This is a genomic window from Rhodococcus sp. NPDC059969 (assembly GCF_042738325.1).
Classification (GTDB): Bacteria; Actinomycetota; Actinomycetes; order Mycobacteriales; family Mycobacteriaceae; genus Rhodococcus_F.
Genome location: NZ_JBHWUF010000002.1, coordinates 1 through 56,895 on the forward strand (window position 1 = coordinate 1; position 56,895 = coordinate 56,895).

Genomic DNA, 56,895 nt, shown 5'->3' on the forward strand with positions numbered 1-56,895 from the left:
GATCCCGAACGGGATCGCCGCAGCGCTTATCTGCCGAGAGTCTTACTTTTTGCCGCCGCCGAGGAGACCGCCGAGCAGGTCTCCGAGGCCGCCGCCACCGGATCCACCCAAGATGCCGCCGAGTGCGCCACCGATGCCGCCGCCGGAATTGCCACCGCCGCCGAGAATTCCGCCGAGGAGATCCCCGAGCCCGCCGCCGCCGGAGGCCTGGGTCTGCGCACCTGCGCCGCCGCCGGTGAACTGCTTGGCGAGGTAGGCCAGGACGATGGGAGCGAGGATCGGCAGCAACTGCTTCACCAGATCGTTTCCGCCGCCGCCGACTCCGCCGAGTGCGCTGGCGACCTGATCGGTGTTGCCGCCGAAGATGTTCGAGACGATCTTCTGACCGTCAGCGGTGTCGACTTTGCTGATGTCGACGCCGTCGTCGAGCAGGCTGGTGTCGGCGTGCGACTGCAACGCGCTTTCCAGCGAGGCCGCGCCTGCCGGATCTTGCGCATTGGCGCCGAGGCCACCGACGAGGGTCGGCAGTGCCGTCTTGACCGCCGATTCGGCAGTTGCCTGGTCTACGCCGAGTTGCTGCGCGATCTGGTCGATGGGGATCTGGGATAGAAGGTCGTCAAGCGATGCCATTGATGCCCTACCTCTTCTGGGGTACTACTCGTCAGTACCCGGCTGTTGCAGACACTAGTGAATGTCGGCGTCGACGGTAACCCTCCGGTTGCCGAGCGGTCAGGCTCGGGTCTTCTCGCGGGGGACCAGACACGCTAGGAGCGCGAGAATCAGTCCACCGGCCGTCAAGATGAATCCTGTCTGATTTGTCAGGATCGTGGAGTAGTTTTCCCTGATGACGTTGTCGAATTGGTCGTTCACTCGGTAGTAGAACGTGCCCAGAGTTCCCAATCCCACGATGATTCCGATCCACGCTGCAAGACGAGAACCGAACAATGCGGCAATCAGAATCAAAACGGCGGCGGCGAGCAAAAGTATCGCCATCGAACGGTAGAAGGTCACGGACTGATCGCCGATCTGCTCGATCGCCCAGCCCGCCGGAAAACCGTCCCGCAGGTCCTCGAGACGAACGTTGCCCGGTTTGACGCCGGCCAGAACGTACATGAACGAGCCGACGGCTACGGCGATCCCACAAATCAACAGAACCAGATGAACTAACGTGCGCATGCCACTCTCCCCATGATTGGAGTTCGGTAACGCGGTCGTCGCCGAGCCTAGCCGTGTCGAGAGTGTGAAGCCCGGTATCGAAGCGTGCACAATCATCTCCATGCCCGACAACATGCGTCGACTCGAAGAGATCTCGCTGTCCCTGCCGGAGGCAGAGCGTGTCGACATCGAAGCGTGGGATGGTCACCCGACGTTCCGGGTGCGCGGCAAGAACTTCGTGTTCTGCAACCTCGAAGCCACCTCCTTGACAGTCAAGTTGAGCAAGGAGGAATCCGAAGCGGTGGTGGCCACCGAACCAGGCGCAAGCGCTGCCGGCTACGGGCTCGGTCGCCACGGGTGGGTTGCACTCGACATCGGTACCGACGTTTCCGAGGAGAAATGGTCACAGCTCGAGGAGTGGATCTACACCTCGTTCACCCTCGTTGCGCCGAAGCGGCTTGCCCGGATCGTTCTCGATGCGGATGAGGAACGCTCGTAACGGATAGATTCGTCAGTACAGACGCCGACTAGACGAGGAATTGTCATGACGACACCGGAAACTTCACCGGCCACCGCACAGCCGGGCATGCCGCCGTGGGCGAAGAAGGCCATCGGGATCGCAGTGATGGCGGTGGTCCTGGTCATCGCCTACTTCATCCTTGCCGCCTTCCTGCCGCGTTGGTGGGCGCAGCGCATTGCGTCGCTGGCGAACGGCAGCTTCAGCGCCGGTATCGCGTGGGGACTACTGTTCGGTCTCGTCTGCACACTCGTCCCGCTGATCTTCTTCCGGGCGGTTTGGCAGGTGCGCAAGCGCAAGCATGCTCGAATCATGCAGATCACGGCTCTCGCGTTGGGTGTCATCTTCGCGCTGCCGAATCTGCTCTCTCTGACAGTTGTTCTCGGCAACAACAATGCAGCGCATGCGGGCGAGCGGATCCTCGACGTGGACGGTCCCGGATTCCGCGGAGCCTCCGTTGTCGGTGCAGTCCTCGGCGTCGCGTTGTTCCTGGGTCTCGTTGCGCTCGGCTACCTGTACAAGAAGCGTGGCAAGGATCTCGACAAGATGCGCGGTGAACTCAAGCAGCACGAGCCGCAGAGCAAGGGCGAGGCACCGGCTCCCGAAATCTGAGTCAGCTCTTCGATCGAGTACTCAGGCCGACACCGACTCCGACGGTTCCCGCCGCCACCAGTCCGGCGAGCGGGACCGCCCAGTGTCCGGCGAACGTGCAGGCGAGAACCAGGATTGCGCTCACCGGTAGAACGGCCTGCTCGATCCTGTCGCGCTTGAAGTGCCGTGAGTGCATGAGCCACACGAAGATCAAGAACATCGCGGCTGGGATCGTGACCGCAGCAGATGCTGCGAATGTTGAAATGTGCGCTTCGCCGACTGCTTCCTCGACGGCTACTTCGATCCCGGCGCCGATGGCCGCAGCGGACCCGAATACGAAGTAGTGTCCGTACCCCCACAACAGGACAGCGCGATTGCCCTGGTCTGCGAGGTACTCGTGGATCGGGACGGCGAAGTAGATCCACAACGCGGAGAACACGATCAGAACTCCGCCGACGGCAATGGGGATCAGTAGATCGGCGGCGTCGAAGTCACGAATGCCGGATTGGACCGCGATGGTGGCGGCAGCAATGGTTTCGCCGAGCATGATGATGGTGAAGAGGCCGTAGCGTTCGGCGATGTGATGCGGGTGCCACGGCGTCTGGTGGTTGCGTTCGGCGATTGCCGGCACCGCGAGTTCGGCAATCATCAGAACGAAGAAGCTGGGTATCCACGCCGACGCCGGCATCAGAAGCAGCACGATCCAGCCCGCCTGAACGATCACGAGTCCGGCGGCGTACTGCAGCGCTGTGGTTCGCGCCGCACCGGTTTCACCGCTCGCGGCTCGAAGCCATTGGCACGTCAGTGCTATCCGCATGATGAGGTAGCCGACGATAGCTGTCGTGCGGTCGGTTCCGTCGAAAGCGTCGGGGATTCCGGCGGCAAAGACGAGAACGCCACAGATCTGTACGAAGGTCGCGATCCGGTAGGGGACGTCGTCCGTGTCGTAGGCAGAGGCGAACCAGGTGAAGTTCACCCACGCCCACCACAGCGCGAAGAAGACGAACATGTAACCGGCGATGCCGTCGGCGTAGTGGCCTTCGGCAACGGCATGCACCAGTTGAACTCCGGCTTGCGCAGCTGCCACCACAAAACACAGGTCGAAGAACAGTTCGAGTGGCGTCGACGCTCGATGGTCCTCGTCGCGGCTGCGTGCGCGCATCCGGATGATCGGCATAACGGCCCGGCCGTGGCCCGCGCCTGTACTGGTGTGTTCTGTCATCGTCCCCACCTTGCTCCGACGTGAAGTGCAGGAGCGCAGTCTAGGGCGAATTCCGCCGGGTCGACGAATGAGACATTTCGCCCCTCACCACACGAGAACGGGTTTGATGACGCGCCCCGACGCTTGATCTTCGACGGCTTTGTCGATGTCGGAGAAGGCGTAGCGCGTCACCAAGCGGTCGATCGGAAACTGGCCACCAGTGAAGAGTTCGACGAGTTCGGGGATGAATGTCGCGACTTCCGATTCACCTTCGATGCATCCTCGAATTGCCTTTCCGCTCAGCATGATGTCGGCCATGTTCACCTCGACTGTCGACGCTCCGAGCCCGACCACCGCCAGTGTTCCCCGCGCACGAAGTGATGCGACGGCTTGATTGATCACGGCGCCGATGCCGGTGGTGTCGAGGGAATGCGTCGAGCCACCGTCGGTGGCGGCGCGAACCGCTTCCATCGCGTCTTCGGTGGTCGGGTCGACGGTGACGGCGCCGAATTCCTCGGCGAGGCTTCGTCGATGTGCAACGGGGTCCACGGCAACCAGGGTGGAAACCCCGGCAGCCCGTGCTGCCAGCAGCGCCGCGAATCCGACGCTTCCGGCTCCGAAAACGACAAACGTCGAGTCGGGCTCGGGGCGAAGCAGATTCAGGACCGCACCGGCGCCGGTTTGGAACCCGCAGCCGAGCGGAGCCGCGACGGTCAGATCCACCGCAGGATCGACGACAACGGTGTTGTCGGCAGAGGCGATGACGTATTCCGCGAAACTGGACTGACCGAAGAATGCAGACCGTATCGGAGTTCCGTTTCGCCGGATCGGCGTCGAGCCGTCGGTGCGTGCGCCAGAGCTGTTGAGCCTGTGGGAGCTTTCGCAATATGCCCGATGACCGCTGAGGCACTGCCTGCACGCACCGCAACTGCGGTAGCTCAGCAACACGTGATCACCGGGTGAAATGCTGTCGATCGACGAGCCGACGGCCTCGACCACCCCCGCCCCTTCGTGCCCGAACACACAGGGGCCGAGGCTTTCCGGGAGCACCGACTTCGTGAACAAATCTGTGTGGCACAGACCTGTTGCGACGATGCGAACAAGGATCTCGTCTGCACGGGGTTCGTCGATCTCGACGGTGTCGAGTGTGAAGGGGGAGTGCGGTCCGTGCGAGAGCGCCGCTGTCATCTGCATTGCAGACGTCGAATTCTGTTCGGCGCGAATCACGCTCGCTCGAGTAGGAAGTAGTAGTGCTGCCCGCCGTCGAGAACCAACGCCGACTTTCCGTTCATGATGCCCATGAGTGTCGAGTCGTCGACCTTCTTGAAGTGGTCGAAGATCGGCGCGCCGTCGTAGACCATCGTCGCCGTGACTTCGCCGCGAAACTCGATGTTCCACAGGCTTGCTTCGCCATTGCCGCCCTTGACGTCGGAATAGAGGTTTCCGTCCTTGTCGCGACAGATCAACGGCTTTGCGTCCTCGACCGAGTTGAAGGTCTTGCCGTACCAGCGACTCGCGAACAGCTTTTCGTGCAGCCGGTGACCGGTGGCGAAGTCGTCACCCTTCCAATCACCGAGTATGTCCGCGGCTGCGACGGTATCCAGCGCCGCCCACACGTCGTCGAGTTCTTCTGGCGACACACCACTTTCCGCTGCACGGAGCCGGGCGAAAGCGGTTCGGGCTTCGTCGAGATTCATGTCTCTCCTTGCATCGGCGGGTAGGCCGCATGTCAGTTCGCGAACCAAATTGTTCGTCAACTTTGCACGCTACGCCGAACCGGATGGTTCGGCAACGGTCGATTCGTTCTAGGCTGTGAACATGCGCTCAGCAGGGGAAGCCACGAGGGACCGCATTCTGGCGGCCGCAAAGGACGAATTTGCCACGTACGGTCTGGCCGGCGCGCGGATCAATCGAATCGCCGCGCAAGCGCGTGCCAGCAAAGACCGTCTCTATGCTTACTTCGCAAGCAAGGAAGAGTTGTTCGCTGCCGTCACTGAACAGTGGACGTCCGAAACCACAGCGGAGACAGCGCTTCGAGGTGATGACCTGCCGGGCTATGCAGGTCGGCTTTTCGACAACTACGTCGCCCATCCCGAGAACGCTCGATTGCAGCAGTGGGCGGATCTCGAAGCGCCGGATGTCATGAGCGAGGACGACATACGAAGCAAGACCTTCCGGCCGAAAATTGCGGAGATTCGCAAGGGACAGCTCGAGGGGCACATTGATCCGGAGTGGAATCCCACGGAATTGATTCTGTTGATCACGGACATCGCCCGGATGTTTGCGCTCAAGTCGTCCCGTACCGTCGCTCGACGTCGCGAGGCTGCGGTGGAGGCGGTTCGTCGATTGACTGCTGTGCCCTGACTCGGAGAATTACGGATCTCAATGCTGCTCCGCTAGGCGTGACGTGGAACTATTGATCCACAAGTCTACCTAAAAGGGGCACATTGATGAGTGGTCGTTCCGGAGCACACGAGTTGCCGATAGGCGGAACCGATACTCCCGGTGATCGTTTCGGTCATCTGATCGAGCGTCGTGACGACGCAGATTTCCCGTTCTACAACGATGTTCCCGCTGCGCTCTCGGTGAAGCAATGGTTGACAGTGTGGGCATCCGTCGTCGTCGGATTTGCTGCATTGGTGCTCATCCCGCAGCCCGACAACGTTGTGGCCCTGATTCCACGAATTCTGTTCGTGACGGTTCCGTTGGCTGTGCTGGCCATGGTGACAAGAGATCATTGGCGCGCCCTGTTTCGCAAAGTCAGTGGCCACGATGTGTTGGTGATGATCGGTTTTGCCGTCCTCAACCTCATTCTGACGGTGGTATTGGCTTTGATCGTCAAGTCGGTTTTCGGGGTATCGGCCAACGACGTAATCGAGGATGTCGGCGACGCCGGCGCTGTGGACACCGTTGCCTTTTACGTAGGGACACTGTTCCAACTTGTCGGTGAAGAAGTCTTCACGATCATCCCGTTCCTCGCCGTGATGTACTTCCTGTTCGCCAAGGCAAAGCTTTCGCGCAAGAACGCGATTCTCTTGGCCTGGCTGATCAGTTCCCTGTGGTTTGCGGCAGCACACCTTCCGACATACGACTGGAATTTCGCGCAAGCCTTCATCATTATCGGTGGGGCTCGAATTATCCTGACGCTTGCCTACATTCGCACGAAGAATCTGTGGGTCTCCTCAGGTGCGCACATCATCAACGACTGGACGCTTTTCACGCAGGCACTGGTGGCCAACGCGGCGTTCCTCGCCCTCTGAACCGAGAAACGCCGCATTGGACAGTGGTCGGCTGTCGGTCAGAGCTTGACCGACGGCTGACCACTCCTGATTCGGCTTACCTCGGATCGAGCGAATTCGACTCGACCGCTTTCTGTTCCGCGGCCTTCGGCCAGCGCATCGGCAAGATCCGCGGCGGCCTCGAGCACGTACCCGTTGCGCTTGCGGTCGGCATGGTTTCCCGCTGACTTCCGGAAAGCCTTGCGTGCCTTACGGTCGCCGCACAGTGCCGTCAGTTCGTCACCGGTGATGACGCCGCGCTCGACCTCCGGGGCGAGAACCTCACGGAGGAACTGGCGCTCACGCGGAACCGTCATTCGAAACACGCGGACCACGAGGATCAAGGCGGCAGCGATCATAATGACGAAGAGCAGAAAGAGGAGTGCATTCTTGCCCTGCGCCAAGGCGCCGGCGGAATCCCACAGGCCGTGGAGGAGCATCGCGGATGCCATCAAGGCGAGACCACGCCCAACACGCCGTGGTTCGGCCGGACGCCCAAGGAGGTAGACCAGTCCGGTGCAGAAGATCGCACTGTAGAGCGTATGTGCTGCCACTCCGAAGACCATGCGGAGGACGATCGTCGACATTTCGGCGCCGACCGGATTTGCTCCGAACTGCGAGGCAGCCGAGTTCAATGCGTAGAGAATGTCTTCGAAGATCTGGAAGCCGAGCCCGATGAAGGCGCCGAGAATGAAGCCGTCGAACGCGGTGCGCACCAAGCGAGATGCCAGCGAGATGAGCAGGAGCAATCCGACGCCCTTGGCGATTTCCTCGGTGAACGGCGCTGTCAATCCTGCGCCCCAATCCGACGCCCATGCCTGTCCGAACGTTTTGGCGTACAGGGCAAGTATCGCGTCGTTGGCGTTCGCTGCCATCACCCACGTAGCCGCGAAACTGCCCCAGAAGAACGCCACCACGATCAGTTTGACGGGCTGGCGTGCGTACCGGTCGATGTGGTGGGTGAACCACCAGAAGACCGCGCCGTACACGCCGAAGAGCGCGATGGACAATGCTATGGCGTCGCCGTAGGCGGGTGCGGAGGCCGAGAGCATGGAGAAGAGCTTGAAGGCGCCGCTGACCACCAACAGCAGGTACACCCAGAAGGCTGCGTTGCGTGGTTGATAGAAAGCGAAAGACCGCCCCCAGCCCGAGTTTTCGATAGCTTCCGCTCGAATGGTGATCAGATCGTCGGTCGTCTGTACTACGGGAGCGGTCATCACTTGCCCTCTCCGGTTCGGTGGCCGATGCTCACTATCATGTGAGCGATGTCGTCGGTGATCGTCGGAGCCACGTCGCTCGGACCGGTGGACACCACTTCGATGCCCTTACCGTCGACGACAAATGCGGCGATCACGCCGTCTGTGGTCGAATTCGAGTAGCTGGTCAGCACTCCGCGGATGCCGCTTTCCGTAGTGATTGCGGAGGCATCGTCGCTCACCCGGAGTGACTTCTCGGTAGCGAGGGCATCGGAAGTCTTCTTGATCTGTTCGAGGAGGGCGTTTGCGTCACCGGTGAAAGACGCTGTGTATACGGTGAACATCGCACCTCCGTTCACGAGTGTGGCGCGAGGAGGGAACGAACCGGTCACCGGTGCATCAGCCTCCCGGACGCCGTCGGTGATTCCCCACCCCGGAGCGGGAACGAAGGTGACGCCGTACTGGAGTTCCATGACGTCGCCCGCGACGACGGGGTCGTCGTAGGAGACGGCGTCGTTGATCTGCGGAATGACGATGCTCATCACGATTGCGACAGCCAATACGATGGCGGCCGGAAGGATGGTCGTGCGGTCGAGACCGAACCACCGCCGATCAACCGGGACCCAGCGGTCGTCGGGTTCGTATCGGGTAGGCGTCGGACCTTCCCGTTCCGTGACGTTGGTCTGCGTCATCAATGCCTCGGCTTCTGTGGGTATCTGGGTTGAAGAGTTCGCGCACAACAGTTTCCGATGCCTGTTCACCGGAGAGCGCCGGCAGGCCCCGAGAATCCGAGGAGTGAGCTTGTCTGTGAAGAAATTATCAAACCGGATGTTTCGGACTGCGGACGAAACGCGTTGTTTCCATCGGGACTCGCAATAGGTGCAGCTCGACCGTCGCGTGAGGCGGCGGTCTGGATTTACGGATTTCTCAGTAACGGTGCGTACCTTGGGCGTCGGCTCGTTGACGCCCTCGGGATGTTGACGTGCCGCCAAAACTTTTGTTGTCGACTGTTCAGATGCTGGTGAGCAAAAGGATCGCGGCCGGCCACCCTGGCTGAATATCGTCGACACCGAGCGTGTTCCTTCGGTGCGCGCACCTGTTCAGCATCTGGAGTGGACCCGTGTCGAAGTGGCAGTACGCATGAAGATCTCGAAGAAGATGGCGCTGGTCGTTGCGGCGGCATTCGCCCTGACAGCGGGCTCGGCGCAAGTCGGAACCGCCCGCGCGGACACGCCGGTCAGGGTGAGCGTGGCCGGCCATGTAGTGAGCGCTGGGCATTTCGAGCAGGTGCGGCGCCCCAACCGGTGCGTGAAGGCCGCACCGGGGAAGCCGAAACCGAGCGAGCAGAAGTCCACGAATCGCAGTGGGCGTCGAGGTGGTGGGGGATGCTTCTGACCTCGTCGGCCGCATTCGAAGGTTCCGTCCTGCAAATCTGAAACACGTTCTAGTATCGGGTCGTGGACGTGAGTTATGAGGGGACCAAACGGGAAGTCGCTACCGACAAGGGCACCTTGCGCTATCACGAGGCAGGTGAGGGTCCGCCGTTGATCCTGTTGCACGGCTCGGGGATCGGCGTGAGTGGTTGGCGGAATTACCGGGGGAACCTCGCGGTGTTCGCGAAGCATTTCCACTGCTACATCCTGGAGTTCCCGGGGTTCGGCGTGAGCGATCCCGTCGACGGTCATCCGGTTCTCACGGCAGCTTCGTCGGTGAACCGATTCATGGACGCGCTGGGAATCGAATCGGCTGCGATGATCGGCAATTCGATGGGTGGGGTAGTCGGCGTCAACGTCGCAATGAGGTTTCCCGATCGCGTCCGCAAGTTGGTCACCATCGGTGGCATCGGTCCGAACATTTTCAGTCAGAACCCGAGTGAAGGCACGCGACTCCTGCAGGACTTCGCCGACGGTCCCAGTCGCGAGAAGTTGGTTCGCTGGCTCGAGTGCATGGTCTACGACAAATCCGTGATCACCGAGGAGCGGATCGAGGAGCGGTGGGAAACGGCCAACGACCCGGCCTCGCACCAGGCATTGTCGGCGATGTACGGGTCCAAAGCCTTTGCCGCTCAGCAGCAGATGATGGCCAACTCGGACGCACCGCCCTACTGGTCGATGATGCACAAGGTGCAGTGCCCGACCTTGTTGACGTGGGGGCTCGATGATCGGCAGTGCCCACCGGACATGCCGATGATTCCGATGCGACTGATTCCGAACGCAGAACTGCACGTCTTCCCGAACTGCGGGCACTGGGTGATGATCGAAGCCAAGCAGGCATTCGAGCGGGTGACCCTCGAGTTTCTGCTTCGATGACTTGCTGATGCATTCGTGTAGCTCGAATGCACAAGACCCGGCGCCTCCGAATGAGGTGCCGGGTCTGCGTTTGTGCCCCCAGTAGGACTCGAACCTACGACCTGCGGATTAAAAGTCCGTAGCTCTACCAACTGAGCTATAGGGGCGCGGCGCAGAGTCTAACGGGACCGCAGGGTTCGTGAAAACACCACCCCCACCAGAAGTGCAATTCCGATGATGGCGATGGTCCCACCGGTGCGATGCAGACCCGCGTCGTCGATGGTTCCGCGCATGGTCAGCTCGATGACGACGGCAGCAAGATTGGCGCCGATGTACTGGATTGTTCGGTACAGGCCGATCGCCGTTCCGACATCTGCAGAGGTGGTCACCGAGTTGATCAAGTTCTGGTTTCCCATGTTGTTGAAGCCGTTGGGAATGCCCAGGATCGCCGCGATCAGTAGGAGCGCCACCAGTGGCGTCGAGCTCGATTCGACAAAGGCGATCAGAACCCCGCCAACCGCCAAGGCGGCGGTGCCGATCAGCAGGGTGATCCGTGCGCCGAATTTCCCGTACACCCTCGATGCGGACATGGTCGCGAAGATCCCGACCGCAGCGACAGGGAGCATGAAGAGTCCCGCGCTGATCGGTGACATTCCTCGGGCCACCTGCAGCCACTGGGGGAGTCCGAAGAAAATGCAGTAGAACGCCGTGTAGGTCAGAAGGGTCCGGGCGAGAGTCATGCTCAACGCTCGGTTTCGCGCGACAGCTCGGACGTCGATGAACGCCGAGGTGGTTCGCCGTTCCCACCAGACGAACAGGAACGCGAATAGAGCCGTCGACGGGACGAGGTACCACTTCGCTTGCTCGGCAAGAGAGAGGAGAAAGAGCATCGTAGATGTCGTCAGTGCCAGGAACAGGGCGATGCCGAGTGGGTCGAGAGACTTGAACAGAGCAGCGGCACCGGCCCTGTCGGGCAGGGCGGAGTCGCTCGGAGCGGCGAAGAGGACCCATATTGCAGTAACTACGACAAGTGGGAGGTTCACCCACATGATCGACTGCCAACCGAGTGTGCCGACCAGCAACCCACCGAGGGTAGGCCCCAGTGCGACTACCGATTGTGCACAAATGGTGAGTGTTGCGATGGCTGAACGGGTTTGAGCCCGGTGGCGATCGGCATATTCACGGATGACGGTCATTGCATTCGGATACTGTGTCGCGGTGCCGATTCCGAGCAGGATTCGTGCGGCGATCAGCCAACCCAGTGACGGAGCGAGCGAGCCGAGGATCGATCCAGCAGCGATCAGGCCCAACCCGGCGAGGTAGACGCGTTTGGCTCCGAGAATAGATCCGAGTCGCCCGGCAGCCGGGGCCGTGACAGCAGTCGCGATGTAGAGGGCCGAGATCACCCAGGCCGTGCCGGAACTCGAACCGAAGTAGGTGGCGATCGGGACGATTGCCACCGCAATCATCGACGAGTTCAATGCCTGAAGAACGGTTCCCGAACCGAGAGCAAGACTCAGTTTCAGCGGAACGGAGGTTTGGGGTGTCGACGTTACGGCGACGGCGGTCACGGGTTCATCAGTGACTCCTCTGATGCGGATGCGGATGCTGGGGTCACGTCCTGGCCGAGTTTGCGCAGGATGCGGCCGGCGATCAGCAGCAAGTCGCGCTCGGCTTCGGTGCACTCGGCTTCGATGACCTCGGCCAGCCACGCTGTGCGTTTCGTTCGGTCTTCGTGCAGGGTCGATGTCCCGAGTTCGGTCATCGTGACCAGGACCGCGCGACCGTCCGATGGATCCGAACTGCGTGTCACCATCCCCTGCTCTTCGAGTGCGGTCACCGTCTTTGCGATGGACTGCGGCGTGACTCGCTCGAACTGCGCCAACGCTTTCGCGGTCGACGGACCTTGTCGATCTAGGTGGCCGAGGGCCTGGATTTGGCTTGGCGTGAGTTTGTGGTCGTTGCGTTTGGTGCGGAGCCGCCGGACGAAGGCGCCCAGATCATCCCAAAGTACGTCGATGTCGTCTCTGGTTTCGCTGCGATCCTTACCTGCGTTCATTTAGACAGTCTAACTGTGTTATTTCAATGCTTCCAGTGCTGTTTTGTCGAAAAATGGGGAATAAACAATCGCTTTGGTTGCTTAAAACACTGGGACTGTTACGCCTTGGTCGGCAAAGTGGTTTCACCCGAATGGTCGGATTGTCGGCGTCCCAGGCAATAAAGAGCTCGGATGCGCACCCCCTGTGCCGCACCCGAGCGGCCAAAACCATACCACTTGGTGTCCTTTGGGCATAAAGTCGGTTGTTGTCCCCTGAACAGCCGATTGCGACTAGTACTTTTGGCGGGTATCGCTCTAGTCCTTACGTAGGGTGTGTTGGAGGGGATACTGTGAAGTTTCGGGGGGATGACAGGCGCCGATCACGGCGATTCTGCGTACCAACTCTGCGAGAGGCACAACACCGTAAATGGCACGTCAACAAGAGCGTGCGCGGCGTACCCGCGCCGCCCTGGTCGAAGCGGCTGCAGTCGAATTCGCCAAGCGCGGCTATGCAGCTGCGTCGGTGAACACGATCCTCGAGGGCTCCCGCGCCACCAAAGGCGCCATGTATTTTCATTTCCAGTCCAAGGAAGAGTTGGCGCGAGCAGTTTTGACCTCAGCCATCGAAACCTTCACTGGAATCACTGATCGCTGGGCCAAGAGAACAGACCTCGATCCGTTCGTTGCATTGCACGGACTCGTGCTCGACATTGCCGAAGTCTTTCGTGCCGAGGTAATCGTGCAGGCGGAATTCCGGCTGATCATCGAGCCCGAGTTCTACAAGGACGTGCAATCGGGTGGCGGGCAGGTCTGGGGTAAGACCGCTTACGAGTTGGCGGTACGTGCCAAGGACGACGGATTGCTGCGAGAAGATGCCGACCCGGTCAAATTCACGCGCGTGCTGGCGGCCGGCCTTGCGGGTCAGCGGTACATGGCAGACCTGATTGCCTCCAGTGGAGAGCTGGGCGAGTGGTTCGAGGAGTCTCTCGAAGTGGTCCTCGAAGCCATGGCGACGCCGCAGTGGTTGGAGACGTTCCATCGTGACGGATGGCCTCAGGTGGAGTTCCCTGACACCGAATAGCGTACTTTTTCGCCCGTGAACAGGCGATTTGTGATTTCCGAATGCCGTGCCATAAGCTATCCAAGCTCCCAACGGAACGCCGTTGGGGTACTAGTTCGGAGAGATCCGGCGGGCCCCCTTCGTCTAGCGGCCTAGGACGCCGCCCTTTCAAGGCGGTAGCGCGGGTTCGAATCCCGTAGGGGGTACGTTTTGCGAAAGCGAAACGATGCAGTATGGTTTGACCCGCACGACACGCTTTGAGATGCACAAATGCCAGACCAGGACAGTGGTTTGGGAGCGGCTCGAAGATGTAGTACGGTTTCACAGCAAGGAAAAAGCAAGGCCCTGTGGCGCAGTTGGTTAGCGCGCCGCCCTGTCACGGCGGAGGTCGCGGGTTCGAGTCCCGTCAGGGTCGCAAAGCGTTGTTCTCAGTCTCTTGATTGAGAACAACGCAATGCGATAGGCATTCGGTTCGGGTGCCGTCCGGCCAGGTAGCTCAGTTGGTACGAGCGTCCGCCTGAAAAGCGGAAGGTCGCCGGTTCGATCCCGGCCCTGGCCACCATGATCTTTTGAGAAAAGGCTCCGACATCATGTGTCTTGACATGATGTCGGAGCCTTTTCTCGTTCAGTGATTGTTTTCCTTCCAGAGGTAACTATTCTCCGACCCGAACCGGCTGGGAATGCTGCAACGGGTAGCTGTAAGCATTGTTCCGGCGCTTACAGCTACCCGTCGCGAAGTCCAAACCTCAATTATGGCGTGGCATGAGAATCCGATGCTGTCAGGGGATGCTCTCATCGAGGAAATTGGTGTAAAACCTTGTAGTTCAGACCCTTTCGGTGAAAGCGCCTACTCGGCCACGTCTTCATGTCCGTCCGCATCCACCGCTGGGCGATATGTAAGGCATGCCCCTCATCGGTCTGCCCACAATGGTCTCTGAGTGGTGATGACAGAACAGTGCGAACTGCCGGGAAGCTCGGCACTTCGAATCCTGGCGAGGTATCAATCGACCGCATTGAAGAATCCGCGACGTACAAGGAATCTTCACCGTCTCAGGACAGGGCGCGGCCCGACGTTTTCTGTCCCAAAACCACCACAACAGCGATCGCGGTGGCCAGTAATGCAACGAGGCCGAGGAAGATCTGCGCAAAACTGACCCCAGCCGCGGACAGGTAACCGATTGCGATTGGTGTGCCGATGGCACCTATTCGGCCCACTGCGGATGCAGCGCCCATGCCTGTCACGCGGATCGAGGTCGGGTAGAGCTCGGCGGTGTAGGTGTAGTAGACGGCAGCGACTCCGTTCAAGAATGCGGCGAGCAGCGCTGCACCGACAAGCAGCATCAAATTACTGTCGGACAACGCCACCAGCAAGGCGGAGCCGGTTGCACCTAACACGTAACCGGCGATCAACCATTTGCGTTCCAGTCGATCAATGAGCAATTGCGCGACGAAGTAGCCGGGGATCTGCGCGATCCCGACCACCAAGGTGAACAGGAACGACTTGGTGATTGTGAATCCCTTGTCCGTCACAAGCAGCGTTGGCAGCCAGGTGGAGAATCCGTAGTGGGCGCCCGTCAGCGCGAACCACAACAGCCACAACATCAACGTCGTGCGTGCCAATGGCCCGGCCCACAATTTCGTCAACGGCGCAAACATGCCCCCGGCACTGACGTTGGACTGCGTTGGTGCGCTCGTCTGGGTCCGCGCGGTTTCAGTGAGAGCCTCGGGATCGACCTCGCATTTTCGTTCGAAGTCCTCGATTATCGCGGTGGCTTCGGCGACCCGCCCACGTGAGAGGAGGTACCTGGGTGACTCGGGCATGCTGCGCCGCCACCAGAGAAGCAAGACTACGGGCAGTGCTGCGATCACTGCCGCGATCCGCCAACCGGTTTCGGGGTGGGGTGCGATCACCACTGGCGCCAATACTCCTGCCAAGATGTACCCGAGCGCAAGGAAACTGATGGTGCGGGCGACGAATCGGCCACGGACTCGTGCAGGCAGAAACTCGGAGATATACGGCGCGATCAAGGTGGCCTCTGCGCCGAGTCCGATGCCGGCGAGTATCCGCCAGACAAACAGTTCGGGAACCGTCGTCGATGTCCCTATCAAGAGACTGCAAAAACAGAACACCAGGAGCGCGGTGAGCATCATTCGCCGACGGCCGAACCGGTCCGCCAGAACACCGGCTAACAGAGCGCCTATCAGGTAGCCGACGAAAATCGACGACAGCAGCCACCCCGCTGTGCTTTTCGGGATGTGCCAAATCACGATCAGTGCTGAAAGCGCATATGACATGAGCGCGCCGTCGAACGAATCGAAAGTGTAGCCGAGTCCACCCATCAACATCAGCTTGCGATGAGGGCGTCCGGGCTTGAGTCGATCGAGGCGGAGCAGCAAATCGTCCTCATTCGAGACTGCATGTGAAACGGGTAATTCGGTCAAAATTCCTCCAATCGACGGGAATGTCGTCGGCAACGCTAGCTGCATTAGGTGTGTTCTGCAATACTTGTTGCATTGAAAATATGAGTTTGCTCACCATTGGGGTGGGGGCCTGACCCGCCTCGGTAACAGCGGGCGTTTCCGACTCGAGTGCCTGGATCTATCCGTCTCGGTGAATGTCCGGTCACCGGGAACGTGCTGTGCGTCACTCCGCCGAGAACTTCACTATTAGCGGGTTGCGGCCGATTCCTGGCCGCGTCTACTGGAAGTGAGGTGGAATCTCCGTGTCGAACTCGAGATCTCGGCGTATCGGGAAAGTCGGCCGTGTCGCCGTGGCGCTGCTCGGTGCCGGTGTCCTGTTGGTGGGCTGCGCGAGCAGCAATGACGACAGCGGTACCGACACGACGACCGCGTCGGGAGACATTGTGACCGGCATGGTCAACGAGCAGTCCGATCCGGGGAGCGCTGTCGCCGGCGGGACGATGACCTACGGCGTGCAGGTGCTCGTTCCCACTCTCGACCCGACCAAGACTGCCGCACGCGGCGGTTCCGGCGGTGAAGCCTTCGCTGCTGTGTACGACGTCCTGATGAGTTACGACACTGCGAGCGGCGAGTTCGAGCCCAAGTTGGCTGAATCGCTCGAGACAGCTGACGACGGAGCCACCTGGACGCTGAAACTTCGCGACGGTGTGAAGTTCAGTGACGGCACTGCGCTCGATGCCAACGCGGTGATCGCGAGTATTGATCGGTACAACGCAGGCAAGGGCAACGGCGCAGAACTGTGGCTGGCATCGGTCGCCTCGATGAAAGCTTCGGATGCCACTACCGTGGTCTTCACTCTGACTACGCCCTGGATGCGTTTTCCGTCGATGCTGGCCCTCGGCCACGGAATGATCGTCGCTCCCAGCTCGCAGCAAGGTGACAAGTTCACTGCGGTTGGAGCCGGACCCTTCACCGAAGATGTCTTCACACCGAGCGTCGAGCGAATCTTCAAGGCCAACCCTTCCTACTACGGCGGCGCTCCCAAGCTGGACAAGTTGCGGATGGTTGCACTCAACGGTCCGCAGGCCAATCTCGAATCATTGAACAGCGGACAGCTCGACGTCGCTTACATTCGTGGCCTGACGTCGGCGATCAATTCTGCCAAGTCCGCTGGTTACCCCGGCTACATCGACGTGCTCAATGCCGGAAGCGCCGAGATCGTCAACAACCGTGAAGGCCGACCGGGCTCGGATGTTCGCGTTCGACAGGCTATCGGCTACGCGCTGGACACCACGTTGATCGATCAGCGAGTGGAAAACGGTGAGGGACTGCCGGGCTCGGAGTTGTTCGGACCGACGTCCCAATGGCATGTAGACACCCCGGGTATTGCCTACGACCCCGAAAAGGCGAAGGAACTTCTGAATCAGGCAAAGGCAGACGGATTCGACGGCACTCTTGACTACGTCGTTCTCAGTGAGCCGAAGGACCATGCGATCGGCCTCGCCGTGCAGTCACTGTTGCAGGCCGTCGGGTTCGAGGTGAACTTGATCTTGGCCAACAACGCCGGCGACATCGTGCAGAACGTCTACGTCAAGCACGATTTCGACCTCGCGCACGCGGGTATCGGAATGTACGAGTCGATTCTCGATCTCGGATTGTTCTCCACGACCAACAGCACCTCGATGGCGAACACCGCGGGTTACGCCAACCCCGCTATGGATCAGTTGATCGCTGATCTGCAGCAGACGAAGGACAACGCGTCGGCGCTGGCCGTGATCAGCAAGATCCAGACCTTGTGGAACGAAACGGTTCCGTCGGCTCCGGTCGGTGGATTGGCCTCTTTCTGGGCTTGGCAGAAGAACGTGCACGGTGTGGTTCCGACCGCAACGGGCATCATGTTGTTCGACCAGGCATGGATGGGCGCTGAGTAGCCATACGCGCAACCCGAGAGCCCCGTCCGACGTGAGTCGGGCGGGGTTTTGTCGTGCCCAGCTCGATAGCGTGAACACGCAACCCTTTCGATCATCGTGATTCTTTTGAAATATGTTGCTAGTCAAGGTAATTCGAATGATCGAATTTGACTTGCCTGTCGTGGTCGACATAGATTGCATCCACCATCCAGAGTGGCTGAGAGACCTGGCTCGATGATGCCGCAGCAACCCGCTACCTAACCGCAGTGTGGGTGCTACCGCCAGGACCGATGGAGGACGCATGACTGTTTTTGCCGTGGGTATCGAATTGGACGGCGAGGGTACTCACCCCGCTGCCTGGCGCCGAAGCTCGCACCGCCCGGACCAGCTGCTCACGGGTAAGACCGTGCGCGATCGCGTCTCGGCTGCCGAGAATGCGGGCTTCACGTTCGCGACGTTCGACGATTCCATCCTTCCTCCGAGCGGTGACGTAGTCGGTCGTATCGACGCTGTCTCGAGGGCGGCGTACGTGGCGGCGACGACCAGCACGATCGGGCTGGTCCCCGTCGTCGGGACCACGTACGCCGAACCATTCCATACCTCTTCGCAATTGGCGACGCTCGACTACTCCTCCCGCGGGCGCGGCGGCTGGCTTGCCGTTCCGGTCGAGGACGACGCTGCGGCGAGGGCGTGGGGGAGAGCTCCGGTGGCAACGGAGTCGGCGCGTCAGCAGGAGCAGCGGGATTCGGTCACCGTCGTGACTGATCTCTGGGACTCGTGGGAGGACGACGCCGTCGTCCGTGACTATCTCAGTGGACGGTTCCTCGAGCGTGATCGTTTGCATTACGTCAATTTCGAGGGCGACACGTTCTCGGTGAAGGGGCCGGCCATCGTTCCGCGGCCGCCGCAAGGCCAGTTGGTGGTCTTCGGCCGCTACGGCGCCATCGAACCACACCAGGCGGATGTTGTTCTCGTGTCCGGTGATTCGGTGGAGGCCATCGCACAGTCGGCTGCCAAGGCGCGCGATGAGGGCGCGTCATTGGTGGTCGCCGAGGTCGATGTGGCTTTCGATACGCCGAATCTGTCTGCGGCGCAGCGGCTGACTGAGCTGAACTCGCACGGGAAAGCCGTCGACAGTGGTCGACTGCTCCTGGCTGCAGATCCGGGGGAGGCGGCCGCAGTTCTGAAAGAGTTGGCCGGGCACCTCGACGGTGTTCATTTCCACGCTCTCGTGATCGACGAGGACCTCCCTGTGCTGGCCAAGTTCGTGCTTCCGGGGTTGTCCAAGGCCGGGTTGACGCGGCGCCCCGTTCCGGGCTCGACGCTGAGGGGCAACCTCGGGCTGCAGCGGCCCGCAAATCGATTCGCCCACTCTTCCTGACTTGACTTCGTGCTAAGGATATTTCGGCTATGACTGCATCACGCTCCGCCGTGCCTCGACCCGACGCTCACGTTCACTTCGGCGTCTTCTTCCAAGGGGTCAACCACACCACCATCTGGTCCGATTCCGCCAGTGGATCCCAGATCGACTTCGAGACTTTTCGGCGATTGGTACTCACCGCCGAGCGAGGTCTGTTCGACGCATTCTTCCTCGGCGAGGGCCTGCGGCTTCGTGAACAGAACGGCAAGATTCTCGATCTGGATATCGCCGGCCGCCCGGATGCAATAGCGCAGTTGGCCGCACTCGCCGGTATCACCGACAAGATCGGGTTGGTCGCGACGCAGAACACCACGTACAACGAACCGGCCGACCTTGCACGTCGGCTCTCCGGCCTCGATCTACTTTCCGACGGACGAGCCGGCTGGAATGCGGTGACCACCGACAACGCGTGGACGGGAGAAAACTTCCGTCGCGGTGGTTTCCTCGACCACGCCCTACGCTACGAGCGTGCCGGGCAGTTCATCGAAACTGCGCGGGCACTGTGGGATTCGTGGACCGACGACGCGATCTCGGTCTCTCGGACGTCCGAGAACTGGTCGAATCCGGGAGCCGTCGGCGAGGTGCACAGGCAGACTTCGCAGTTCGACATCTCCGTGACGCCGACGCTTCCCCGAAGCCGCCAGGGGCATCCGGTCATCTTCCAAGCGGGTGATTCGCCGAGTGGACGCGATTTCGCGGCGACGCATGCCGACGTCATCTTCTCGCGACACGGGACACATTTCGACGGCGCTCTCGACTTCGCCGAGGACATTCGGGCTCGGTTGAGTAAAGCCGGGCGACCCGAAGACGACGTCAAGATCTTGCCGAGCACGCAGATCGTGTTGGCGGAGAACGAGTCCGAGGTGGAGGAGAAGGCTCGGTGGGTCCTCGAAGGTCAGTTCACCGGCCAAACCGCACTCTCTCTCGTCGGTCTGGTGTGGGGTAAGGATCTTTCCGATCGAGACCCGGACGGTCCACTCCCCGAAGAAGATCCGGTTGCTCGCCCGGTCTCGGAGACGCGCGGTTCAGCGCGGGACGGTAACGACCCCATTGCAATTGCGCGTGAATGGCGCGCTCTCGCGGAGGCAAAGAATCTGTCCCTGCGTCAGGTCGCCATCGAAACCTCGCAGCGTTCGGGTTTTGCGGGCACTCCCGGGCAGGTCGCCGACCAGTTGGTGCATTGGGTGCGCAACGGAGCCTCGGACGGCTTCAACATCTCGCCGTACCTGGTGCCGACCGGACTCGACGAGATCGTCGACTGGTTGATCCCGGAACTGCAGGAGCGTGGGGCGTACCGCACCGAGTACTCCACGTCGACGCTGCGGGAGCACCTTGGGCTGCGACCGGCGCTCACGCGTCGGGCTTCTCACGAAGCTGCGGGGTAACGGGTCCTGTCCCACACAGTCACAGCGGCGGCCGAATCCACCAAGCTCGATTCGGCCGTGCGCTGGGAGATCGTCGTCTGCGTAGCGGCGGGTTTCACCACCCTTCTCGATTCAGCGGTGCTCGGAATCGGGGTCCCGTCCATCCGGGCGTCGCTGGGCGCGTCGACCTCCGAGGTGCAGTGGATCCTCGCGAGCTATTCGCTGACTTTCGGCTTGGCCCTGGTGCCGGCGGGCCGACTCGGTGACGTCGTCGGGCGTCGACGCTTGTTCTTGGTCGGGCTCAGCATTTTCGCGGTGATGGGAATCCTCGGAGCGTGTGCGTCGGACCCGTCGATGATCGTTTTGGCTCGGCTGGGACAGGGGATCGGTGCAGGCACCATCAGTTCGCAAGTGCTCGGCATCATCACCGACCGGGTGTCCGGAAAGGCACGGGCGAAGGCGCTGGGCGCGTACAGCACCGCGGGTGGTCTGGCCGGCGTTTCCGGACCGATCCTCGGTGGTGTTCTGCTGAAGTATTCCGATCCTGACTTCGGGTGGCGGCTGCTCCTGATCCTCAACGTGCCGTTTGCCGTGGTCACGCTGCTTCTGGCGTTTCGCTTTCTGCGCCGTGATCGAACCACCCGATCCGGCGCGTCGATAGATCCGGTGGGGTTGTGCCTGCTGGCGGCTACGACCGGGCTCCTGTTGTGGCCCATCGTGACCCGAACGAGTGTCACGGTGGCCGCGGCTTTCCTGATCGGTGCTTTCGGCGCTGCTGTCGCCTTCTGGTTCTGGGAACGTCGGTATGCCGTCCGCGGAGGTACGCCCGTGCTACTTCCGTCGTTGATCGCCTCTCGGGGATTTCGACTCGGTACGACGGTTGCGCTTTTCTGGTTCGGATCCATCCTCGCCGTCAACGCGGTACTCAGCCTCTATCTGATCGAAGGTTTGGGCTTCGCGCCGCTGAGTGCGGCGTTGATCATGACCGGCAGTTCGCTCGCGATGGCACTGACGTCGGCCTTCGGGTGGCGGTTGGTTGCCAGGTTCGGCCGAGGTGCGGTCGTTGTTGCGATAGTCGGGGAGATTCTTGTCATCCTCGGCTACATCGCGGCGGTCAATCTGATTCCTCGGGAGTGTCTGATCCCGGTGCTGGTAGTCCTGGCCGTGTTGTCGGGAGTTGCCAGTGGCTTCGTCGACGCACCCAATCGGGTGTTGACTCTCGAATACGCGCCGGCGGGCGCGAACGGAGTTGCAGCGGGCTTCCTTCAACTCTCGCAGCGGTTGTCGGCGACCATCTCTCTGGCAGCGGTATCGGGGTTGTATCTCGGTGTCCTCGGGTCGTCGACCGACGGATACGGACGTGCGCTCGGAATCGCGCTGGCCGTCTGCGTCGTCATGTTGATGCTCTCGTTGGCGGGAGCGGTGGCAGACAGCCGTCGGAGAAAGACGTGAACTGGCATTTTGTGGGTCTCCTCGGTCCTTCGGAGGCAGAGCCCGTGTGACTCGTGGGACTTGTGTTACCCATGGGTTAGGAGTCGTGGGACGATACTTGTGTGGTGACCGGTCGCAGCGAAGACAAGCCCAACGGTCGCGGGAGTGGAGAGCCAGTTAACTCACCCCGCGGATCGTCGGACAAACGTGACCGCACATCGACGCCCTTTCGCGCTCGAACGGCGATGTGGACGAATCGGCCACTGTTCGATTTTCACATGATCGTCGGTCTGGTCGTGCTGATCGTCGCGTTCGGACTACTGATGGTGCTCTCGTCTTCGGGCGTCGAGTCCTACGTTCTGTCCGGGACGTCGTACGCCAGATTCTGGCCGCAGTGCATGTTCGCAGCGATCGGTCTCGTGATGTTCGTGGCGGTCGTGCGCTTACCGACCGAAACGATGCGCAGAGCTTCGCCGTGGCTGCTGATCCTGTGTCTTGTTCTGCTTGTCCTGGTGCTGATTCCAGGTATCGGTTCCGAACAGATGGGTGCTCGCAGCTGGTTCGTGATCGCGGGCATTTCCTTCCAGCCTTCGGAGCTGGCCAAACTTGCTCTGGCGATCTGGTCGGCTGCGACAGTTGCGTCGTTCATGAACGCACGGATGGATGTCAACCGCGCATTGCCGGTGATCGGCGGTACGACGCTGCTCGTTCTGGTCCTGGTGGTGTTGGAGAAGGACCTCGGAACCACCATCACGATCGGCATCATCTTCATGTCGGTGCTGTGGTTCGGACTGTTCCGGATGAAGACGTTCATCAGCCTCACACTCGGTTCTGCCGTCGCGTTTCTCGTGCTCGGGCTTACTGCTGGTTACCGATCGGATCGCATCAAGGCATTCCTGAATCCCGACCTCGACCCGCAGGGGTTGAACTTCCAGAGCACTCAGGCCAAGTACGCATTGGCCAACGGCGGCATTTTCGGTCGCGGTCTAGGACAGTCCGACGCCAAATGGAGCTACCTCCCGCAGGCACACAACGACTTCATTTTTGCCGTGATCGGTGAAGAGTTGGGTTTGGTCGGCGCCCTGATTGTCGTAGCTCTCTTTGCGGCGGTACTGATCGTAGGATTGCGGATCGCCAAGCGGTCCACCGATCCGTTCCTCAAAGTCATGACGGCTACGGCAACGACGTTGATCGTCGTCCAGGCGTTCATCAACATCGCTTACGTGGTTGGCCTGATTCCGGTGACCGGTCTGCAATTGCCGCTCATCTCGGCGGGCGGAACGTCGATGATCACCACCCTGCTGATGTTCGGGCTGATCGCTCATGCAGCCTTCCGTGAACCGGAGGCGGTCGCCTCGTCCGAGAGCAGCGGTCGCGGCTGGATCCCGCTGGTCTTCGGCAAGCCTCGGTTCGGCATTGCCAAGAAACCACAGCCTGATCGACGTAGGCCGCCCGCTCGCCGCGCCCAACCTGCTCCAACTGGGCAACGCAGACCGGAACGACGCGCGCCGCAACCTGACAGGCGCCGGGCTCCAGCCCCGGGCCGACGCGCACCGTCGCGTGACTGGTCGGAAGATCCACGCAGACGCGGCCGCTCCGATCGGCCCCGGCGCGCTTCCTGATCTGGGCCAGTTCCACTGGCGGGCAATTCGGAAGCGGGCAGTCATCCACCCGACAATTGCGGTGGGCGACTACATTGGGAGTCGGCAAAACGACGTCTAATAAGGGTTGTGGACATGGCAGGTGGCGACAAGGCAGACCAGTCGGTGGTCGAACGTAGCTCGGTGACCGGACGTCGTACGACGCCGTCGCAGCGAGCGCGTTTTCGCCGGATTGTCGACGCCGCAATGGAATCCGCTTCCGAAGGCGGCTACGACGCGGTGCAGATGCGATCGGTCGCCGATCGCGCCGGCGTCGCGATCGGCACTGTTTACCGGTATTTCCCGTCCAAGAACCACATGCTCGTTGTCGCATTGTTGTGGATGTTCGAGGGTTTGCGTGACAGATTCCAGGACTTTGTAATCCCGGGTGAGACTCCGTCGGACCGGATTCTGTTTGTGCTGCGCAAGAATACGGAGGTCCTCGAGACCGATCACCTCCGCTACGAAGCGTTGGTTCGGGCGTACATGTTCGCGGACGCGTCGGCGACTCCGGAACTCAATGCGCTCGGTGGGGTCGTGACCGAGATGTTCGCGAAGGCGATCGGCGTCGAGGAAGTCTCGCAACAGCAGATGGACGCGGTGAAGGTCATCGACGACGTCTGGATGTCGAGTCTCGTCTCGTGGGTTGCCGGCCGGATGACGACGGACGAAGTGATGGCGCATCTCGAACTTGCAGTGCGCCTGGTCTTTCGCAAGTTGGGCGGATAGTCCTCACACGGTGTAGCCGCCGTCGACGTTGAGCTTCTGGCCGCTGATGAATCCGGCGGCATCGCTTGCGAGAAAACATACGGCTTCAGCGATGTCGGTTGCCGATCCGAAGCGCTTCAACGGGATTCGGCTCATGGTCACGTCGAGTGCGCTCTGATCGAGTTCGGCCGAGTTGATCAGCCGCTCGGCCATTCCGTCGGTCAACATGCCGGGGCCCACGGAGTTGAACCGGACGCCGTAGCGCCCTTCTTCTGCGGCGAATCCGCGAACAAGTTGTTCGACAGCCCCTTTGGTACCTGCGGAGAGTCCGTCGCGCACCGGAAAACGATCCGTTGCCGCGGTCGTCACTGCTACCACCGAACCTGAAGATGCACGCAGCGAAGGCAGAGCGGTGTGAACGAGGGTGAAGAACGCTGCGGCTTCCTGGTTCAGTTGTTCGGTGAAGAACGCCGGCGTCACGCGTGAGAGGTGCGTCATCGGGACGTGCGGTCCGGCAGCGTGGACCAGCGTTGTCAACCTGCCCAGATCACTGACCGCATCGCTCACGGCGGCGCTGATCGACAACTCGTCCGTGAGGTCGAGAGGGTACGAGTGGGCGCGCACTCCATGCGTTCGAATCTGCTCGCTCAGTTGCTCGGCGGCGTCCTTGTTGTTTCGGTAGGTGAAGGCGACGTCGTGTCCGCGTTCGGCGAGAGTCAAGGCGATCGCCGACCCGATTCCGCCGGTTCCGCCGCTGACAAAAGCGGTGCGTGCTGCGCTCACAGTGCCTCCAGTGGTATGCCGATGCCAACCTAGCAAATGCTTGGTTGGGATGCCGTTCGGAATATATCACTGCGCGAAGGACAGGCTCAGATTGCTATCGCAACCGGACTGATCGCCCTAATCTGGTGCCATGTCCGGAGACAGTGTGCAGTTGACCGATGGGGCGCCGGAAGGGGAACCAGAATCCCATGCCTCGGAACCTCACGCATCGAGTTTGAACAATCGCCTGAACTGGCTGCGTGCCGGTGTTCTGGGCGCAAACGACGGAATCGTCTCGACCGCAGGCCTCGTGGTCGGTGTTGCGGCAGCAACAACCGAGCGTTCCGCGATCTTCACGGCTGGTTTTGCAGGTCTGGTCGCCGGCGCTGTATCGATGGCGTTGGGCGAGTACGTCTCGGTCAGCGCCCAGCGGGATACTGAACGCGCGCTCCTGCAGAAGGAGAAGAAGGAACTCCTCGAGACCCCGGAGGCTGAACTCCAGGAACTGACCGAGATCTACGAGAACAAGGGATTGAGTCCGGAGACGGCTCGACGCGTCGCCGAAGAATTGACCGAGCACGACGCGTTCGCGGCACACGTAGAAGTCGAATTGGGTATCGATCCAGAAGATCTCACCAATCCGTGGCATGCGGCGATTTCGTCGGCAATCTCGTTCACGATCGGCGCGGCGATCCCGCTGGTCGCAATTCTGGTGCCGCCGACGGGTATCCGCGTCCCTATCGCATTTTTCGCGGTGCTGATCGCACTTGCGCTTACCGGAACGATCAGCGCGACGCTCGGCGGAGCCCGCAAGACCAGAGCGGTGCTGCGCGTGGCGATCGGCGGCGCGCTCGCGATGGCAGTGACGTACGGGGTAGGTCAGTTGGTAGGCACGGGCCTCGCCTGACCCTTGCTGTGCGCCTTTATTAACCCCCGCGGTTAATAAAGGCGCACAGCAATTCAGGCACGACAGATCATGACCGGTCCTGGCGCATGGTGCAGCAGATTCTGGCTGGTCGATCCCATCACGGCGCCGGCCATCGCACTGCGGCCGTGACTTCCGACAACTATCAACTGCGCGTCGTCGGCGTATTTGAGCATGACCGGGGCAGCGGCACCGGGTTCACTGATGCGGGTGACCGGCACGTCGGGGTACTGGTCGGCCATGCCCGCGAGATTCTCTGCCAGCAGTGCCGATTCCTCCTGTTCGACGGCCTCCCAGTCGATCAGAATTCCCGCTCCGCCTTCGCGGAAGGTGGACGAACCCTGCCAGGTGTGAACTGCGATGAGCGGTGCGTCGAACTGATCGGCATAACGAAACGCGTACTCGACGGCCTTCTTGCTCAACGCGCTTCCGTCGACTCCGACGATGACGGGACGCTGATCCGGACCGGGATTCTGTGCCGAACCACGCCACACGGTGACCGGACAGATTGCATGATTGGCCACCTTCAGTGCGGTCGACCCGAGCAGCCGTGAGCGCAGTGCGCCCGATCCGGTCGACCCCATCACGATCAGGCGTGCGGTACCCGAGGATTCGAGGATGTGCGTCGACGCCGGCCCTGGCGCGATCTCGGATTCGATGGTCAGTTCCGGGAATTCGGCCGAAATCACTGCGGCGGCGGCCTCGACTATCGCTTCGCCGTCTTCGCGGATCTGGCTGAGGAACTGCGACTGCAACATCACTGCAGCGGGACTGTAGATCGGACCCTCTTGCGGCAGGGCGTGCGCCAGAATCAGTCGTGAATTCACCGCGTTGGCGATCGAGGCGGCCCACCGGGCCGCGGCCGTGGAGGCCTCGGATCCGTCGATGCCGGCGACGACATCCTGGTGTCCTGCAAGTGTGTTCATGTCTACTCCCTCTGAAATGATCGAGATCGGTCGACTGGTTACAGCGAAGTCACCAGAGTGACGACGCCGACTTCACGGCTTCCTTCCACGTCTTGCGCAGCAGGGTTGATTGCCCGTCGGCGATTTCCAATTCCCGCCGATAGGCCATGCCCAATCCAAAGCTGGTCAATGACGTGTGTTCCTGCTCTGCGGCAATTTCGAGCAGATGATGTTGGGCGACAACGGAATCCTGATGCTCACCGAGAACGTCCTGGAAGTGGCTGAAATGCTTCAAGGCGCGCTTGGCTCGACTCTTCGACACGGGTTCCATGACCTCGATCGCGTACTTCATCCGCTTGGCTCCCTTACGGGCGCGGTGCATGCGCTCGTCACGATCGGTGCGGGTATCGGCGTCGAAGACGTGGTCGACTCTTTTACCCACCTTGTGTGCCAGGTGGCGCAGGGTATGTGCCAATTCTCGTGCCGACGCCTTCTTTCCCACGCGGTGTGCGACTGTGTCGAACTCGAGGTCGCCGACGTACTCGTCGAGACGATCGAGCAGCGTGGTGTATCGCTCGGAATTGAGCGCCTCGAGGGCTGTTTCCTGGGCGGTTTCACCGCGTGCCGAGAAGAACTCGTCGATTCGAGCTCGCACAGCTTCTCGTTCGGGCATCTCGTCGATTTCGCCGAGGCGTTCCACAAGACGCTCCCACTGGACCTCGACGTCGCGGGCGTCGCCGAACTTTCCACCGATCCATCGCAGATCCGTGATGAGATCGTCGGTCTTGGGGGAGTGGCCGGCATACGACTGGAGAGCGCTTCGGATGCGACGTGCTGCGACCCGGAAATCGTGAACGGCTTCGTCGTCGGCCCGACGCGTCCCCAGATCCGCTGCGACCAGTGCGCGCTGTTGTTCGATGAGGTAATTGCGCAACAGAATCCGCGGATTCGATGCTTTGCCCGTGGTGACCTCGTGGCCGACGTACGGCGTGACCGAAGTGCCCAGTGCTCGTTTGAGTTTGGACGGACTCGCAGAACGCTCGAGTCCGGCGTCCAGTAGAACCGACTCGATGGCGTCGGCGAGGTCTTGTCCGCCTGCACCTTGTTCGACCTCGACTTCTTGCCACGTCGACTCTCCGGAACCGTCTGCCTTGCAGGCGATGACGGTGTCGGAGACGACTTCGGCAAGCAGCACACCGTTTTCGCCGTTGAGCCTGGTGCGCTCCCGATCGGTGATGATCAGGGCGACCGGCACCAGATCGTGACCGCGGATGATCGCCCGGATCAGACTCGACAGCGGCGAGGGCACATCGGTGCTCTCGTCCGGTGGGAGCTGAATTTCGGTTCGAGTGTCCTGGCCTGCGGGAAGTTTCATGTGCCATCCCGCGTCATCGCCGCCTTCACGCTTGCGCAGCGTGATCTTCTCGGCGAGCAACCGGTAGTCGGCGGTGTCGAAGTAGGTGGCAGAGAGCTGTATCGAGTCGTGGACCGGTTCGCCGACAACACCGGGAAGCCCGCCCAGTGCGGGAACTTCCTGTTCGGCAGGCGCCTCGTACTTACGCTCGATCTCCCGTACGGCTTCGGGTACGTCAGCGGTCTTGCTCATCTGGTCTCCTCTTGCGGTGCGGTCTGCGCTTCCATCCTCCCGGTATCGGTGGCGCAGTGGAAGGGTCCGGGGTTCCTACGGCGAGTCGCCATGGGCTGATTCGTCCGGCCAGGACAGGGTCCGCCTACTTTCGAACCGTTGCAGGCGGCCGGTAGTCGGATCCTCGAACTCGAGAACCTTCGACAGCAGGCGCAGCGGATTCGAATAATCCTCTGCGGCAACGTCGTAGAAGTCGGGATAGAAGTTGTCGCCGTGGATCGGTAGCCCGAGCGAGGTCATGTGCAGGCGAAGTTGATGAGTCTTGCCGGTATGGGGGAGCAATCGGTACCGTGCGAAGCCGTCCCGCGTCTCGATCAGTTCGATTCGCGACTCGCTGTTGGGCTCGCCCTCGATCTCCTCGGCCTTGAGTACCCCGCGTTCTTTCACGATGCGACTGCGCACGACAACGGGGGTGTTCACCTGAGCGTCGTAACGCGCGATGGCCTCGTACTCCTTGGTGACGCGGCGCTCGGCGAACATGGTCTGGTAGTCGCGCCGGGCCGCCTGATGCACGGTGAACAGCAGCAGACCCGCCGTAACGCGGTCGAGGCGATGAGCTGGACTCAGCTCCGGTAGATCGAGGTCCCGACGCAAGCGGACCAACGCAGATTCGGCTATGTATCGGCCGCGCGGGGTGCTCGCGAGAAAGTGCGGCTTGTCCACGACAAGGATGTTCTCGTCCCGATAGAGGATGTCGATCTCGAACGGCACCCGCGTTTCGACGGGAGGGTCGCGATACAGGTAGACGAACCGCCGGGGAGCGTAAGCGCTCGTCTCGGTGATTCCGACGCCCTTCTCGTCGACGACCTCCCCGGCTGCGACTTTCTCCCGCAGGCGGACGGCATCCTGGGGAAACCGTTCGAGCAGGTAGTCGAGCGTCGTCGCCCACATGCCGTCGTCGGGCTGACGGATGCGACTGGGGTTCAGGCCGTCGCGGACGGGAAGGGGTGATCGTGACACATCTTCAAAGCTAGCCGTCCGGTCGGCATTCAGACCTATTGACGACATATGGGACGGAAGTTACTATCCGGTAAGTTCGTGACACCGGTCACTGTCGTGGGGGCAGGGCTGGGTCATCACAACAGAAAATTGGGGTTTTCGTGAGGACACGACTTCTACGTCGAAGGTCGACAACGATTGCGGTGGGGCTGTGCGTCGTGGGATTGACGGTGCCGAGCGCCGTCGCATCTGCGGATCCGACGGGAGGCTCGGACGGGCAGGCCTGGCTCGCGGCAACGGAGGCGACGCCGCAGTATCCGGGGGTCTCCATCGAGTGGGACGTGCCGATCACGATGAGCGACGGCACAGTTCTGCAAGCGAATGTGTATCGACCGGCGGATGCCTCCGGACGGGCCGTGGAATCGAAGACGCCTTCGGTCCTCAACATCACGCCGTACACGAAACTGCTGGACACGCTGGTGGATTCAGCTCTCTCGATCCCGCAGGTCGGTGAGACGTTGATGGACGTGGCGAACTCGCTCGACCTTGCGGCGCCGTTCGACGGAGTGTCGGAGTTGACGGGCGTCATCGCCGGCGGAGGTGCCAGGGTGCTCGGCGTCAACCGTGATCTGGTCCAGAACGGATATACACAGGTTGTGGTCGACGCACGTGGAACCGGCTTCTCCCAAGGTAATTGGGACGTGCTCGGCAAGCGTGAGCAACAGGATTCGGTCGAGGTCATCGACTGGATGAGCAAGCAGGGGTGGTCCGACGGGAAAGTGGGGATGGCGGGCATCTCCTACTCCGCGATCAACTCGGTGCAGGCGGCGAGCAACAATCCACCTGCACTGAAGGCGATCTTCCCGGTCGAACCGGGCAACGATCTGCTGCGTGACATCGTCGGAACCGGTGGCGGCCTCGGAGTCGGGTTCATGCCGTTGTGGTTGACCGCCGTCAACGGGCTCAAACTCGTCCCGAACGTTCAGGACATCCTGCAAGGAAACTTCGATCCCCTGTGGTTGGCGAGCCGCCTCGAGGATACTGGAACGCTGATTCCCGAACTGGTGCAAGCGATGACGGCTCAGAGAATCGAGGACGTGTCACCGTCGACTCTGCAAGTCGCGCAAGACGGTCAGTTCTATCAGGACCGGTCCGCAGACGTCGGAAACATCACTGTTCCGACGATGGTCTACGGCGGGTGGCACGACATTTTCGCCAACAGTGAGCCGCGGATCTACAACGGAATAGATCTGCCGCCCGGACAGAAGCAGTTGATCATGGGGAACGGCTATCACGTCACTCCCGGTGGTGGGTTCGGCAAGGACGGTGCGCCGCCGCGCCTCGACGTGCTCGAACGTGCGTGGTTCGACAAGTGGCTCAAGGGCATCGACAACGGAATCGATCGATACGGTCCGGTGACGATGTTCCAGCAAGGTGGCGGATGGATCACGGACGATCAGTTCCCGCGCGCAGGTGCGAGCTACGAACGTATGTATCTGAACTCCGCGCCCAGCGGTACTGCCGCTCACGCGGCGTACGACGGTTCCCTGACCGATGACCCGCCCAGTGCCGCAGCGCGATTGACAGTCGCACCCGGACTGCGAGGCTTCTGCTCCGGTGACGGAACCCAAGGCACTGCCGGTATTTCCGTGGTGCTCGGTGCGTCGTGTTCCAAGGATTCCCGATTCCAGGAAGCGGAGGGTCTCACGTTCACCGGTGAGGCAGTGACCGAGCCGACAACACTCTCGGGCCCGATCAACGTCCATCTCGAGACGGTCCTGGACGCGACGGACGGATTCTGGGCAGCGACGGTCAACGACGTAGCGCCGGACGGAACCTCGACGCCGATCACGAACGGCGCTCTGACTGCGTCGCTCCGGGCGGTCGACGATTCCAAGAGCACCCGCTCGGCCAACGGTGACTACAGTGAACCGCACCACTTTCTGACGATCGACACGCGTCAGCCGGTTGTTCCCGGTGAGGTCACCACCGTCGACATAAACATGCTCCCGACGGACGCAGTGCTGCAACCGGGGCACCGACTTCGCGTCGACGTCTACGCTGCCAGCGTGCCGCGTTACCTGGCCCTCGGGCCGATGCTCGCCGACAGTCAACTCGAGCCGCAGCACATCGAGTTGGCTGCAGACCGGCCGAGCTTCGTCAACGTCCCCTTCGTCGGGGGTCGCTGACCCGGACTGCGACGGCGGCGTGAGAACCTGCGGGTTCGCGGAGGTTCTGAGAAGATCGTCCGATGACAGAATCCCGACTCTCCGCCGCCGTCCATGATCGTCTGGACGAACTTCTGGACCCGGTGGACGAGCGGCTCGCGGCGCAGTACCCGGGAAACCGTGACGAGATCCAGCCAGTGCACACGATTTACGTCAGTGCCGCTGATGCAACCGTCGACACTCCTCGTCTCTGGGGTGAGCAGGCGATTGCGCTTCTCGATTCTCACGCGCATGTGTTCGCCGATCTCGACACCGAGAATGCACTCGCCGATGTGCGAGTTCAACTCGGCCGCAAGCCGGTCCAAGACTTTCGAATAGATTTCGAGGACGGATACGGACGCCGCAGCGACGAGGAAGAAGACGCTGCAGCGACGTCGGCCGGGCGGACACTTGCAGCGCTCAGCGCTGATCCTGCCGGGCCGAACTGGGGCGGCATCAGGTTCAAGGGGCTGCCGGCCAGTGAGCGTCGGCGCTCGATCAGGACGCTCGAGTTGGTGCTCGACGCGGCCGGCGGAGTGCCGGACGGATTTGTCTTCACCGTCCCCAAACTGCGCGCGGTGGAGCAGGTCACGGCGACGGTGTTGCTCTGTGAAGAACTGGAGAAGGCTCACGGACTCGAGCCGGGTTCGCTTCGGTTCGAGTTGCAGATCGAGAGCCCGCAGGCAGTCATCGCTGCCGACGGAACGGTGGCTGTTGCTCCGGCTATCCACCGCGGTGCCGGTCGTCTGACCGGTTTGCATTACGGCACTTACGATTACAGTGCGGCGTGCGGAATTGCATCGCGTCATCAGTCGCTCGAACATCCGGTGGCAGATCACGCAAAGGCTGTCATGTTGGCTGCTGCCGCGCAGACCGGCGTGTGGGTGTGCGACGGGTCCACTCAGGTCGCGCCAGTCGGGAGTGCCACGGCAATCCGCGACGCGATCACTCGGCACCATGGGCTCGTCACACGATCCCTGGAACGCGGTTACTACCAGGGCTGGGACATGCACCCCGGGCACCTGGTCACCCGCTGGCTCGCCACCTTCGGTTTCTACCGCAACGCGCTCGGTGCCGCCGCTCCGCGCATCGAGTCGTACCTGGGGCGCCAAGGTGGCGATGTGATGGACGAACCCGCAACGGCACAGGCTCTGGCGGCGGTGGTTCTGCGCGGGCTCGACGCGGGGGCCTATCCGGAATCCGAGGTTCTCCGGCTCGCGCCGAGCGCCGACACCGACGCACTCCGCCATCTCGTAGGACGCACCACACCGATCACAGGAGAACACTGACCGATGAGCACCACCGAATTCACCTTGCTGCCCGACCTGGCACTGCGCACCCTCGGCGGAGCCGTCATCTGGGCCAACGACGAGGCATTCGCCGAGCGTGAGGCCTTGATCCGGCCAGGCAAGGCCGGGTACCAGCCGGCGACGTTCGGGCACAAGGGGCAGGTGTACGACGGTTGGGAGACGCGTCGTCGCCGGGTGGCAGGTCATGACGAGGCGATCGTGCGACTCGGTGTTCCCGGAGTGGTGCGCGGTGTCGTCGTCGACACCGCGTGGTTCAAGGGCAACTACCCGCCCGAGATCTCGGTGGAGGCAATCTCCGTCGACGGCTATCCGGATCCCCTCGACCTCGCCGGCTCCGGCGAGTGGACAACCATCGTCGAGCGCTCGACCGTGCAGGGCGACTCGGAGAATCCGTTCTCGGTGGCGTCGGAGGAGCGGTGGACGCACGTCAAGCTGACCATCTACCCGGACGGCGGCGTGGCGAGATTCCGTGTTCACGGTGAAGCGCGGCCGGACCCACGTTTCCTCGACGCCGGGCCGTTGGACCTCGCAGCACTCGAAAACGGTGGCCGCGTGACAGATTGCTCCAACATGTTCTACAGCTCACCGCAGAACGTCCTGTTTCCCGGACGCGCTGCTTCGATGGGTGACGGGTGGGAGACCGCCAGGCGTCGCGATGACGGAAACGACTGGGTGCAAGTACAACTCGCGGGTGAAGGCGTGTTGAGCTTCGTCGAGATCGACACCTCGTATTTCCTCGGAAACAGTCCGGGTGAGGGTGCTTTGGCCGGCCGAACGACGGGAGGGGAGTGGATCGAACTGTTGCCGCGCACGACGCTGCGTCCGGATACGCGTCATCGCTTTCCGATCGAATCCGAAGCCCCGGTCACCGATGTCCGTCTGGACATCTTCCCGGATGGTGGCCTCGCGCGGCTGAGAGTCTTCGGCGTATTGACCGACGCTGCTCGCGCTGTGATTTCCGGGCGCTGACGGTAAAGTTGTTGACATGAGCGACTATCCGCGCGAGAACGATCCCCGGGACACCTATCCCCGGGACATGGTGGGATACGGGCCTCATCCGCCGCACCCGCACTGGCCCGGCGACGCGCGGATAGCCGTTCAGTTCGTCCTCAATTACGAAGAGGGAGCGGAGAACAACGTCCTGGACGGGGACGCGGCTTCGGAAACATTTCTGTCGGAAATGACTCCGGCAGAGGCGTTTCCGAACCGACACATGAGCATGGAATCGCTGTACGAGTACGGCTCCCGGGCCGGGTTGTGGCGTGTACTGCGGACCTTCGAGCGGCGAAACCTGCCTCTCACAGTCTTTGCGGTGGCGCGGGCGATGCAGCGTAACCCCGAAGCAGTCAGTGCTTTTCAGGAGTTAGGCCACGAGATCGCGTGCCACGGATTGCGTTGGAAGTCTTACCAATCCGTGGACATCGAACGCGAACGCGCAGACATGGCCGAGGCAGTGCAGATTCTGCGAGATCTGACGGGTTCGGCGCCTCTCGGTTGGTACACCGGACGCGATTCACCGAACACTCGTGAACTGGTGGTCGAGCACGGCGGCTTTGTCTACGACTCCGATTCTTACGCAGATGATCTGCCGTACTGGGTCGATGTGCCGCGTGGCGCAGAGTCGGTGAAGCACCTGGTCGTTCCGTACACGCTCGATACCAATGACATGCGATTCGCCTCTCCCGCAGGATTTCCCAGCGGCGATCAGTTCTTTGCGCACCTTCGTGACGCCTTTGACGTGCTGTATGCGGAGGGGACGGCCGGATCGCCGAAGATGCTCTCGGTCGGGTTGCACTGCCGCATAGTCGGCCGCCCCGCCCGTGCTGCCGCTCTCGAACGATTCCTGGACCACGTGCAGTCGCACGAGAAGGTCTGGATCGCGCGGCGCATCGACATCGCCGAGCACTGGAAGTCCGCGCACCCCGCTTAGGGATCACGGCCGGTCGACAAAAGACTTCATTCGAGCAGTTCGGGTACTTATTCGACCGGCGCGCATTCCGCCAGCGAATTCTAGGCCATTGACAACTGGCACGGTTGTGGATGACTCTTTGTAGATGGAGAAACACACAGCAGTCGAAGCGTCTTCAAAGTGAGCCGACCAGTGCCAACCAAGAAGCCGACCAAGAGCCGCGAATGGAAGTTGTCCCACAGTGCCCGCGCGGTGGTGACCGGCGCCGGCAGCGGAATCGGCCGTGCCTTTTCGTTGGAGTTGGCGCGCCGAGGCGGTGAGGTGATCTGCGCGGATATCTCGCTGGAGCGGGCCAAGGAAACTGTGGCACTCATCGACGAGATCGGTGGTACCGCACACGCCGTCCAATGCGATGTGTCGATTCGTGAGCAGGTTCAGGACCTGGCGTTGTTCGCGGAACTCGAACTTGCGGGACCGCTTTCGCTGGTGATCAACAATGCCGGGGTCGGTATCGGTGGGAAACCGGTGGGTGAGATCGGTTTCGAGGATTGGGAGTGGGCACTCGGGATCAATCTGTGGGGTGTCGTGCACGGCTGTGAGATATTCGCTCCACAACTGCGTGCGAGCGGCGCCGGGGGATTCATCAACGTGGCCTCGGCCGCTGGGTTTGCGGCTGTGCCGCTGATGGCGCCCTACAACGTCGGCAAAGCGGCCGTGATGTCGCTCTCGGAGACCTTGTCTGCTGAACTTGCCGGTACGGGAGTGCGGGTGACGGTGCTGTGTCCGACCTTCGTCAAGACAAATGTTGCTCGCGACGGTCGAATCACCGCGGAAGCAACACAATTGGCGCAGACGTTGATGCGGCGAACCGGCTTTTCGCCGGAGCGCATCGCCGTCACCACTCTCGACGCCTACGACAAGGGGCGACTCTACGTGGTGCCGCAGTTCGATGCGAAGGTGATCTGGCGACTCAAGCGGTATCTACCCGTTGCATACACGTGGGGCTGTGGAGTTCTCAATCGCTTTGCGCCGAAACAGAAGTCGGGATCATCTGGAGCCTCGGCGGTGCCGGATACGAACTCGCTGAGCACGAAAGGAGCGTGACATGTCCTTCGATTTCGACGGAATGCTGCAGAAGATCAAGGACCGACAATGGGCTCTGGTGGAGATCGACTGGGATGCTCCCGGTGCCGAGACGATCAGTCCAGAGCTTCACGCGAAGCTGAAACCGTTCATGTCGGACCTGATGTGGATCGAGAACGTCGGTGCCCGTGGCTTCGCTGCGATGGCTCTCAAGGCGCCGACTGAAACTCTCCGCGACATCTATCGGCATTTTCACGCCGAGGAACAGAAGCACGCCAACGCCGAACTCGCGCTGATGCGTAGGTGGGGAATGCTCGACGGCGACGAGATGCCCGAGCCCAACATCAACGTCAAGCTCGTCATCGACTGGCTGGACAAGCATTCCGACGGTTTGTCTCTCTCGATTCTCGGGACCGTCATACCGATGCTCGAGGTGGCGCTCGACGGAGCCCTGGTCAAATTCATCATGGACGAGATCGAGGATCCGGTCTGTCAGGCTGTGTTCAAGAAGATCAATGCAGACGAGTCCAGGCATCTGGCGGTCGATTTCGCGGTGATCGAGATGCTCGGGCACTCGACGACGCGCAAGCTCGTCGTCGAAACCGTCGGCGCCTGGATGAATCCGGCGTTGATCATCGGGACACTTCGATACATCCCGCTGTTGAACAAGATGCGCGACAACATCGTCGACATGGGAGTGAACGAGGAACGGCTCTACACCGCGATGAAGCGGTTCAGGAACGTAGGCGAACGGAGTCCGGCCGCGCTCCGCGTCCCGATGTATCGGGTGGTGAAGTGGCACGGAAACATGGTCATCAATCGCAACCATCCCTATCATCTGCTTGCCGATCGGATGGTCAAGGTCACTGGCCGACTTTCCGGCAGCAGGCTCAATTCCGAGCCGACCTGGGCCAAGGAACTTACGTACGAGCCACTCGCATGAGTACTGCCGAGCCACTGTCAGTGGCGATCATCGGTGGAGGTTTCGCAGGAATCGGAGCGGCGATTCGGTTGAAGCAGAACGGTATCGAGGACTTCGTCATTCTCGAACGGGGTATGGAAGTCGGCGGGACGTGGCGCGACAACACGTATCCGGGCGCTGCGTGCGACATTCCGTCCCGTCTGTACTCGTACAGTTTCGCCCCGAACCCCGACTGGTCGCACACCTACTCAGCGAGCGCGGAGATCCTCGGCTACATCCGAACGATGGTGAAAGAGTTCGGCCTCGATTCGAGAATTCGGTTTCGGTGCAACGTCACGGGCATCGTGTGGGACGAGCAGACCGGCGCCTGGACGATCGCGCTCGAGGGCCGTGAAGCGGTCGTTGCCCGGACAGTCGTCATGGCGTCGGGTCCGCTCGCGAACGTCAGCTTTCCTGCTGTTCCGGGTTTGGAGAGCTACGAAGGGCACAAGATTCACAGTGCTCGCTGGGACCATGACTACGACTTCACCGACAAGCGGGTCGCAGTGATCGGAACCGGGGCCAGTGGAGTCCAGATCGTCCCGGAACTCGTGAAAACTGCACGATCAGTGAAGGTTTTCCAACGAACCCCCGGATGGGCATTGCCGCGAGCAAATCTACGCACACGACCTCGCACGAAGGAGCTGTACCGTCGTCATCCGGTCGTCCAGACTCTGGCGCGTCGGGCTTGGTACTGGGGACACGAATCGGTAGCGCTCGGGGTGGTCTGGGAATCCCCGTTGACGAGGGTGGTGGAAACAGTCGGGCGTCTTCATCTGCGCATGCAGGTGAAGGACCCGTGGTTGCGGCGACAACTCACTCCCGATTTTCGGGCAGGGTGCAAGCGGTTGCTGATGACCAGTGAGTATTACCCGGCTCTCCAGCAGGACAATTGCACACTCGTGACCTGGCCGATCGCGAGATTGGCCCCACATGGCATTCGCACGGTCGAAGGGATCGAGCATCAATTCGACTGCATTGTGTTCGCCACCGGCTTCGACGTTTGCAAGACCGGAACACCGGTCCCGATCATCGGACGGGACGGACGTGTGCTCGCACAGGAGTGGAAATCCGGGGCGCACGCGTACAAGAGCATTGCGGTATCCGGTTACCCCAACCTGTATTTCACCTTCGGACCCAACTCTGGTCCGGGGCACAGCTCCGCCCTCGTGTACATGGAAGCGCAACTCGACTATCTCGCCCAAGCGATCAAGATCGTCCTCGAGCGCGACCTCAAGGCGCTCGACGTTCGTCAAGATGTCGAAGATGTGTACAACGTCGAGTTGCAGCGTCGGCTGTCGAAGACCACGTGGAACTCGGGATGTTCGAGTTGGTATCTCACCGACGAAGGTTTCAACGCCACGATGTTTCCCGGCTTCGCGACCCAGTACGTGAACCAATTGAAATCGGTGGATCTTCGGGACTACACGAGCACGGTGCGCGAGAAAGACACTGCGCGGACCTGATCCCGGGTTCTGATCGGCCTGGTGTTGCCACTAAGTTGGAATCGTGACGACCGACGCGGCAGAGGAGACGAGGCGGTGACCGAGTACCGCATCGACGATCTAGCGCGCGCTGCGGGCACTACCTCGCGGAACGTACGGGCATATCAGGAACGCGGATTGCTTCCTCCGCCGGAGAAGCGGGGGCGGGTAGGCATCTACGGCGACGCGCACCTCGAACGCCTCAAACTGATCGACACACTTCTTCAACGAGGTTTCACCACTGCGCATATCGACGACTTCATCACCGGGTGGGAAACCGGGAAAGATCTGACAGAGGTGCTGGGTCTGCAGCACGCGGTCACCGAACCATGGTCCCGCAGTGACACCGTGAGTATCGAGATGGCCGTCGTACGCGAATTTCTCGGGGGCGATGCGGATGGTCAACTGGATCGTCTCGTAGATCTCGGACTGGTGCAGATCGAAGGAGAGAACTGTGTTTTCACCGATCCTGCTTTGCTCAGCGGGTTTTCGAGTCTCCTCGAATACGGTTTTACTCTCGATCAACTTGTCGATGTGCATGAAAAGCTCCACAGCGCTGTGGACGGGATCGCCAAAGACCTGATTCAGGCGGCGAAGGACCGCATCGTCGATCAGCACGGGGTCGGTTGGCTTCCGGAGGGCGACGAGGTTGCCGGTACAGCCGAGATGCTCCAGACGATGCGTGAACTCGGTGTGGCGTCGGTACATTCGGCACTGGCCCGGGCGCTCGACGCGAACCTTCAGCGTGAACTCGGCGACTACCTCGCCGCTGCGATCGGCTCGCGGAGCGACGTCGACGAGTCGACTTAGCAGCTTCGATCACGTTCGGGATGCGCTGCCCCGTCGCGGTGCGCTCAGCTCTTGCGTGCCTCGATCAGGAATCGACTCGAGTACGCGACAAACGATCCGTCGCGACGGATCTGCGCGTCGAGTTCGCGGAGTCGGTCTCGGTACTGCGCTACGGTGAATCCCGGAACCATCCAGATCACTTTGCGTAAGAAGTAGACAACGGCGCCGATGTCGAAGAATTCCATGCGCAGACGCTCGAAACGAAGGTCGACGACAGTGAGCCCGGCCGCAATCGCGTCGGCAGTTTCATCCTCGTAGTGCCGTCCACGACGAGCCTGCGGCTGAGGACCGAGAAAGTACTCGACCAGTTCGAACACGCTGGCGTGACCCACATGTTGAGCGAAGTAGGTTCCCCCTGGTTCGAGTACCCGAGCGATTTCGATCCACCACACCGTCGCTGGGTGTCGGCTGGTCACCAAGTCGAAAGCCGAATCCGCAAACGGTAGCGGCGGCTCGTCTGCGTCCGCGACCACCACCACACCTCGGGGACGCAGAAGGGCGGTGGCCTTGGCGATGTTCGGTGGCCAGGATTCGGTTGCTGCCATCACCCGCGGGAGTGACGGTGCAGCGGCGAGGACTTCGCCGCCGCCGGTCTGGATGTCCAATGCGGCGCCGGCGCGGCCGAGGCGCTCACCCATCAGCCTCTGGTACCCCCACGACGGACGCTGCTCCGTGGCGCGTCCGTCGAGCCACGAGAAGTCCCACCCGTCGACGGAGGCGGATTCGGCTTCGGCGACGAGTTCGTCGAAACCTCGTGACATCCTCTGTGACTCGCCTTCAGGCGTTCCTACCGACATCACATCATCATCGTCGCGGAGAGTCGAAGGTGCCACTTGTTTACCGCTACTTCGGGGTGGCGCCGAGCATCGGTGCGAGTTGAGTGGCAATCGGGTTCAGGTTGAGCCTGTCCGGGTCCACCTTGGGCTTGCTGTCCCACGGTTGCGAGGTGTTCGGGTCGGCGAAGGCGATGCGGTTGGCACTACGAACTCCCGTTTCGCTGCCCTGAGGCGCCTGGCAGTTGGCGGCAGTGTTCAACGGGAAGTTCTGCGTGGTGTCGTCGAAGTTCGGGTCTTTGCGCTTCATCTCGTCGAGAATCGCCATGGTTCCTTCGTAGCCGACAGTGCACGAGAGTGGGTTGTTGGTCTCGAGTACCAAGCCCAGATGAACAGTCCCGTCTCCCGGCGCAACGGTGGGCGCCGCCCCGGCGAGCGCAGGGAGAAAGAGTAGGAATGGCTGCAGGGAAGGCAATGTCGGTGCAGCCGCAGCTGCAACGGCGGAGAGGTTGGAGAGGTTGGTGGTGAGTGCGGGGCCGGCTTCGGTGACGAGTGCGCCGACTTGGTCGCTGGCCGGTATGCCGTTGTCGATCACGCGTCGGATGTCGGGGTCGCTGGTGCGCAACTGCGCGGTCAGTGCGTCGAGGTCGGTGCTGAACTGCTTGATCGCCGACGATTGATCGGACTGGGTCGTGAGCACCGTCTGGCTGTCGCGGATCAGTCCGAGGGTCTGGGGAAGGGTATCGAGGCCCGACTGGGAAATCCCCGACAGCGAGTCGGCAAGTACCTGCAGATCTTCGCCTTTGCCGTTGAATGCCGCGCCGAGTTCCTTCGCGACAGTATGCAGTGCGTCGACGGGAACGGATTGCACCAGACCGTCGGCGCTGGTCAAGACGTTCTCGATCGGGATCGGCGTGGTGGTGTCGCCCACTGCGATCACCGAGCCGTCTTCGAGGAACGGACCCTGGTCGGTATCGGGCTGCAGGTCGACGTACTGCTCGCCGATGGCAGAGCGATTGGCCACGACGGCTCGCGCTGATGCGGGGATCTGGGGAGCACTGCTGTCGATCAACAGGTCGACTTCGATTCCCTCGGACGTGAGGGACATGTCGCCGACGCGTCCGACGGGTACACCGCGGTAGGTCACTTCGGCATTGGTGAAGATGCCGCCGGACGTCGCCAGTTCGGTCTTGACCGTGTACTGGCCGAATCCCAGAAGGTTGTCCAGCCGTACATATTTCGCACCGACGTAGATCAACCCGAGTAACGCAACGGCGACGAGAGCGACCAGCTGCCATTTGGCGAGCCTCGACATCACCATCGGAGATCGAGCCCGAACTGATGTGGTGTGCTCATGGTTCGACTCCCGAATGACAAGCCGGGTACGGCTGCTGTTGAGCGAATTGTGTTCACCCACGGACGTTCTGAGGTGAACCGGAAAGTTCCGACAATTCGTTGTTGGCGATAACTATAAACAAGTCGTCACAGATAGAAAGTCGGGCCGTATGTTTCCGCAGGTCGCTGAAAATCAAGTGGCACAGCTCACTTCACGTGTAGAGGTGTGATGCACAACCTTTCGCGCGCCGTGCAGGCTTGACTTAGCCGGTCGTATCTATAAAAGTAGATGCGTTCCGGTCGGCGAAGGGTGAGGTGTGATCGATGGATGCTTTGGCGATCTTCAAGTCCCTGTCGAACCAGGCTCGCCTGCAGATCATGGAGTGGCTTGCGCATCCGGCGAAGTATTTCGACGAAGACTCGTACACGCAACAGGATCTCGGTTTTCACATCGGAGTCTGTGTCGGTGACATTGCGTCGCGATCGGGGCTCGCGCAGTCGGTGATCTCGGGGTATCTGCAGGGCATGAAGGATGTGGGCCTGCTCGAGTCCGAACGTATCGGAAAGTGGACGTACTACCGGCGGAATGAAGCCGTGATCGCCGAGTTCAGGGAATTCGTTCGCGAAGAACTGTGACAGTCGGTTTTTTCGCGACGATGTGCGCCTCATCATATCTACATATCTAGATATATATCTGTTTCGCGTCCCGTGTGGCGCAGTAAGAGGAGTGTGTTGTGAAGTCGAAATTATTGATTCCCGTTCTGGCATTGGGCGTATTCGGAATCATCACCACCGAAATGGGGATTATCGGAGTTCTGCCCCAGGTCAGCGACAAGTTCGGCATCACCGCGTCCGATGCAGGATGGTTGGTCGGTGTGTTTGCGCTCGTCGTGGCGGTGACCGGTCCGTTCACGACGCTTTTCACTTCGGGAATCAACAGGAAAACCGTTCTGCTGGTGGCGATTGCAGTCTTCGCGGTTTCCAATCTGGTGTATGCGACAACGTCGAGTTTCGAGGTGATGTTTGCTTTCCGGATCATCCCCGCCGTCGTTCATCCGGTCTTCTTCGCTCTCGCGCTCGCGAGTGCGGTTCGTCTGGTGCCACCAGAGGAGGCAACTACTGCGGTCACGAAGGTGTTTGCCGGTGTCACCGTCGGATTTGCGTTCGGTGTGCCGTTGACGTCGTATCTGGCCGAGAATTTCACAGTGTCGACAGCTTTCGTTTTCGGCGCCGTGGTCAATGTCCTCGCGTTTTTCGGAATTCTGACATTTCTGCCCTCGACCCCGGTGACACAACGCATTTCCTACGGCGCGCAGGTCGGAATACTTCGACGGCCCCGCGTGTGGTTGACCATTCTTTCCGTCACGTTCGTCTTCGCAGCCATGTTCTCGGTGTACGGATACTTCGCCGAATATCTCGGCGGGGTGACCGGAATGAGCGGATCGTGGATCAGCGCGATGCTCTTGGCTTTCGGTGTCGTGATGATCTTCGGGAACTTCGTTTTCGGCGCGATGCTCGGAAAGAATGTGGTGCGAACGGTGGTGGCTTTCCCGTTGCTCTACATCGTCGTGTACGTCGTGATCTATCTGGTGGGGCCGTACTTTGCCGCGATGACTGTTGCCGTGTTGGTGTGGGGCATGGTGCATTCCGGTGGACTGGTCGTTTCGCAGAGTTGGATGGGACGAGATTCGGTTGATGCACCTGAGTTCGGTAACAGCCTGTTCATTTCGTTCTCCAATCTGGGGATCACGCTCGGAACAGCGACAGGCGGCCTGTTTCTCTCGCATCTCGGAACACGGCAATTGGTCTGGGCCGGAGTCTTGTTCGCTGCCCTCGCCCTGGCAATGATCATCGCTCGATTGTCGCTCGGGCGGGTTCACAACGAGAACGGCGCCAAGGTGCCGGCGTAGTTCTTGGGAAGTGGCCGCGAGAACTCACCGCGCGTACTGGTCGACAAACCAAGCGTGATCAAGGATTGAACCATCGTGACGGCAGCGGCAACGCCGTCCACTACCGGCACCCCCAGTTCGGCAGACAGTTCCTGGCAGAGGTCCGCCATACCTGCACAACCCAGAACGAGGACGTCCGAGTCGTCTCGTTCCAATGCGTCGAAGCAGGCTTCCAGGATCACTTTTCGCGCATCGGGATCACGATCGAGTTCGAGAACCGGAATCTCGCAGGAGTGGATACCCCGGCAGCGGGCCTGCATCCCGTAACGGTCCACCAGGTCGGCAGCGCGGCCACGGGTTCGGCCGAGGGTGGTCACAACGCTGAAGCCACGGCCCAGAAAGCCTGCGTAGTTCATCGCCGCCTCGGCGATCGCAACCACTGGACCCCTGGCCAGTTCGCGGGCTGCGTCCAGACCTGGATCCCCGAAGCAGGCGATGACGTATCCGTCGACACCGTCCTTCTCGCCGGACGCGACCTCGGCGAGAATCCCTGGGACGCTGAGAGCTTCGTCGTAGTGGCTTTCGATCGACGCGGGTCCCATGACAGGGCTGACAGCCTCGACGAATGTGCCCGGACCGGCGACGGCTCGGGCACATTCCTCGATCTTGGCGGTCATGGCCCACGTGGTGTTGGGGTTGATCACCTTGATTCTCATGACGTTCAGTCGACCGTCGCGGTTTCCGCGGAGGAAGCATTACGGACAGCCAGGGGGGTACGCGTGGCGAGCAAGTAGTAGACGGCAAATCCGAGTCCGCAACCGATGAACCAGCTGTACTGTGCTGCCGTGTACATCCCGGTGAGATCTTTGGCCAGCACCGGGACCACCGCGACGACTGCTCCCACGATGGTTGCGATCACTGCGGCCGGGTTGTATCCCTTGCTGTACCAGTAGGTTCCGGTAGGTGACATGCTGAACAGTTCGTCCACGATCACCTTCTGCTTGCGCACGAGGTAGTAGTCGGCGATCAGGATTCCGAACAGCGGACCGATGAACGCTCCAAGGGTTTCGAGCGTGTAGTGGATGACGTCCGGATTGTTGTAGAGGTTCCACGGGGTGATGAGGATCGAGCCGATCGCTGCGATCATTCCGCCGGCACGCCAGCTGATCTTCTGTGGGCTGACGTTGGAGAAGTCGAAGGCAGGGGAGATGAAGTTGGCGACGATGTTGATGCCGATCGTGGCGATGGTGAAGGTGAGTGCGCCGAGGACGATGGCGAAGGTGCTGTCGATTCGTGCCACGGTTGCAACTGGATCGGTGATCAGTTCGCCGTACACCGGCAGTGTCAACGATGCCGTGACGACAACCAGCACCGAGAACACGAGGAAGTTGACCGGCAAACCGAGGAAGTTGCCCTTCTTGACTGCAGCGAACGACTTCCCGTAGCGGGAGAAGTCGCCGAAGTTGAGCATCGGTCCGGAGAAGTACGAGACAACCAGAGCGACAGCACCGAGCATGACGGGGACGGCGTCGAACCCTGAGTACTTGACGTCGCCGAGCGTGAGATCGATTGCGCTCCAGCCTGCCTGGTAGATGAGGTAGCCGCACAGCATGAACATCACGACATACACTGCCGGCCCGCAGAAGTCGATGAACCGACGGATCGACTCCATGCCTCGCCAGAACACGCAGGCCTGCAATACCCACAGCAGCATGAAACTTCCCCACCCGAGAGCGGAGAGTCCGGCGAATCCGTAGTCTTCGACGACGGCATAGGGCGCGAGTGACGGAAAGAGTTTGATCAGTACTACATCGAGCGCTGCCGAAGCGAGGAAGGTTTGAATCCCGTACCAAGCCACGGCAATCAGGCCACGGATTATTGCCGGGATGTTCGCGCCGAGAACTCCGAACACGCTGCGGCAGATCACCGGATACGGCACGCCTGTGGCCTGGCTCGGTTTGGCGACGAGATTGCAGAAGAAGTAGACGATCGTGATACCGAGCAGCAAAGCGACGAGTACTTGCCAGCTGGCCAACCCCAGTGCGAAAAGGCTACCGGCGGTGACATATCCACCGACGCTGTGTACGTCGGACATCCAGAAGGCGAAGATATTGTACGACGACCAGGTCTGCTTGCGAAGCGGCGCCAGATCCTCATTGGTCAAACGTGGGTCGTAGCCGGGCTTGATCAGTCCGCTGCCGACCGGGTGACCCGCAGCTTCGACCAGGTCACCTGGGCCGGTTTCCATTGCGGGAGTAGGTGTAGAGGTCGTTCGAGAGGGAAGAATGTCGGTCATGACAGCTCCTGTGCATCAGTGCAGGAAATCAGCGGACAGAGCACAAGCTCTCAGCGTCAGTGATGAAAACCGTGTCGAGGGAAAGGTATCGACGCTGTGTTGCACAGTTATTGCGCGATCGGTATATCTTTTTCGGACAGTAGACCGGTGTTTGTGGGCAGAGTCGCGATCACGGTATTGAGTCGGCGATGATGGATTTCGGACGCACTCAGAAGGGCGGCTGCGTCCCGGTGCAGGAATGCGTCCAGCATCGCGGTGTGATCCGAGTGCAGAACCTGGCGATCGATGCCGGCAACATGGACCATCGGCTGAACCGGTTCGGTGATGTTCCAGGCAGCTTCGAACATGTGCAGAAGTCGAAGCATGTGCGAAGGTCGAGTCAGCGCGAGGTGAAAGTTTCGGCTCTCGCAGTGATAGGACTGAGAGTCGTCGTAGCGCAATGCGATCTCCAGACGGGAGTTCACCTCGACGGCGTGTTCGTGATCCTCCTCGGTTGCCTGCTCGACCGCGACGGCCAACGCAGCTGATTCCAGAGTTTCGCGGACGATGTACATCTCTCGCAATTCCGCCGGCGTCAACTGAGCAACGGTGTAGCCGAATTGATGTCGGTGGTCGACCAAAGATTCTCCGACCAGGGTTTTCAGCGATTCGCGCACTGGTATTCGGCTGACACCGAACACATCAGCCACCTCGCCCAGAGGAATCGGGGTACCCGGAGGCGCCGAACCGGACAGAATCACTCGCCGCAGTTCGTCGAGAATCGCTTGTTGTGGACTACCGGGAGCATCGATTGCCAGTTGCGTCAGCAGTACCGATCTACGGCGCGGCGGCATGTCGCTCTCCCTTCGTGTATTGCCAGCGTAGAAATACGTTGTTTCGCCCGCGTGACACCGGTGTGGCCGTCGTGAATCGCGCACTCGAAGGGGAACATGAGTGATCCGATCACAAGCGAAAGTGAGTGCTGCTCAGGAGGCCGATCGTGGGGGTAGCGTTGTTGTGTAGTGGTATGGCAGAAAGCGAGTCGGTCGATGGCATCCGCTGTGCGCTCAGAAGCCGACCAGCGAGTTGTCGGTAACTTGCCCTTGGAGCTGACAAGTTTTGTCGGTCGCCGGCGCGAGTTGGCCGACGCCAGGAGATTGTTCGAGACGTCCCGTTTGTTGACACTGACCGGGATCGGTGGCGTGGGCAAGACACGGCTCGCGATCCGACTTGCGGGAGCGTTGCAACGGGTGTTTCGAGATGGTGCCTGGTTGGTGGAACTGGGGGAGCAGACAGATCCTGATCTCCTCGAAGATTATGTCGCCGTGACCCTTGGTGTCCGGTCAGTCTCGTCGCCGGACCCGCTGCAGGCATTGATCGACTACTGCGCCGATCGGAGTTTGCTCTTGGTGCTCGACAACTGTGAACATCTGGTCGATGCAGTTGCGCTGTTCACCGGGGCGATTTTGCGTCGATGTGCCGGTGTGAAGATCCTCGCGACGAGCCGCGAGTCGTTGGGTGTGGGTGGTGAAGCGACGATGCGGGTTCCCTCCCTCAGCACCCCGCTGCAGTATGACTCGGGAGTGCCCGAGGGGCTGGCTCGATACGAATCCGTGTCACTGTTCACCGAGCGTGCGGCCACGGTAGTTCCAGGCTTTGTCCTCACGGATGGGAACAAGCTTGCTGTAGCCCGTATCTGCCACGATCTGGACGGCTTGCCGTTACCGATCGAACTGGCGGCAGCTCGCCTGCGTGGTATGTCTGCCGAGCAGATCATGAGCAGGCTCTCGGATCGATACCGACTTCTGACGACGGGTGGACGCGATGTTCCGAGTCGTCAACAGACGCTGCGATTGTCGATCGATTGGAGTTACGACCTCTGCTCGTCATTCGAACAACAGTTGTGGGGGAGGTTGTCGGTGTTTTCGGGTGGGTTCGACCTCAACGCCGCCGAGGGCGTGTGTGGACAGGATATGAATTCGACCGAAGTGCTCGATCTCGTCACCGCGTTGGTCGAGAAGTCCATCCTCATTCGTGAGGAAACCAACGGGGATGTTCGCTACCACCTCCTCGATCTTCTCCGGGAGTACGGACATGAAAAGTTGGAGTCCGCCGGTGAGTATTCCGATCTACGTCGAAGGCATCGTGATTGGTTCGAATCCCTTGTTGTACAGGCTGATTCCGAATGGATCAGCAGCGCGCAGGCGGAGTGGATCGAGTGGCTGAGTCGTGAGCAGCGTAACGTGTACGAAGCGCTGGAGTTCTCGATTTCGACGCCGGGTCAGGCACGGTCTGCGACACGAATGGTCGCGGCGTTGTACCGATTCTGGCTCAACGGTGGGCGGATCGGTTCGGCGAGGCGCTGGGTGGATCGGACCCTGAGCGCCTCCGATGGGGAGCCGGACATGTATCGCCTGGAAATTCTGTGCATCGATGCTGTGGCACACGGCATGCAGGGTGATCTCGTTCGCGCACGCGGACAGGTCGACGAGAGTTGGCGCCTTGCCGAGGTCATCGGAGACGTGCGCTCGCGAGGCCTGGCCGGATGGGCTGACGGATATGTCGACGCGTTCAATGGCGAATTCGACACTGCCACCGAGAAGTTGGAACTTGCCGTAACGCTGTTCCGATCAGCTGAGAATCTGCAGCACGAGGTGATCGGGTTGGGCACCCTCGGGCTCGCGTACATCTTCACCGGTGCTCTGGAGCGTTCTGTGGAGTGCTTCGACGAGTCCCTCGCGATCACCGCACCGCTGCACGAAGTGATGTATCAGGCGTCGACGTTAGCCAACCTCGGGCTTGTGGATTGGCTTCGGGGCGACCTCGCGCGCACTCGTGACCATTTGACGCGAAGTCTGCGGACCACCGACGCCTCGTTGAACTCTGCATGGTGTGTCGAACCGATGGCTTGGGTTGCGGCAGCGCAACGTGATTGGAAGCATGCAGCAGTTCTGCTCGGTGCCGCCGCGATGTTCTGGCAGCGGGTCGGGGGTCGACTGAGCGGGCTTTCGAGTTTGTCAGCCCATCACGACAGCGCTGCAAGTTCTGCTCGAAAGGCATTGGGTGATAATGCTTTCGAGAAGGAATTTCGCAGAGGATTCGAGATGGCCGAAGGTGAAGCTGTGGCTTACGCGCTCGACGAGCGTCGTAGCGCACCGGCTGCATCGCCGATCGACGCACCTCACTTGACCCGTCGTGAACAGCAGGTCGCCGAATTGGTGGCTCAGGGACTGACCAACCGTGCAATCGCGGAGCACTTGGTCATCTCGCTGCGCACGGCTCAGGGGCATGTGGAGCACGTGCTGACAAAACTGGGATTCACTTCCAGATCACAGATCGCGGCGTGGTTCGTCTCGACCGCGCAGGAGACCGACTCCCGAGGCTGAGAACGCGGGCAGAGGTGAGTGCTTCTCCGGGTGCAGTTCGCGGGGGTAGCGTTGATTCGTAGCGGAATCGCAGAAAGCGAGACGGTCCATGGCACCGGCTGTGCGCTCAGATGCCGATCAGCGAGTAGTCGGCAACTTGCCGTTGGAACTGACGAGTTTTGTCGGTCGACGGCGTGAGTTGGCCGATGCCAGAAGATTGTTCGAGTCGTCCCGTTTGTTGACACTGACCGGGATCGGTGGCGTGGGCAAGACACGGCTTGCGATCCGACTTGCGGGAGCGTTGCAACGGGTGTTCCGAGACGGTGCGTGGTTGGTCGAACTGGGTGAGCTCTCGGATGCGGATCTGCTCGAAGACCACATCGCCGCGACTTTGGGTGTGCGGCCGGTTTCCTCGTCTGGCGCACTGCAAGCACTGATCGACTATTGCAGCGATCGGAGCCTGCTGGTGGTGCTCGACAACTGTGAGCACTTGGTGGATTCGGTTGCCAGGTTTGCCGCGACCGTCTTACGCCGGTGTGCCGGCGTGAAGATTTTGGCGACCAGCCGCGAATCGCTGGGGGTCGGTGGCGAGGTCACGATGCGGGTTCCCTCCCTCACGACTCCGGAACTTCGGGGGCCGAGCGCTTTCGACGGACTGGCCCGGTACGAGTCCATTCTGTTGTTCGCGGAACGAGCCGCAACAGTGGTGCCGGGGTTCGTACTGAGCGAAGAGAACCGGAATACCGTTGCCCGTATCTGCCACGATCTGGACGGCTTGCCGCTACCGATCGAACTGGCGGCAGCTCGCCTGCGTGGTATGTCTGCCGAGCAGATCATGAACAGGCTCTCGGATCGATACCGACTTCTGACAACGGGTGGACGCGACGTTCCGAGTCGTCAACAGACGCTGCGATTGTCGATCGATTGGAGTTACGACCTCTGCTCACCATCCGAACAACAGTTGTGGGGGAGGTTGTCGGTGTTTTCGGGTGGGTTCGACCTCGACGCCGCCGAAGGTGTGTGCGGGCAGGATATGGGTTCGAACGAAGTGCTTGATCTGATTACTGCTTTGGTCGAGAAATCCATTCTCATTCGTGAAGAGATCGACGGTATCGTTCGCTACCATCTCCTCGACCTGCTCCGGGAGTACGGGCGGGAAAAACTGGAATCCACCGGGGAACAGCTTGAACTGTCTCGCCGACAGCGTAATTGGTTTGAAGATCTTGTCGTCCGTGCCGAATCCGACTGGATCAGTTGCGGTCAAGAATCATGGGCCGCGAGGCTCGGTCGCGAACAACACAATCTGAACGACGCGCTGGAATTCTCGATTTCTACCGCTGGCGAGGCGCGGTCTGCGACTCGTATGGTCGCCGCGTTGTACAGATTCTGGTTGTCCGACGGATTGATCGGCCAGTTGCGGTATTGGGCTGATCGAACACTGAGCGTCCCAGACGCTGGGCCTGACATATTTCGCGTGGATGTTCTGTGCGTAGACGCCGCGGCGCATGCGATGCAGGGCGATGTTGTTCGCGCGCGCGAATTGATCGACGAGGGCCACCGCCTTGCCGAGGCTCTGGGGGATGTGCGCTCGCGGGCGCTGGCGGCTTGGGCAGACGGGTACATCGACACGGCCGCAGGAGAATTCAGCAATGCCACAGTGAAATTGGAAACTGCCGTGTCGTTGTTTCGGCTCGACGAAAATCTGCAATACGTCGTCATCAGTTTGGACACCCTCGGTCTTGCATACATCCTTGCCGGTGAACTGGAGCGGTCGGTACAGTGTTTCGACGAGTGCATCGAGATCACCGAGCCACTGCACGAAGTCACATATCAGGCACACGCGTTGGGGTTTATCGGACTCATCGCTTGGCTTCGCGGCGACTTCGAGCGCGCGAGTGAGTATTTGACGCGCAGTTTGCAGACTGACAAATCTTCGATGAATGCGGCGTGGTGCATCGAACCGTTGGCGTGGACCGCGACAGCACAACGTGATTGGAAGCAAGCAGCGATTCTGCTCGGCGCCGCAGCGATGTACTGGCAGAAGATCGGGCAACCGCTCACCGGATTCCCGGGATTGTCGCGTTTCCGTGAGAACGCCATGGAGGTTGTTCGAAAGGCTTTGGGTGAAAGTACTTTCGACAAGAATTTTCACCGGGGAACGGGGATGACCGAGGGCGAAGCTGTGGCATACGCGCTCGACGAGCATCGCACCGCCGAAGCTGCATCGTCGATCGACGTGATTCGACTTACTCGTCGTGAGCAGCAAGTTGCGGAACTGGTTGCTCAGGGGTTCACGAATCGCGCTATCGCAGAGAGCCTCGTCATTTCGGTACGCACGGCTCAGGGGCATGTGGAGCATGTGCTGACGAAATTGGGCTTCACCTCCAGAGCGCAGATCGCGGCGTGGGTGGTGTCGACTGCGCCGGAGCGTGACTCGCGCGATGTCAATGGTTCAACAGACCGGAACTGAAGTCCGATCGCAGTTTTCCCCGGTCGTCGCAGCACAGGCAGAACACCGGGTATCGCTTACCCACTTCCCTCCGTTGAAACGACACTCGCAGCGGACCCGACGCATCTACACGCGGAGATTCCGTGAGCAACGTGTACAACCACGGGCCCTCGTCCAATTCGACGATGGCGAGGACAGTCGCGGGATCGCCGCGAACCGTTCGCCAGGACACGACAGTGCCGTCTCCGCAACACCGCGTTACGTCCAACCGGGCCCCGCGACACCTGGTGCAGACGGCGCTTGCGGGGGAGAGGATGGCATCACATTCCGCGCAATGGGGGAGTGTCAAGCATTCGGATCGCGACGAATGTCCCGAATAGCGCTGCGATACAAGATGTTTCATCAGGCTTACGTGATACATGTCAGTAACGTCGGGCGAGGTAGTACGGCATCGAGTCCACGGGCGCGCGTTTGACCGACTCCCCAGACGTCGGGGCGTGAACTACTTGACCGCCTCCGGCATAGATCCCCACATGTTCCCCGCCGTAGTACAGGACCACGTCACCCGGCTGGAGGTCGTCCCGGGAAACCGGAGATCCGCCGACCGCCTGGTCGTAGGTAGTTCGCGGAATCGAAACGCCCGCTTGTGCATAGGCCCACTGAACGAGGCCGGAGCAGTCGAACGAGTCCGGTCCGGTCGCGCCCCAGACGTACGGGGCGCCGATCTTGGACTCTGCGGCTGCCAAGGCGCGGCCTCCATCCGAGGAAGCGAAAGCTGACACTTTCTCCGGATTCGTGACCGCAGAAACTCCGGCGATGTTCCAGTCCGGAAGCAAGGGTGCCTGAGCGTTTGCGGTGTCGATACTCACGGCGAGGGTCGTCAATGACAGAGCGCCGATGACGATGACCCTCCCGAGTGTGTTCTTCGTCGTGCGGGGGTTGGTGAATCGATGGTGCGACATTTCTCGTGTTGCCTTCGTGTCGATGCGTCCCGAAGCAGGTATTCAGCTGGGCGTGATCGGGCTTCGGCTTGTGACACACAGCCTGGTTTCGCATCGACGCGTTCGCGCCGGTCAGTTGGACGGGGTGCATACCTGTTTTTCGAGTGGCAGCACTTCGCGGCATTCCGCGAAATGTGACGCCGGAAGGAAGAAGTAGGTACCGATGTAGGTACCACGGTCGTCGCGGCGCCGGAGGGCGCACGGCAATATCGAGTTCGATACTTCATCCGAGGAAAAACCACACCTGAACTGGGATTTGACATGACCGTCGACGCACGCCGAACCGATGAATTCATCGAGTGGCGCACAGCCGTGGTCGATTCTCGACCTGTCGACTTCGGCGTCGGCGGATACGGCGAGACAGTGGTCTTTCTGCACGGGTGGGGGTTGTCGCCTCGTGCTTATCGATCTGCCCTTGCTGCTGTTGTTCACCGGGGATACCGGGTGATCGCGCCTGCGCTTCCAGGCCTTGGTGGCACGGCCGAGCTCGACCGAGCCGATCGCACCTTCGAAGGTTATGCCGCGTGGGTGACGCGGTTTCTGGACGCGGCCGGCGTTGCCGGCCCGGTGACCGTCGTCGGGCATTCGTTCGGCGGCGGTGTGGCGACAGTGGTGGCGCGGGATTTCCCCACCCGAGTCTCGCGCTTGGTTCTGGTGAACGCGGTCGGTGGCGGAATCTGGTCGAGTAGCGGCGGCCGGGAGCGCTCGATTCGTGAACGGCCGTGGTGGAGCTGGTGTGGGTCGGCGATGGTCGAAGCGGCCGAGACGGCACACACTCACAGAATCACACAGTTTCCACTCGACGAGTTCGCGTTCAACGCGCTTCGGAACGTCGGTGCGGTGTGGCGAACGGGCAACCTCGCGCGGACTGCCGATCTCATCGATGCGCTCGAAGAGATTGCAGTCCGCGCGATGCCGGTTGTCGTGTTGTGGGGCGCCGGTGATCGTGTCATTCCGCGCGCGAGCTTTGATGCTGTCTGCGCTGCTTTGCATGATCCCGAGGTCCGTGAGGTTCGCGGTAATCACAATTGGCCGATCGACGATGCGGAGTTGTTCGGCCAGGTGCTGACGGAAGAACTGGCCGGTCGAGATGTCAATGCGCCAGTTCTGTTTCCGTCTCTCGCATCTTGTTCGACCATGCGGATTGCGCAGTGACCAGGCTGCCGGCGATCAGGGTGTGCGAGCACCCACACGTTTCGACATCCAGACGTGGCCGGACCCACGGACCGATCGACGACGCGTTGGCTGCGGTCGGACTGCGACGGCGGCACGGTCGGCTCGATCAGGATCCTGCTCATGGATGGCTACGCGGACATGTCCGCGAGGTTAGCGTCTAGCTGGATCCGGTGGTCGTTCTGTACTCTCGCAGTCATGCAACAGCGGAGTACGGGGACAGTGACGCGATCACTGTTGCTGCTTCTGTTGCCGTTCGTCGCCCTTCTCGCAGTACCTCCGCTTGGTTCCTCGGGTAGCGCCGCGGTGCTGGGAACTGCGATCGCCGTCTTCGTGGTCGCTGCACTCGCAACCTCCTCGAAGTACGAACTTCTCCAACTACGCGCGGTTTCGGCCGCCGGCCCGTCGGATGACGAACGCTGCCTGCGTGGCGCTTTCCGTAGGCAGAGCAGCCCCGACGCGCCTGGCCGTCCGCAACCTCGAGCACCCGGAATCGGTCTGTAGATCGGCCGTCGGCGGGGGTGAACTCGTCGTAGGTCGGTCAGACGTCTTGCGTCCACGACCATTCCGCGCTCTCGATTGCCGGAGCGTGCCTCTCGGTGAGGTTCATTCGTCATGCTCGATTTTGTCTACTACCCCGTGTCCGGAATCCTCTGGTTCTGGCACAAAGTATTCTCACTGATCTCCGGATCACCCGACAACGGCGTCGTGTGGGCGTTGTCGGTCGTATTTCTGGTCTTCACACTCAAGGCCTTGCTGTTCAAACCCTTCGTCAAGCAGGTCCGCACCCAACTGGTGATGCAGAAGCTGCAACCTCAGATAAAGGCGTTGCAGAAGAAGTATTCGGGTGACCGGCAGAAACTTACTGTCGAGATGGCAAAGCTGCAGAAGGAACACAACTACAGTCCGCTACTCGGATGCCTGCCGATGCTTGTCCAGGCGCCGGTGTTCATTGGCCTCTACCACGTCCTGCGATCATTCAATCGAACCGGAGCAGCATCCCACGTCCCGTTTCTGAGCCCGACCGAACCGATGTCGGTGGCGGACAACGCGAACACGGCCAACTACTTCTTCAGCGCCTCGGACGTGCAGTCGTTTCTCGACGCCAAACTGTTCGGCGCGCCGTTGTCCGCCATGATTTCGAGTCCGGCAGCGCAGCTGGAAGCGTTCGGCGACGTCAGTCGGATCTCCATCATTCTGGTTGCTGTACCGCTGATGATTTTTGCCGCCGTCGCTACGCATTTCACGTCGCGGGCGTCCATCGCGCGCCAGGTGGACACCGGAACCGTCAACCCTCAAACGGCAATCATGAACAAGCTTGCTCTGTGGGTGTTTCCGGTCGGTGTGATTGCCTTCGGTGCTTTTGCTCCCGTCGCGATCCTGCTCTATTTCGTGAGCAACAACTGCTGGACGTTGGGACAACAGCATTTTGTGTACGGACGCATCGCGGCAGAGCAGAAGGAGGCCGAATTGTCGTCGACACCCGCAGTGGCCACGCCCCCGGCACGTGCAGCGGGTGCCCCACCGGTGCCAGGAGCAAAGCCGATCCGAGCCAAGCGCAAGCGATGACCGAAAAATCGGCCCTCCCTACCGACGGGTAAGGCACGTACGCTGGAATGCATGACCAAATGGACCGCAGAAGACGTAGTGGATCAGACCGGCCGCACATTTGTCGTCACGGGGGCGAACAGCGGACTGGGTGAGGTAGTCGCACGAGCGCTGGGCAAAGCCGGGGCCGACGTCGTCCTCGCCTGTCGCGACACCACGAAGGCCGACGCCGTAGCCGCAGAGATCGGATCCAACGCGGTTGTCCGCAAGTTGGACCTCTCGGATCTGTCGTCGGTACGAGCCTTTGCCGACGCAACGAAGAAGGTCGACGTCCTGGTGAACAACGCCGGCGTGATGGCGGTCCCGTTTCGCCGGACCGTCGACGGATTCGAAATGCAGATCGGCACAAACCATCTCGGACACTTCGCGTTGACCGGATTGCTGAAGGACAAGCTCACCGACCGAGTGGTGACGATGTCCAGTGCTTTGCATCAGCTCGGGACCGTCGATCTGGACGATCTCAATTTCGAGCGTCGGAAGTACAACCGCTGGCTGGCCTACGGGCAGTCCAAGCTTGCCAATCTGTTGTTCACGTACGAACTTCAGCGCAGGCTTGCAGCGTCGGGGTCACCGCTCAAGGCGCTCGCTTCGCATCCGGGATATGCGTCGACGAACCTGCAAGGGCACACCGAGTCGATCCAGGACAAGCTGATGGGAATCGGCAATCAGATCTTCGCGCAGTCCGCGGAGATGGGTGCGCTTCCCGAACTGTGGGCGGCAACCGCGCCGGATGCCTTCGGCGGCAGTTACATCGGACCGGACGGTCCGTTCGAGCAGCGCGGGTATCCCAAGGTCGTGGGGTCGAACAAGAAGTCACACGACACGAGGACCGCCGCGGGTTTGTGGACCCTGTCGGAGAAGTTGACCGGGGTGTCGTTCGGCATCTGATTCGGATACGACTGTGGCCGCGAACTCCGAGAAGTTCGCGGCCACAGTCAAATCTGTTTCAGGTGAAGTCTGTTCGGGTTACAGCGTGACAACCATCTTGCCGGTGTTCGCGCCGCGCATCAGGTCGATGAAGGCTTGTGGTGCGTTCTCCAGGCCTTCGACGATGGTCTCGTCCCACTGAATCTTGTTGTCGGCGAGCCACGCTGCCATGTGGGTGCGGAATTCGCCGCCGAGGTGACGGTAGCCGCCCACGAGGAATCCGCGCAGGGTGAGCTGCTTGCCGATCACCAGTGCCAGGTTGTGGGGCGCGGTGGGCTTGTCGGTGGTGTTGTACTGAGCGATGGCTCCGCACAGGGCAATCCTGCCGCCCTGGTTCATGGCATCGATGGCGGCTTCGAGATGTTCGCCACCGACGTTGTCGAAGTACACGTCGATGCCGTCAGGGGCAGCAGCGGCTAGCAGTTCGGTGATCGGGCCGTCGTGGTAGTCGAATGCCGCGTCGAATCCGAGCTCGAGAAGCCGGGCAACTTTCGCCGGCGAACCGGCGCTACCGATAACTCGCTTCGCACCGAGCAACTTGGCGATCTGACCGACGAGCGATCCGACGGCACCTGCTGCGCCGGAGACGAATACGGTGTCGCCTTCCTTGAACTCCGCAACCGCGGTGAGGCCGGCATACGCGGTGAGACCGGTCATGCCGAGGGCGCCCAGGTAAGCCGTCGCCGGCGCGATGGACGTGTCGGCCGGAGTCACTGCGGATCCGTCGAGGACGGCGTATTCACGCCATCCGAGGCCGTGAACGACTACGTCGCCCACGGCGCGATCAGCCGACTTGGATTCGACGACCTCGCCGACAGCGCCACCGTCGAGCGCTGCACCGACCTGGAACGGCGGAAGGTACGACTTCACGTCGTTCATCCGGCCGCGCATGTACGGGTCGAC

Annotated in this window: 51 protein-coding genes, 4 tRNA genes and 1 riboswitch (1 of these 56 only partly in view); of the genes, 33 read left to right on the plus strand and 22 right to left on the minus strand. The window is 61.1% G+C overall.

Features of this window, described 5'->3' with window-relative positions; all coding sequences use genetic code 11:
• Positions 1 to 42 precede the first annotated feature (42 nt).
• Both ACFWAD_RS08935 and ACFWAD_RS08940 read right to left on the minus strand, forming a co-directional pair.
• Positions 43 to 630, minus strand: a complete 588-nt coding sequence (locus tag ACFWAD_RS08935) for a DUF937 domain-containing protein (RefSeq protein WP_378446578.1) — start codon at positions 628 to 630, stop codon at positions 43 to 45.
• A gap of 99 nt (positions 631 to 729) precedes the next feature.
• Complete coding sequence (locus ACFWAD_RS08940; protein ID WP_378532009.1) at positions 730 to 1,176, minus strand: hypothetical protein; 447 nt, start codon at positions 1,174 to 1,176, stop codon at positions 730 to 732.
• 100 nt (positions 1,177 to 1,276) lie between these two features.
• On the opposite strand from ACFWAD_RS08940, the gene ACFWAD_RS08945 reads away from it, so the two are divergent.
• Positions 1,277 to 1,654, plus strand: coding sequence for an MmcQ/YjbR family DNA-binding protein (locus ACFWAD_RS08945; protein ID WP_378542981.1), 378 nt, complete (start codon positions 1,277 to 1,279; stop codon positions 1,652 to 1,654).
• A 45-nt stretch (positions 1,655 to 1,699) separates the two neighbouring features.
• Positions 1,700 to 2,284: a hypothetical protein gene (locus tag ACFWAD_RS08950; protein WP_378542983.1), complete on the plus strand. Its 585-nt coding sequence runs from the start codon at positions 1,700 to 1,702 to the stop codon at positions 2,282 to 2,284.
• A 1-nt stretch (position 2,285) separates the two neighbouring features.
• On the opposite strand, the gene ACFWAD_RS08955 is transcribed toward ACFWAD_RS08950, so the two are convergent.
• The 3 genes from ACFWAD_RS08955 to ACFWAD_RS08965 form a co-directional block, all read right to left on the minus strand.
• A complete protein-coding gene (locus ACFWAD_RS08955) occupies positions 2,286 to 3,485 on the minus strand; it encodes a low temperature requirement protein A (protein ID WP_378542985.1) in 1,200 nt (399 codons plus the stop codon).
• A gap of 84 nt (positions 3,486 to 3,569) precedes the next feature.
• Complete coding sequence (locus ACFWAD_RS08960) at positions 3,570 to 4,658, minus strand: NAD(P)-dependent alcohol dehydrogenase (protein WP_378543826.1); 1,089 nt, start codon at positions 4,656 to 4,658, stop codon at positions 3,570 to 3,572.
• A 29-nt stretch (positions 4,659 to 4,687) separates the two neighbouring features.
• A complete protein-coding gene (locus ACFWAD_RS08965) occupies positions 4,688 to 5,161 on the minus strand; it encodes a DUF4334 domain-containing protein (protein WP_378542987.1) in 474 nt (157 codons plus the stop codon).
• Positions 5,162 to 5,282: 121 nt separating this feature from the next.
• Between ACFWAD_RS08965 and ACFWAD_RS08970 the strand changes: the two genes are divergently transcribed.
• A complete protein-coding gene (locus ACFWAD_RS08970; protein ID WP_378542989.1) occupies positions 5,283 to 5,828 on the plus strand; it encodes a TetR family transcriptional regulator in 546 nt (181 codons plus the stop codon).
• 86 nt (positions 5,829 to 5,914) lie between these two features.
• Entirely contained in the window at positions 5,915 to 6,724 is an 810-nt protein-coding gene (locus ACFWAD_RS08975) for a CPBP family intramembrane glutamic endopeptidase (RefSeq protein WP_378532019.1), read from the plus strand.
• A 38-nt stretch (positions 6,725 to 6,762) separates the two neighbouring features.
• Here the strand turns inward: ACFWAD_RS08975 and ACFWAD_RS08980 are convergent, their stop codons facing one another.
• Together ACFWAD_RS08980 and ACFWAD_RS08985 are read right to left on the minus strand one after the other, a co-directional pair.
• On the minus strand, positions 6,763 to 7,959 hold the full coding sequence (locus ACFWAD_RS08980; RefSeq protein WP_378532021.1) for a PrsW family intramembrane metalloprotease: 1,197 nt from the start codon (positions 7,957 to 7,959) through the stop codon (positions 6,763 to 6,765).
• Positions 7,959 to 8,630 (minus strand): hypothetical protein, encoded by a 672-nt coding sequence (locus tag ACFWAD_RS08985; protein WP_378532023.1) that lies wholly within the window; start codon positions 8,628 to 8,630, stop codon positions 7,959 to 7,961. The genes ACFWAD_RS08980 and ACFWAD_RS08985 overlap by 1 nt, the downstream gene beginning before the upstream one ends.
• Before the next feature lie 394 nt (positions 8,631 to 9,024).
• Here ACFWAD_RS08985 and ACFWAD_RS08990 point away from each other — a divergent pair, with 394 nt between their 5' ends.
• Both ACFWAD_RS08990 and ACFWAD_RS08995 read left to right on the plus strand, forming a co-directional pair.
• Positions 9,025 to 9,333 carry a hypothetical protein gene (locus ACFWAD_RS08990; protein WP_378542991.1) on the plus strand — a complete coding sequence of 103 codons (309 nt, stop codon included), beginning with the start codon at positions 9,025 to 9,027 and terminating at the stop codon, positions 9,331 to 9,333.
• Positions 9,334 to 9,395: 62 nt separating this feature from the next.
• Positions 9,396 to 10,247, plus strand: coding sequence for an alpha/beta fold hydrolase (locus tag ACFWAD_RS08995; RefSeq protein ID WP_378542993.1), 852 nt, complete (start codon positions 9,396 to 9,398; stop codon positions 10,245 to 10,247).
• A 73-nt stretch (positions 10,248 to 10,320) separates the two neighbouring features.
• On the opposite strand, the gene ACFWAD_RS09000 is transcribed toward ACFWAD_RS08995, so the two are convergent.
• The 3 genes from ACFWAD_RS09000 to ACFWAD_RS09010 form a co-directional block, all read right to left on the minus strand.
• Positions 10,321 to 10,393 (minus strand) — tRNA-Lys (locus ACFWAD_RS09000).
• A 12-nt stretch (positions 10,394 to 10,405) separates the two neighbouring features.
• The gene (locus tag ACFWAD_RS09005; protein WP_378542995.1) at positions 10,406 to 11,797 is read right to left on the minus strand and encodes an MFS transporter; all 1,392 of its coding nucleotides are present in this window, start codon (positions 11,795 to 11,797) and stop codon (positions 10,406 to 10,408) included.
• Positions 11,794 to 12,285 carry a MarR family winged helix-turn-helix transcriptional regulator gene (locus ACFWAD_RS09010; RefSeq protein WP_378542997.1) on the minus strand — a complete coding sequence of 164 codons (492 nt, stop codon included), beginning with the start codon at positions 12,283 to 12,285 and terminating at the stop codon, positions 11,794 to 11,796. The genes ACFWAD_RS09005 and ACFWAD_RS09010 overlap by 4 nt, the downstream gene beginning before the upstream one ends.
• 406 nt (positions 12,286 to 12,691) lie before the next feature.
• Between ACFWAD_RS09010 and ACFWAD_RS09015 the strand changes: the two genes are divergently transcribed.
• From ACFWAD_RS09015 to ACFWAD_RS09030, 4 genes are all read left to right on the plus strand, one after another.
• Entirely contained in the window at positions 12,692 to 13,345 is a 654-nt protein-coding gene (locus tag ACFWAD_RS09015) for a TetR family transcriptional regulator (RefSeq protein WP_378532033.1), read from the plus strand.
• Positions 13,346 to 13,457: 112 nt separating this feature from the next.
• Positions 13,458 to 13,530: transfer RNA gene (locus ACFWAD_RS09020), tRNA-Glu, on the plus strand.
• Between the two features lie 135 nt (positions 13,531 to 13,665).
• Positions 13,666 to 13,739, plus strand: a tRNA-Asp gene (locus tag ACFWAD_RS09025).
• Between the two features lie 70 nt (positions 13,740 to 13,809).
• Positions 13,810 to 13,886, plus strand: a tRNA-Phe gene (locus ACFWAD_RS09030).
• Between the two features lie 488 nt (positions 13,887 to 14,374).
• Here ACFWAD_RS09030 and ACFWAD_RS09035 read toward each other — a convergent pair.
• Positions 14,375 to 15,766 carry an MFS transporter gene (locus ACFWAD_RS09035; protein WP_378542999.1) on the minus strand — a complete coding sequence of 464 codons (1,392 nt, stop codon included), beginning with the start codon at positions 15,764 to 15,766 and terminating at the stop codon, positions 14,375 to 14,377.
• Positions 15,767 to 16,047: 281 nt separating this feature from the next.
• Here ACFWAD_RS09035 and ACFWAD_RS09040 point away from each other — a divergent pair, with 281 nt between their 5' ends.
• From ACFWAD_RS09040 to ACFWAD_RS09065, 6 genes are all read left to right on the plus strand, one after another.
• On the plus strand, positions 16,048 to 17,676 hold the full coding sequence (locus tag ACFWAD_RS09040) for an ABC transporter substrate-binding protein (protein ID WP_378543001.1): 1,629 nt from the start codon (positions 16,048 to 16,050) through the stop codon (positions 17,674 to 17,676).
• A gap of 180 nt (positions 17,677 to 17,856) precedes the next feature.
• Positions 17,857 to 17,952: riboswitch (SAM riboswitch) on the plus strand.
• 4 nt (positions 17,953 to 17,956) lie between these two features.
• Entirely contained in the window at positions 17,957 to 19,036 is a 1,080-nt protein-coding gene (locus ACFWAD_RS09045) for an LLM class flavin-dependent oxidoreductase (RefSeq protein ID WP_378532039.1), read from the plus strand.
• A 29-nt stretch (positions 19,037 to 19,065) separates the two neighbouring features.
• Complete coding sequence (locus ACFWAD_RS09050) at positions 19,066 to 20,460, plus strand: NtaA/DmoA family FMN-dependent monooxygenase (RefSeq protein ID WP_378543003.1); 1,395 nt, start codon at positions 19,066 to 19,068, stop codon at positions 20,458 to 20,460.
• A gap of 57 nt (positions 20,461 to 20,517) precedes the next feature.
• Positions 20,518 to 21,891, plus strand: coding sequence for an MFS transporter (locus ACFWAD_RS09055; RefSeq protein ID WP_378543005.1), 1,374 nt, complete (start codon positions 20,518 to 20,520; stop codon positions 21,889 to 21,891).
• Positions 21,892 to 22,115: 224 nt separating this feature from the next.
• Entirely contained in the window at positions 22,116 to 23,492 is a 1,377-nt protein-coding gene (ftsW, locus tag ACFWAD_RS09060) for a putative lipid II flippase FtsW (protein ID WP_378532757.1), read from the plus strand.
• A 114-nt stretch (positions 23,493 to 23,606) separates the two neighbouring features.
• Entirely contained in the window at positions 23,607 to 24,239 is a 633-nt protein-coding gene (locus ACFWAD_RS09065) for a TetR family transcriptional regulator (protein ID WP_019745059.1), read from the plus strand.
• Between the two features lie 3 nt (positions 24,240 to 24,242).
• Here the strand turns inward: ACFWAD_RS09065 and ACFWAD_RS09070 are convergent, their stop codons facing one another.
• Complete coding sequence (locus ACFWAD_RS09070) at positions 24,243 to 25,001, minus strand: SDR family NAD(P)-dependent oxidoreductase (protein WP_378543007.1); 759 nt, start codon at positions 24,999 to 25,001, stop codon at positions 24,243 to 24,245.
• Positions 25,002 to 25,131: 130 nt separating this feature from the next.
• On the opposite strand from ACFWAD_RS09070, the gene ACFWAD_RS09075 reads away from it, so the two are divergent.
• Positions 25,132 to 25,887 (plus strand): VIT family protein, encoded by a 756-nt coding sequence (locus ACFWAD_RS09075; protein WP_378543009.1) that lies wholly within the window; start codon positions 25,132 to 25,134, stop codon positions 25,885 to 25,887.
• A gap of 53 nt (positions 25,888 to 25,940) precedes the next feature.
• Here the strand turns inward: ACFWAD_RS09075 and ACFWAD_RS09080 are convergent, their stop codons facing one another.
• From ACFWAD_RS09080 to ACFWAD_RS09090, 3 genes are all read right to left on the minus strand, one after another.
• Positions 25,941 to 26,831, minus strand: coding sequence for a universal stress protein (locus tag ACFWAD_RS09080; protein ID WP_378532050.1), 891 nt, complete (start codon positions 26,829 to 26,831; stop codon positions 25,941 to 25,943).
• Between the two features lie 49 nt (positions 26,832 to 26,880).
• The gene (locus ACFWAD_RS09085) at positions 26,881 to 28,416 is read right to left on the minus strand and encodes a CYTH and CHAD domain-containing protein (protein WP_378543011.1); all 1,536 of its coding nucleotides are present in this window, start codon (positions 28,414 to 28,416) and stop codon (positions 26,881 to 26,883) included.
• A gap of 75 nt (positions 28,417 to 28,491) precedes the next feature.
• Positions 28,492 to 29,415 carry a pseudouridine synthase gene (locus ACFWAD_RS09090; protein WP_378532054.1) on the minus strand — a complete coding sequence of 308 codons (924 nt, stop codon included), beginning with the start codon at positions 29,413 to 29,415 and terminating at the stop codon, positions 28,492 to 28,494.
• A 140-nt stretch (positions 29,416 to 29,555) separates the two neighbouring features.
• On the opposite strand from ACFWAD_RS09090, the gene ACFWAD_RS09095 reads away from it, so the two are divergent.
• The 8 genes from ACFWAD_RS09095 to ACFWAD_RS09130 all read left to right on the plus strand — a co-directional run bounded on the left by ACFWAD_RS09095 (position 29,556) and on the right by ACFWAD_RS09130 (position 39,158).
• Positions 29,556 to 31,583 carry a CocE/NonD family hydrolase gene (locus tag ACFWAD_RS09095; RefSeq protein ID WP_378543013.1) on the plus strand — a complete coding sequence of 676 codons (2,028 nt, stop codon included), beginning with the start codon at positions 29,556 to 29,558 and terminating at the stop codon, positions 31,581 to 31,583.
• Positions 31,584 to 31,645: 62 nt separating this feature from the next.
• Positions 31,646 to 32,890 carry a DUF6986 family protein gene (locus tag ACFWAD_RS09100; protein ID WP_378543015.1) on the plus strand — a complete coding sequence of 415 codons (1,245 nt, stop codon included), beginning with the start codon at positions 31,646 to 31,648 and terminating at the stop codon, positions 32,888 to 32,890.
• A 3-nt stretch (positions 32,891 to 32,893) separates the two neighbouring features.
• Complete coding sequence (alc, locus tag ACFWAD_RS09105; protein WP_378543017.1) at positions 32,894 to 33,880, plus strand: allantoicase; 987 nt, start codon at positions 32,894 to 32,896, stop codon at positions 33,878 to 33,880.
• Positions 33,881 to 33,896: 16 nt separating this feature from the next.
• Complete coding sequence (gene puuE / locus ACFWAD_RS09110) at positions 33,897 to 34,841, plus strand: allantoinase PuuE (RefSeq protein ID WP_378532062.1); 945 nt, start codon at positions 33,897 to 33,899, stop codon at positions 34,839 to 34,841.
• A 171-nt stretch (positions 34,842 to 35,012) separates the two neighbouring features.
• Positions 35,013 to 35,924 (plus strand): SDR family NAD(P)-dependent oxidoreductase, encoded by a 912-nt coding sequence (locus ACFWAD_RS09115; RefSeq protein ID WP_378543829.1) that lies wholly within the window; start codon positions 35,013 to 35,015, stop codon positions 35,922 to 35,924.
• A gap of 1 nt (position 35,925) precedes the next feature.
• Positions 35,926 to 36,846, plus strand: coding sequence for a ferritin-like domain-containing protein (locus ACFWAD_RS09120; RefSeq protein ID WP_378532066.1), 921 nt, complete (start codon positions 35,926 to 35,928; stop codon positions 36,844 to 36,846).
• Positions 36,843 to 38,330, plus strand: a complete 1,488-nt coding sequence (locus ACFWAD_RS09125; RefSeq protein WP_378543019.1) for a flavin-containing monooxygenase — start codon at positions 36,843 to 36,845, stop codon at positions 38,328 to 38,330. Before ACFWAD_RS09120 ends, ACFWAD_RS09125 begins: the two co-directional genes overlap by 4 nt.
• A gap of 75 nt (positions 38,331 to 38,405) precedes the next feature.
• Complete coding sequence (locus ACFWAD_RS09130) at positions 38,406 to 39,158, plus strand: MerR family transcriptional regulator (protein WP_378543021.1); 753 nt, start codon at positions 38,406 to 38,408, stop codon at positions 39,156 to 39,158.
• A 44-nt stretch (positions 39,159 to 39,202) separates the two neighbouring features.
• Here ACFWAD_RS09130 and ACFWAD_RS09135 read toward each other — a convergent pair whose 3' ends face one another.
• Entirely contained in the window at positions 39,203 to 39,958 is a 756-nt protein-coding gene (locus tag ACFWAD_RS09135; RefSeq protein WP_378543023.1) for a class I SAM-dependent methyltransferase, read from the minus strand.
• 82 nt (positions 39,959 to 40,040) lie between these two features.
• Positions 40,041 to 41,291: an MCE family protein gene (locus ACFWAD_RS09140; RefSeq protein ID WP_378543025.1), complete on the minus strand. Its 1,251-nt coding sequence runs from the start codon at positions 41,289 to 41,291 to the stop codon at positions 40,041 to 40,043.
• Positions 41,292 to 41,629: 338 nt separating this feature from the next.
• On the opposite strand from ACFWAD_RS09140, the gene ACFWAD_RS09145 reads away from it, so the two are divergent.
• Entirely contained in the window at positions 41,630 to 41,941 is a 312-nt protein-coding gene (locus ACFWAD_RS09145) for an ArsR/SmtB family transcription factor (protein WP_378543027.1), read from the plus strand.
• A 98-nt stretch (positions 41,942 to 42,039) separates the two neighbouring features.
• The gene (locus ACFWAD_RS09150) at positions 42,040 to 43,215 is read left to right on the plus strand and encodes an MFS transporter (RefSeq protein ID WP_378543029.1); all 1,176 of its coding nucleotides are present in this window, start codon (positions 42,040 to 42,042) and stop codon (positions 43,213 to 43,215) included.
• Here the strand turns inward: ACFWAD_RS09150 and ACFWAD_RS09155 are convergent.
• From ACFWAD_RS09155 to ACFWAD_RS09165, 3 genes are all read right to left on the minus strand, one after another.
• The gene (locus ACFWAD_RS09155) at positions 43,182 to 43,910 is read right to left on the minus strand and encodes an aspartate/glutamate racemase family protein (RefSeq protein ID WP_378532079.1); all 729 of its coding nucleotides are present in this window, start codon (positions 43,908 to 43,910) and stop codon (positions 43,182 to 43,184) included. The genes ACFWAD_RS09150 and ACFWAD_RS09155 overlap by 34 nt on opposite strands.
• Before the next feature lie 5 nt (positions 43,911 to 43,915).
• Complete coding sequence (locus tag ACFWAD_RS09160; protein WP_378543031.1) at positions 43,916 to 45,490, minus strand: NCS1 family nucleobase:cation symporter-1; 1,575 nt, start codon at positions 45,488 to 45,490, stop codon at positions 43,916 to 43,918.
• Between the two features lie 107 nt (positions 45,491 to 45,597).
• Positions 45,598 to 46,323: a GntR family transcriptional regulator gene (locus ACFWAD_RS09165; protein WP_378543033.1), complete on the minus strand. Its 726-nt coding sequence runs from the start codon at positions 46,321 to 46,323 to the stop codon at positions 45,598 to 45,600.
• 195 nt (positions 46,324 to 46,518) lie between these two features.
• On the opposite strand from ACFWAD_RS09165, the gene ACFWAD_RS09170 reads away from it, so the two are divergent.
• Both ACFWAD_RS09170 and ACFWAD_RS09175 read left to right on the plus strand, forming a co-directional pair.
• Positions 46,519 to 48,855 carry an ATP-binding protein gene (locus tag ACFWAD_RS09170; RefSeq protein WP_378543035.1) on the plus strand — a complete coding sequence of 779 codons (2,337 nt, stop codon included), beginning with the start codon at positions 46,519 to 46,521 and terminating at the stop codon, positions 48,853 to 48,855.
• An 88-nt stretch (positions 48,856 to 48,943) separates the two neighbouring features.
• Positions 48,944 to 51,304 carry an ATP-binding protein gene (locus ACFWAD_RS09175; protein ID WP_378543037.1) on the plus strand — a complete coding sequence of 787 codons (2,361 nt, stop codon included), beginning with the start codon at positions 48,944 to 48,946 and terminating at the stop codon, positions 51,302 to 51,304.
• A 401-nt stretch (positions 51,305 to 51,705) separates the two neighbouring features.
• Here ACFWAD_RS09175 and ACFWAD_RS09180 read toward each other — a convergent pair whose 3' ends face one another.
• Entirely contained in the window at positions 51,706 to 52,245 is a 540-nt protein-coding gene (locus ACFWAD_RS09180) for a C40 family peptidase (protein WP_378532089.1), read from the minus strand.
• Positions 52,246 to 52,545: 300 nt separating this feature from the next.
• Between ACFWAD_RS09180 and ACFWAD_RS09185 the strand changes: the two genes are divergently transcribed.
• From ACFWAD_RS09185 to ACFWAD_RS09200, 4 genes are all read left to right on the plus strand, one after another.
• Positions 52,546 to 53,439, plus strand: a complete 894-nt coding sequence (locus ACFWAD_RS09185; protein WP_378543039.1) for an alpha/beta fold hydrolase — start codon at positions 52,546 to 52,548, stop codon at positions 53,437 to 53,439.
• 240 nt (positions 53,440 to 53,679) lie between these two features.
• Complete coding sequence (locus ACFWAD_RS09190) at positions 53,680 to 53,961, plus strand: DUF6412 domain-containing protein (protein WP_378532093.1); 282 nt, start codon at positions 53,680 to 53,682, stop codon at positions 53,959 to 53,961.
• 111 nt (positions 53,962 to 54,072) lie between these two features.
• Positions 54,073 to 55,026 (plus strand): membrane protein insertase YidC, encoded by a 954-nt coding sequence (gene yidC / locus ACFWAD_RS09195; protein WP_378532095.1) that lies wholly within the window; start codon positions 54,073 to 54,075, stop codon positions 55,024 to 55,026.
• 51 nt (positions 55,027 to 55,077) lie between these two features.
• On the plus strand, positions 55,078 to 55,953 hold the full coding sequence (locus ACFWAD_RS09200; RefSeq protein WP_378532097.1) for an oxidoreductase: 876 nt from the start codon (positions 55,078 to 55,080) through the stop codon (positions 55,951 to 55,953).
• A 78-nt stretch (positions 55,954 to 56,031) separates the two neighbouring features.
• Here ACFWAD_RS09200 and ACFWAD_RS09205 read toward each other — a convergent pair whose 3' ends face one another.
• Positions 56,032 to 56,895: the 3' portion of an NADP-dependent oxidoreductase gene (locus tag ACFWAD_RS09205; RefSeq protein ID WP_378543041.1), read on the minus strand. 147 nt of this gene lie beyond the right edge of the window; 864 of the gene's 1,011 nt are visible here — the last part of the coding sequence; its start codon lies off the right edge, out of view; its stop codon occupies positions 56,032 to 56,034.

Excerpts from the sequence above, each read along its gene's own strand:
- ACFWAD_RS09100 (WP_378543015.1), top strand. The coding sequence starts at position 31,646 with ATGACAGAATCCCGACTCTCCGCCGCCGTCCATGATCGTCTGGACGAA.
- ACFWAD_RS09120 (WP_378532066.1), top strand. The coding sequence starts at position 35,926 with ATGTCCTTCGATTTCGACGGAATGCTGCAGAAGATCAAGGACCGACAA.
- ACFWAD_RS09185 (WP_378543039.1), top strand. The coding sequence starts at position 52,546 with ATGACCGTCGACGCACGCCGAACCGATGAATTCATCGAGTGGCGCACA.
- ACFWAD_RS09170 (WP_378543035.1), top strand. The coding sequence starts at position 46,519 with ATGGCATCCGCTGTGCGCTCAGAAGCCGACCAGCGAGTTGTCGGTAAC.
- ACFWAD_RS08935 (WP_378446578.1), bottom strand. The coding sequence starts at position 630 with ATGGCATCGCTTGACGACCTTCTATCCCAGATCCCCATCGACCAGATC.
- alc (WP_378543017.1), top strand. The coding sequence starts at position 32,894 with ATGAGCACCACCGAATTCACCTTGCTGCCCGACCTGGCACTGCGCACC.
- ACFWAD_RS08970 (WP_378542989.1), top strand. The coding sequence starts at position 5,283 with ATGCGCTCAGCAGGGGAAGCCACGAGGGACCGCATTCTGGCGGCCGCA.
- yidC (WP_378532095.1), top strand. The coding sequence starts at position 54,073 with ATGCTCGATTTTGTCTACTACCCCGTGTCCGGAATCCTCTGGTTCTGG.
- ACFWAD_RS09145 (WP_378543027.1), top strand. The coding sequence starts at position 41,630 with ATGGATGCTTTGGCGATCTTCAAGTCCCTGTCGAACCAGGCTCGCCTG.
- ACFWAD_RS09065 (WP_019745059.1), top strand. The coding sequence starts at position 23,607 with ATGGCAGGTGGCGACAAGGCAGACCAGTCGGTGGTCGAACGTAGCTCG.
- ACFWAD_RS09135 (WP_378543023.1), bottom strand. The coding sequence starts at position 39,958 with ATGTCACGAGGTTTCGACGAACTCGTCGCCGAAGCCGAATCCGCCTCC.
- ACFWAD_RS08965 (WP_378542987.1), bottom strand. The coding sequence starts at position 5,161 with ATGAATCTCGACGAAGCCCGAACCGCTTTCGCCCGGCTCCGTGCAGCG.
- ACFWAD_RS09200 (WP_378532097.1), top strand. The coding sequence starts at position 55,078 with ATGACCAAATGGACCGCAGAAGACGTAGTGGATCAGACCGGCCGCACA.
- ACFWAD_RS09085 (WP_378543011.1), bottom strand. The coding sequence starts at position 28,416 with ATGAGCAAGACCGCTGACGTACCCGAAGCCGTACGGGAGATCGAGCGT.
- ACFWAD_RS08975 (WP_378532019.1), top strand. The coding sequence starts at position 5,915 with ATGAGTGGTCGTTCCGGAGCACACGAGTTGCCGATAGGCGGAACCGAT.
- ACFWAD_RS09045 (WP_378532039.1), top strand. The coding sequence starts at position 17,957 with ATGACTGTTTTTGCCGTGGGTATCGAATTGGACGGCGAGGGTACTCAC.
- ACFWAD_RS09165 (WP_378543033.1), bottom strand. The coding sequence starts at position 46,323 with ATGCCGCCGCGCCGTAGATCGGTACTGCTGACGCAACTGGCAATCGAT.
- puuE (WP_378532062.1), top strand. The coding sequence starts at position 33,897 with ATGAGCGACTATCCGCGCGAGAACGATCCCCGGGACACCTATCCCCGG.
- ACFWAD_RS08940 (WP_378532009.1), bottom strand. The coding sequence starts at position 1,176 with ATGCGCACGTTAGTTCATCTGGTTCTGTTGATTTGTGGGATCGCCGTA.
- ACFWAD_RS09050 (WP_378543003.1), top strand. The coding sequence starts at position 19,066 with ATGACTGCATCACGCTCCGCCGTGCCTCGACCCGACGCTCACGTTCAC.
- ACFWAD_RS09015 (WP_378532033.1), top strand. The coding sequence starts at position 12,692 with ATGGCACGTCAACAAGAGCGTGCGCGGCGTACCCGCGCCGCCCTGGTC.
- ACFWAD_RS09140 (WP_378543025.1), bottom strand. The coding sequence starts at position 41,291 with ATGGTGATGTCGAGGCTCGCCAAATGGCAGCTGGTCGCTCTCGTCGCC.
- ACFWAD_RS08945 (WP_378542981.1), top strand. The coding sequence starts at position 1,277 with ATGCCCGACAACATGCGTCGACTCGAAGAGATCTCGCTGTCCCTGCCG.
- ACFWAD_RS09125 (WP_378543019.1), top strand. The coding sequence starts at position 36,843 with ATGAGTACTGCCGAGCCACTGTCAGTGGCGATCATCGGTGGAGGTTTC.
- ACFWAD_RS09160 (WP_378543031.1), bottom strand. The coding sequence starts at position 45,490 with ATGACCGACATTCTTCCCTCTCGAACGACCTCTACACCTACTCCCGCA.
- ACFWAD_RS09155 (WP_378532079.1), bottom strand. The coding sequence starts at position 43,910 with ATGAGAATCAAGGTGATCAACCCCAACACCACGTGGGCCATGACCGCC.
- ACFWAD_RS08950 (WP_378542983.1), top strand. The coding sequence starts at position 1,700 with ATGACGACACCGGAAACTTCACCGGCCACCGCACAGCCGGGCATGCCG.
- ACFWAD_RS09180 (WP_378532089.1), bottom strand. The coding sequence starts at position 52,245 with ATGTCGCACCATCGATTCACCAACCCCCGCACGACGAAGAACACACTC.
- ACFWAD_RS09075 (WP_378543009.1), top strand. The coding sequence starts at position 25,132 with ATGTCCGGAGACAGTGTGCAGTTGACCGATGGGGCGCCGGAAGGGGAA.
- ACFWAD_RS09175 (WP_378543037.1), top strand. The coding sequence starts at position 48,944 with ATGGCACCGGCTGTGCGCTCAGATGCCGATCAGCGAGTAGTCGGCAAC.
- ftsW (WP_378532757.1), top strand. The coding sequence starts at position 22,116 with ATGTGGACGAATCGGCCACTGTTCGATTTTCACATGATCGTCGGTCTG.
- ACFWAD_RS09010 (WP_378542997.1), bottom strand. The coding sequence starts at position 12,285 with ATGAACGCAGGTAAGGATCGCAGCGAAACCAGAGACGACATCGACGTA.
- ACFWAD_RS08960 (WP_378543826.1), bottom strand. The coding sequence starts at position 4,658 with ATGCAGATGACAGCGGCGCTCTCGCACGGACCGCACTCCCCCTTCACA.
- ACFWAD_RS08955 (WP_378542985.1), bottom strand. The coding sequence starts at position 3,485 with ATGACAGAACACACCAGTACAGGCGCGGGCCACGGCCGGGCCGTTATG.
- ACFWAD_RS09080 (WP_378532050.1), bottom strand. The coding sequence starts at position 26,831 with ATGAACACACTTGCAGGACACCAGGATGTCGTCGCCGGCATCGACGGA.
- ACFWAD_RS08985 (WP_378532023.1), bottom strand. The coding sequence starts at position 8,630 with ATGACGCAGACCAACGTCACGGAACGGGAAGGTCCGACGCCTACCCGA.
- ACFWAD_RS08980 (WP_378532021.1), bottom strand. The coding sequence starts at position 7,959 with ATGACCGCTCCCGTAGTACAGACGACCGACGATCTGATCACCATTCGA.